The 53120-nt window shown below is 69.8% G+C and carries 64 protein-coding genes; 23 read left to right on the top strand and 41 right to left on the bottom strand.

The genetic code is table 11. The annotated features are described in order from the left end of the window. Positions 1-201: 201 nt before the first annotated feature. Positions 202-2781 carry an ATP-dependent chaperone ClpB gene (clpB, locus tag COA07_RS04725; RefSeq protein ID WP_066706525.1) on the bottom strand — a complete coding sequence of 860 codons (2580 nt, stop codon included), beginning with the start codon at positions 2779-2781 and terminating at the stop codon, positions 202-204. Between the two features lie 39 nt (positions 2782-2820). Further along, positions 2821-3933 carry a glycosyltransferase gene (locus COA07_RS17700; protein ID WP_169803482.1) on the bottom strand — a complete coding sequence of 371 codons (1113 nt, stop codon included), beginning with the start codon at positions 3931-3933 and terminating at the stop codon, positions 2821-2823. Positions 3934-3958: 25 nt separating this feature from the next. Between COA07_RS17700 and COA07_RS04710 the strand changes: the two genes are divergently transcribed. Both COA07_RS04710 and COA07_RS04705 read left to right on the top strand, forming a co-directional pair. Beyond that, the gene (locus tag COA07_RS04710; RefSeq protein ID WP_066706531.1) at positions 3959-5068 is read left to right on the top strand and encodes a glycosyltransferase; all 1110 of its coding nucleotides are present in this window, start codon (positions 3959-3961) and stop codon (positions 5066-5068) included. Between the two features lie 42 nt (positions 5069-5110). Continuing rightward, positions 5111-6088 carry a hypothetical protein gene (locus COA07_RS04705; protein ID WP_066706534.1) on the top strand — a complete coding sequence of 326 codons (978 nt, stop codon included), beginning with the start codon at positions 5111-5113 and terminating at the stop codon, positions 6086-6088. Between the two features lie 136 nt (positions 6089-6224). On the opposite strand, the gene COA07_RS04700 is transcribed toward COA07_RS04705, so the two are convergent. From COA07_RS04700 to dnaK, 6 genes are all read right to left on the bottom strand, one after another. After that, positions 6225-7622, bottom strand: coding sequence for an efflux transporter outer membrane subunit (locus COA07_RS04700; RefSeq protein ID WP_066706537.1), 1398 nt, complete (start codon positions 7620-7622; stop codon positions 6225-6227). Further along, the gene (locus tag COA07_RS04695; protein ID WP_066706539.1) at positions 7619-8785 is read right to left on the bottom strand and encodes an HlyD family secretion protein; all 1167 of its coding nucleotides are present in this window, start codon (positions 8783-8785) and stop codon (positions 7619-7621) included. The genes COA07_RS04700 and COA07_RS04695 overlap by 4 nt, the downstream gene beginning before the upstream one ends. Next, positions 8782-10434 carry an efflux MFS transporter permease gene (locus COA07_RS04690; protein ID WP_066706541.1) on the bottom strand — a complete coding sequence of 551 codons (1653 nt, stop codon included), beginning with the start codon at positions 10432-10434 and terminating at the stop codon, positions 8782-8784. The genes COA07_RS04695 and COA07_RS04690 overlap by 4 nt, the downstream gene beginning before the upstream one ends. Positions 10435-10494: 60 nt before the next feature. Beyond that, a complete protein-coding gene (era, locus tag COA07_RS04685) occupies positions 10495-11427 on the bottom strand; it encodes a GTPase Era (RefSeq protein WP_066706559.1) in 933 nt (310 codons plus the stop codon). An 8-nt stretch (positions 11428-11435) separates the two neighbouring features. After that, a complete protein-coding gene (dnaJ, locus tag COA07_RS04680; protein ID WP_066706544.1) occupies positions 11436-12572 on the bottom strand; it encodes a molecular chaperone DnaJ in 1137 nt (378 codons plus the stop codon). Between the two features lie 137 nt (positions 12573-12709). Next, positions 12710-14614, bottom strand: a complete 1905-nt coding sequence (gene dnaK / locus COA07_RS04675; protein WP_066711362.1) for a molecular chaperone DnaK — start codon at positions 14612-14614, stop codon at positions 12710-12712. A 172-nt stretch (positions 14615-14786) separates the two neighbouring features. On the opposite strand from dnaK, the gene COA07_RS04670 reads away from it, so the two are divergent. After that, positions 14787-15068, top strand: a complete 282-nt coding sequence (locus COA07_RS04670) for an ETC complex I subunit (RefSeq protein ID WP_066711361.1) — start codon at positions 14787-14789, stop codon at positions 15066-15068. Between the two features lie 283 nt (positions 15069-15351). On the opposite strand, the gene COA07_RS04665 is transcribed toward COA07_RS04670, so the two are convergent. From COA07_RS04665 to COA07_RS04645, 5 genes are read right to left on the bottom strand one after another with little or no spacing between them, the layout of a single operon-like run. After that, a complete protein-coding gene (locus COA07_RS04665; protein ID WP_245842011.1) occupies positions 15352-15885 on the bottom strand; it encodes an NUDIX hydrolase in 534 nt (177 codons plus the stop codon). After that, positions 15882-16547 (bottom strand): TPM domain-containing protein, encoded by a 666-nt coding sequence (locus COA07_RS04660; protein WP_066711360.1) that lies wholly within the window; start codon positions 16545-16547, stop codon positions 15882-15884. The genes COA07_RS04665 and COA07_RS04660 overlap by 4 nt, the downstream gene beginning before the upstream one ends. Beyond that, on the bottom strand, positions 16547-17344 hold the full coding sequence (locus COA07_RS04655) for a TPM domain-containing protein (protein WP_066711359.1): 798 nt from the start codon (positions 17342-17344) through the stop codon (positions 16547-16549). Before COA07_RS04655 ends, COA07_RS04660 begins: the two co-directional genes overlap by 1 nt. Further along, positions 17341-17826: a TPM domain-containing protein gene (locus COA07_RS04650; RefSeq protein ID WP_066711358.1), complete on the bottom strand. Its 486-nt coding sequence runs from the start codon at positions 17824-17826 to the stop codon at positions 17341-17343. Before COA07_RS04650 ends, COA07_RS04655 begins: the two co-directional genes overlap by 4 nt. Before the next feature lie 18 nt (positions 17827-17844). After that, complete coding sequence (locus COA07_RS04645) at positions 17845-18423, bottom strand: LemA family protein (RefSeq protein ID WP_066711357.1); 579 nt, start codon at positions 18421-18423, stop codon at positions 17845-17847. 112 nt (positions 18424-18535) lie between these two features. On the opposite strand from COA07_RS04645, the gene mscL reads away from it, so the two are divergent. After that, the gene (mscL, locus tag COA07_RS04640; RefSeq protein ID WP_066711356.1) at positions 18536-19003 is read left to right on the top strand and encodes a large conductance mechanosensitive channel protein MscL; all 468 of its coding nucleotides are present in this window, start codon (positions 18536-18538) and stop codon (positions 19001-19003) included. 58 nt (positions 19004-19061) lie between these two features. Here mscL and COA07_RS04635 read toward each other — a convergent pair whose 3' ends face one another. From COA07_RS04635 to hisB, 10 genes are all read right to left on the bottom strand, one after another. Beyond that, positions 19062-20618 (bottom strand): amino acid permease, encoded by a 1557-nt coding sequence (locus COA07_RS04635; RefSeq protein ID WP_066711355.1) that lies wholly within the window; start codon positions 20616-20618, stop codon positions 19062-19064. Positions 20619-20713: 95 nt separating this feature from the next. Next, positions 20714-21106, bottom strand: coding sequence for an HIT domain-containing protein (locus tag COA07_RS04630; protein ID WP_066711354.1), 393 nt, complete (start codon positions 21104-21106; stop codon positions 20714-20716). 9 nt (positions 21107-21115) lie between these two features. Then, positions 21116-21472 (bottom strand): phosphoribosyl-ATP diphosphatase, encoded by a 357-nt coding sequence (locus tag COA07_RS04625; protein ID WP_066711353.1) that lies wholly within the window; start codon positions 21470-21472, stop codon positions 21116-21118. A gap of 32 nt (positions 21473-21504) precedes the next feature. After that, positions 21505-21687, bottom strand: coding sequence for a hypothetical protein (locus COA07_RS04620; protein ID WP_066711352.1), 183 nt, complete (start codon positions 21685-21687; stop codon positions 21505-21507). A gap of 158 nt (positions 21688-21845) precedes the next feature. Then, positions 21846-22415 carry a septal ring lytic transglycosylase RlpA family protein gene (locus COA07_RS04615; RefSeq protein WP_096640548.1) on the bottom strand — a complete coding sequence of 190 codons (570 nt, stop codon included), beginning with the start codon at positions 22413-22415 and terminating at the stop codon, positions 21846-21848. Further along, a complete protein-coding gene (gene hisF, locus COA07_RS04610) occupies positions 22412-23173 on the bottom strand; it encodes an imidazole glycerol phosphate synthase subunit HisF (RefSeq protein WP_066713000.1) in 762 nt (253 codons plus the stop codon). The genes COA07_RS04615 and hisF overlap by 4 nt, the downstream gene beginning before the upstream one ends. 67 nt (positions 23174-23240) lie before the next feature. Further along, positions 23241-23459, bottom strand: a complete 219-nt coding sequence (locus tag COA07_RS04605) for a hypothetical protein (protein ID WP_373853939.1) — start codon at positions 23457-23459, stop codon at positions 23241-23243. Positions 23460-23539: 80 nt separating this feature from the next. Then, positions 23540-24289, bottom strand: a complete 750-nt coding sequence (hisA, locus tag COA07_RS04600) for a 1-(5-phosphoribosyl)-5-[(5-phosphoribosylamino)methylideneamino]imidazole-4-carboxamide isomerase (RefSeq protein WP_174525856.1) — start codon at positions 24287-24289, stop codon at positions 23540-23542. Then, positions 24277-24882: an imidazole glycerol phosphate synthase subunit HisH gene (gene hisH / locus COA07_RS04595; RefSeq protein ID WP_066712996.1), complete on the bottom strand. Its 606-nt coding sequence runs from the start codon at positions 24880-24882 to the stop codon at positions 24277-24279. Before hisH ends, hisA begins: the two co-directional genes overlap by 13 nt. A 121-nt stretch (positions 24883-25003) precedes the next feature. Next, positions 25004-25591, bottom strand: a complete 588-nt coding sequence (gene hisB / locus COA07_RS04590; protein WP_066713008.1) for an imidazoleglycerol-phosphate dehydratase HisB — start codon at positions 25589-25591, stop codon at positions 25004-25006. Between the two features lie 77 nt (positions 25592-25668). Here hisB and COA07_RS04585 point away from each other — a divergent pair, with 77 nt between their 5' ends. The 5 genes from COA07_RS04585 (at position 25669) to COA07_RS04565 (ending at position 28820) form a co-directional block, all read left to right on the top strand. Beyond that, positions 25669-26154, top strand: coding sequence for an SspB family protein (locus COA07_RS04585; RefSeq protein WP_066712998.1), 486 nt, complete (start codon positions 25669-25671; stop codon positions 26152-26154). Positions 26155-26468: 314 nt separating this feature from the next. Beyond that, positions 26469-26882, top strand: a complete 414-nt coding sequence (locus tag COA07_RS04580; protein ID WP_066711347.1) for a GNAT family N-acetyltransferase — start codon at positions 26469-26471, stop codon at positions 26880-26882. Between the two features lie 55 nt (positions 26883-26937). After that, positions 26938-28344: a class II fumarate hydratase gene (gene fumC / locus COA07_RS04575; RefSeq protein ID WP_066711339.1), complete on the top strand. Its 1407-nt coding sequence runs from the start codon at positions 26938-26940 to the stop codon at positions 28342-28344. Between the two features lie 51 nt (positions 28345-28395). Then, positions 28396-28611, top strand: a complete 216-nt coding sequence (locus tag COA07_RS04570; RefSeq protein WP_066490238.1) for a hypothetical protein — start codon at positions 28396-28398, stop codon at positions 28609-28611. Beyond that, positions 28608-28820, top strand: coding sequence for a hypothetical protein (locus COA07_RS04565; RefSeq protein ID WP_066711340.1), 213 nt, complete (start codon positions 28608-28610; stop codon positions 28818-28820). The genes COA07_RS04570 and COA07_RS04565 overlap by 4 nt, the downstream gene beginning before the upstream one ends. Positions 28821-29007: 187 nt before the next feature. Here COA07_RS04565 and COA07_RS04560 read toward each other — a convergent pair whose 3' ends face one another. Then, positions 29008-30162 carry a CaiB/BaiF CoA transferase family protein gene (locus COA07_RS04560; RefSeq protein ID WP_066711348.1) on the bottom strand — a complete coding sequence of 385 codons (1155 nt, stop codon included), beginning with the start codon at positions 30160-30162 and terminating at the stop codon, positions 29008-29010. Positions 30163-30244: 82 nt separating this feature from the next. Here COA07_RS04560 and COA07_RS04555 point away from each other — a divergent pair, with 82 nt between their 5' ends. From COA07_RS04555 to gmk, 4 genes are read left to right on the top strand one after another with little or no spacing between them, the layout of a single operon-like run. After that, positions 30245-31351 (top strand): S-(hydroxymethyl)glutathione dehydrogenase/class III alcohol dehydrogenase, encoded by a 1107-nt coding sequence (locus tag COA07_RS04555; RefSeq protein ID WP_066711341.1) that lies wholly within the window; start codon positions 30245-30247, stop codon positions 31349-31351. A gap of 25 nt (positions 31352-31376) precedes the next feature. Further along, positions 31377-31766 carry a VOC family protein gene (locus COA07_RS04550; protein ID WP_066711342.1) on the top strand — a complete coding sequence of 130 codons (390 nt, stop codon included), beginning with the start codon at positions 31377-31379 and terminating at the stop codon, positions 31764-31766. A 54-nt stretch (positions 31767-31820) separates the two neighbouring features. Beyond that, complete coding sequence (gene fghA, locus COA07_RS04545; RefSeq protein ID WP_066711349.1) at positions 31821-32651, top strand: S-formylglutathione hydrolase; 831 nt, start codon at positions 31821-31823, stop codon at positions 32649-32651. 31 nt (positions 32652-32682) lie between these two features. Then, entirely contained in the window at positions 32683-33342 is a 660-nt protein-coding gene (gene gmk, locus COA07_RS04540; RefSeq protein ID WP_066711343.1) for a guanylate kinase, read from the top strand. A 400-nt stretch (positions 33343-33742) separates the two neighbouring features. On the opposite strand, the gene COA07_RS04535 is transcribed toward gmk, so the two are convergent. The 3 genes from COA07_RS04535 to COA07_RS04525 are packed head-to-tail and all read right to left on the bottom strand — an operon-like array spanning position 33743 to position 35282. After that, positions 33743-34423 (bottom strand): ATP12 family chaperone protein, encoded by a 681-nt coding sequence (locus COA07_RS04535; protein ID WP_066711344.1) that lies wholly within the window; start codon positions 34421-34423, stop codon positions 33743-33745. Continuing rightward, a complete protein-coding gene (locus tag COA07_RS04530; RefSeq protein WP_066711345.1) occupies positions 34420-34629 on the bottom strand; it encodes a hypothetical protein in 210 nt (69 codons plus the stop codon). The genes COA07_RS04535 and COA07_RS04530 overlap by 4 nt, the downstream gene beginning before the upstream one ends. Further along, positions 34626-35282: an HAD-IA family hydrolase gene (locus COA07_RS04525; RefSeq protein ID WP_066711346.1), complete on the bottom strand. Its 657-nt coding sequence runs from the start codon at positions 35280-35282 to the stop codon at positions 34626-34628. The genes COA07_RS04530 and COA07_RS04525 overlap by 4 nt, the downstream gene beginning before the upstream one ends. Before the next feature lie 132 nt (positions 35283-35414). On the opposite strand from COA07_RS04525, the gene COA07_RS04520 reads away from it, so the two are divergent. Further along, on the top strand, positions 35415-35687 hold the full coding sequence (locus tag COA07_RS04520) for a hypothetical protein (RefSeq protein WP_373853904.1): 273 nt from the start codon (positions 35415-35417) through the stop codon (positions 35685-35687). A 208-nt stretch (positions 35688-35895) separates the two neighbouring features. Here the strand turns inward: COA07_RS04520 and COA07_RS04515 are convergent, their stop codons facing one another. The 4 genes from COA07_RS04515 to COA07_RS04500 are packed head-to-tail and all read right to left on the bottom strand — an operon-like array spanning position 35896 to position 38679. After that, positions 35896-37122, bottom strand: coding sequence for an RluA family pseudouridine synthase (locus COA07_RS04515; protein WP_096640546.1), 1227 nt, complete (start codon positions 37120-37122; stop codon positions 35896-35898). After that, a complete protein-coding gene (gene crcB, locus COA07_RS04510) occupies positions 37119-37508 on the bottom strand; it encodes a fluoride efflux transporter CrcB (RefSeq protein ID WP_066713516.1) in 390 nt (129 codons plus the stop codon). Before crcB ends, COA07_RS04515 begins: the two co-directional genes overlap by 4 nt. Positions 37509-37568: 60 nt before the next feature. Further along, positions 37569-37898 carry a DMT family transporter gene (locus COA07_RS04505; protein ID WP_066713514.1) on the bottom strand — a complete coding sequence of 110 codons (330 nt, stop codon included), beginning with the start codon at positions 37896-37898 and terminating at the stop codon, positions 37569-37571. A 19-nt stretch (positions 37899-37917) separates the two neighbouring features. Then, complete coding sequence (locus tag COA07_RS04500) at positions 37918-38679, bottom strand: hypothetical protein (RefSeq protein ID WP_096640544.1); 762 nt, start codon at positions 38677-38679, stop codon at positions 37918-37920. A gap of 112 nt (positions 38680-38791) precedes the next feature. Here COA07_RS04500 and COA07_RS04495 point away from each other — a divergent pair, with 112 nt between their 5' ends. Then, positions 38792-39013 (top strand): hypothetical protein, encoded by a 222-nt coding sequence (locus tag COA07_RS04495; protein WP_066709706.1) that lies wholly within the window; start codon positions 38792-38794, stop codon positions 39011-39013. Between the two features lie 55 nt (positions 39014-39068). On the opposite strand, the gene COA07_RS04490 is transcribed toward COA07_RS04495, so the two are convergent. The 8 genes from COA07_RS04490 to COA07_RS18190 all read right to left on the bottom strand — a co-directional run bounded on the left by COA07_RS04490 (position 39069) and on the right by COA07_RS18190 (position 44068). Further along, positions 39069-39635 carry a glycine zipper 2TM domain-containing protein gene (locus tag COA07_RS04490; RefSeq protein ID WP_066709707.1) on the bottom strand — a complete coding sequence of 189 codons (567 nt, stop codon included), beginning with the start codon at positions 39633-39635 and terminating at the stop codon, positions 39069-39071. A 98-nt stretch (positions 39636-39733) separates the two neighbouring features. Continuing rightward, the gene (locus COA07_RS04485) at positions 39734-40162 is read right to left on the bottom strand and encodes an OsmC family protein (protein ID WP_066709709.1); all 429 of its coding nucleotides are present in this window, start codon (positions 40160-40162) and stop codon (positions 39734-39736) included. 75 nt (positions 40163-40237) lie between these two features. Next, positions 40238-40546, bottom strand: a complete 309-nt coding sequence (locus COA07_RS04480; protein WP_066709711.1) for a glycine zipper 2TM domain-containing protein — start codon at positions 40544-40546, stop codon at positions 40238-40240. Positions 40547-40633: 87 nt separating this feature from the next. Further along, complete coding sequence (locus COA07_RS04475) at positions 40634-41437, bottom strand: crotonase/enoyl-CoA hydratase family protein (RefSeq protein ID WP_066709714.1); 804 nt, start codon at positions 41435-41437, stop codon at positions 40634-40636. A gap of 32 nt (positions 41438-41469) precedes the next feature. Then, a complete protein-coding gene (locus COA07_RS04470; protein ID WP_066709717.1) occupies positions 41470-42060 on the bottom strand; it encodes a winged helix-turn-helix domain-containing protein in 591 nt (196 codons plus the stop codon). A 60-nt stretch (positions 42061-42120) separates the two neighbouring features. After that, on the bottom strand, positions 42121-43014 hold the full coding sequence (locus COA07_RS04465) for a hypothetical protein (protein WP_066709720.1): 894 nt from the start codon (positions 43012-43014) through the stop codon (positions 42121-42123). After that, positions 43002-43898, bottom strand: coding sequence for a hypothetical protein (locus tag COA07_RS04460; protein WP_066709723.1), 897 nt, complete (start codon positions 43896-43898; stop codon positions 43002-43004). Before COA07_RS04460 ends, COA07_RS04465 begins: the two co-directional genes overlap by 13 nt. After that, positions 43895-44068: a hypothetical protein gene (locus COA07_RS18190; RefSeq protein ID WP_157085203.1), complete on the bottom strand. Its 174-nt coding sequence runs from the start codon at positions 44066-44068 to the stop codon at positions 43895-43897. The genes COA07_RS04460 and COA07_RS18190 overlap by 4 nt, the downstream gene beginning before the upstream one ends. A 114-nt stretch (positions 44069-44182) precedes the next feature. Between COA07_RS18190 and COA07_RS04455 the strand changes: the two genes are divergently transcribed. The 3 genes from COA07_RS04455 to COA07_RS04445 are packed head-to-tail and all read left to right on the top strand — an operon-like array spanning position 44183 to position 45671. After that, positions 44183-44632, top strand: a complete 450-nt coding sequence (locus COA07_RS04455) for a PaaI family thioesterase (RefSeq protein WP_066709725.1) — start codon at positions 44183-44185, stop codon at positions 44630-44632. Then, complete coding sequence (locus COA07_RS04450; RefSeq protein WP_066709728.1) at positions 44632-45015, top strand: PaaI family thioesterase; 384 nt, start codon at positions 44632-44634, stop codon at positions 45013-45015. The genes COA07_RS04455 and COA07_RS04450 overlap by 1 nt, the downstream gene beginning before the upstream one ends. 8 nt (positions 45016-45023) lie before the next feature. Continuing rightward, entirely contained in the window at positions 45024-45671 is a 648-nt protein-coding gene (locus COA07_RS04445) for a trimeric intracellular cation channel family protein (RefSeq protein ID WP_066709731.1), read from the top strand. Between the two features lie 7 nt (positions 45672-45678). On the opposite strand, the gene COA07_RS04440 is transcribed toward COA07_RS04445, so the two are convergent. Continuing rightward, entirely contained in the window at positions 45679-46257 is a 579-nt protein-coding gene (locus COA07_RS04440) for a GNAT family N-acetyltransferase (RefSeq protein WP_083956809.1), read from the bottom strand. 17 nt (positions 46258-46274) lie between these two features. After that, positions 46275-48152 carry a signal peptide peptidase SppA gene (gene sppA, locus COA07_RS04435; protein ID WP_066709735.1) on the bottom strand — a complete coding sequence of 626 codons (1878 nt, stop codon included), beginning with the start codon at positions 48150-48152 and terminating at the stop codon, positions 46275-46277. Between the two features lie 118 nt (positions 48153-48270). Between sppA and COA07_RS04430 the strand changes: the two genes are divergently transcribed. The 5 genes from COA07_RS04430 (at position 48271) to COA07_RS04410 (ending at position 53044) form a co-directional block, all read left to right on the top strand. Further along, a complete protein-coding gene (locus COA07_RS04430) occupies positions 48271-49677 on the top strand; it encodes an MATE family efflux transporter (RefSeq protein ID WP_174525812.1) in 1407 nt (468 codons plus the stop codon). Positions 49678-49794: 117 nt separating this feature from the next. Continuing rightward, complete coding sequence (gene groES, locus COA07_RS04425; protein ID WP_066489812.1) at positions 49795-50082, top strand: co-chaperone GroES; 288 nt, start codon at positions 49795-49797, stop codon at positions 50080-50082. A 96-nt stretch (positions 50083-50178) separates the two neighbouring features. After that, positions 50179-51816 (top strand): chaperonin GroEL, encoded by a 1638-nt coding sequence (groL, locus tag COA07_RS04420; RefSeq protein WP_066709737.1) that lies wholly within the window; start codon positions 50179-50181, stop codon positions 51814-51816. A 184-nt stretch (positions 51817-52000) separates the two neighbouring features. Next, positions 52001-52564, top strand: a complete 564-nt coding sequence (locus tag COA07_RS04415; RefSeq protein ID WP_066709745.1) for a Uma2 family endonuclease — start codon at positions 52001-52003, stop codon at positions 52562-52564. A gap of 27 nt (positions 52565-52591) precedes the next feature. Continuing rightward, a complete protein-coding gene (locus COA07_RS04410) occupies positions 52592-53044 on the top strand; it encodes a DUF3429 domain-containing protein (protein ID WP_066709748.1) in 453 nt (150 codons plus the stop codon). The last annotated feature ends 76 nt before the right edge of the window (positions 53045-53120 follow it).

The following is a 53120-nucleotide window of genomic DNA, read 5'->3' as shown; positions in this document are numbered from 1 at the left end:
CTGCGCCCGACAGGATGCCGAGAGGAAGAGCCGGCCAGCGCCGGTGCGCGACCATGTCGCGCCGCCGCTGGCCGGTGACGATGTTCCTCTCCCGAAAAGACGTGATGCCCCGCTAACGCAGGATAGGCGGATCGGTGCCGCATGAACCCGGGGCGGATGCCACCCCGGGCCACGCCATGCAATCCGTCGCGTGCGCGGCAATCATTCGACGGACAGCAGCAATTTCCCGTCCCCCTCATCAACATGGACGGTAGAGCCGTCCTTCACCTCGCCGCGCAGGATCAGTTCGGCAAGCGGATCCTGCAGATGGCGCTGTACTGCGCGCTTGAGCGGCCGCGCGCCATAGACCGGATCATAGCCCACCCGGCCCAGCCACGCGCGCGCGGCATCGGTCAGGTCCAGCGCGATCTTGCGATCCGCCAGCAGCTTGCCGACGCGACCCACCTGAATGTCGACAATCGGCCCCATATGCGCCTGGCCCAGCCGGTGGAACAGGATGATCTCGTCCAGCCGGTTGAGGAACTCCGGCCGGAAGTGCGCGCGCACCACCTCCATCACCTGCGGCTCGACGCTCTCGACCGCGTCATTCTCGCCCATGTTGGCCAGATACTGGCTGCCCAGGTTGGAGGTGAGGATGATGAGCGTGTTCGAGAAATCGACCGTGCGCCCCTGGCCGTCGGTCAGGCGGCCGTCGTCCAGCACCTGCAACAGCACGTTGAACACGTCGCCGTGCGCCTTCTCCACCTCGTCGAACAGTACGACCTGATAGGGCCGCCGCCGCACCGCCTCGGTCAGGACGCCGCCTTCCTCATAGCCGACATAGCCCGGCGGGGCGCCGATCAGCCGCGCGACCGCATGCTTCTCCATGAACTCGCTCATATCGATGCGCACCATCGCCGACGGATCGTCGAACAGGAATTCGGCCAGCGCCTTGGTCAACTCCGTCTTGCCGACGCCGGTCGGGCCGAGGAACAGGAAGCTGCCGAGCGGACGGTTCGGATCCTGCAATCCGGCACGCGCGCGGCGCACCGCGGTGGAAACGGCGCGCACCGCCTGCTCCTGACCGATCACGCGCTTGCCGATCACCTCCTCCATGCGGAGCAGCTTCTCGCGTTCGCCCTCCAGCATCCGGTCGACCGGCACGCCGGTCCAGCGGCTGACGACGCCGGCGATGTCGTCGGCGGTCACTTCCTCGCGCAGCATCGCGCCCTGGGTGGTGGCCTGCGCCTCCGCCAGCTGCTTTTCCAGCGCGGGGATGCGCCCGTAGGACAGCTCGCCCGCCTTGGCGAGGTCACCGCTGCGCTGCGCCTGTTCCAGTTCCAGCCGCGCGGCGTCGAGCTGTTCCTTCAGCTTGGCCTCACCGGCGATCTTGTCCTTTTCCGCTTGCCAGCGCGCGGTCAGTTCCGCCGACTGCTGTTCCAGGTTGGCGAGTTCGCCCTCCAGCGTCTCCAGTCGGTCGATCGAGGCGGCGTCGGTTTCGCGCTTCAGCCCCTCGCGCTCGATCTTCAAACGCAGGATGCGGCGGTCGAGCGCCTCGATCTCCTCGGGCTTGCTCTCCACTTCCATGCGGATGCGGCTGGCGGCTTCGTCCATCAGGTCGATCGCCTTGTCGGGCAGGAATCGGTCGGTGATGTAGCGGTTGCTGAGCGTCGCCGCCGACACCAGCGCGCCGTCGGTAATCCGCACGCCGTGGTGCAGCTCGTACTTCTCCTTCAGCCCGCGCAGGATGCTGATCGTGTCCTCCACGGTCGGCTCCCCGACGAACACCGGCTGGAAGCGCCGCTGGAGCGCCGGATCCTTCTCGACATGCTTGCGATATTCGTCGAGCGTGGTGGCGCCGACGCAATGCAGCTCTCCGCGTGCCAGTGCCGGCTTCAGCAGGTTGCCGGCATCCATCGCGCCTTCGGATTTGCCGGCGCCGATCAGCGTGTGCATCTCGTCGATGAACAGGATGATGTCGCCCTCGGCCTGCTTCACCTCGTCGATGACGCCCTTCAGCCGTTCCTCGAACTCGCCGCGATATTTCGCGCCCGCGATCAACGCGCCCATGTCGAGCGCCATCAGCGTCTTGTCCTTCAGCCCGTCCGGCACGTCGCCATTGGCGATGCGCAGCGCCAGCCCCTCGACGATCGCGGTCTTGCCGACGCCGGGTTCGCCGATCAGCACGGGATTGTTCTTCGTCCGGCGCGCCAGCACCTGGATCGTGCGGCGAATCTCCTCGTCGCGGCCGATCACGGGGTCGAGCTTGCCGTCGCGCGCCGCCTGCGTCAGGTCGCGCGCGAACTTCTTGAGCGCATCGTAGCGGTCCTCGGCGCTGGCGGTGTCGGCGGTGCGGCCGCCGCGCAGCTGCGTGATCGCGGCGTTCAGCGCCTCGGGCGTCGCATTGGCGGCCTTCAGCGCCTTGCCGGCGGCGGTGTTGAGGCTGAGCGCGAGCGCGACCAGCAGGCGTTCGACCGTGACATAGCTGTCGCCGGCCTTCTGTGAGATCTGTTCGGCCTGATCGAGCACGCGCACTGCATCGGCCGACAGGCCGGGCTGGTTCTGCGCGCCGGAGCCGGAAACGGCCGGGATCTTCGCCAGCGCGGCATCGGTGTCAGACACGGCGCGGCGCGCATCGCCGCCGGCGGCGGTGATGAGGCCCGCGGCCATGCCCTGATCGTCCTCCAGCAGCGCCTTCAGAAGGTGCTCGGGGGCGATCTGCTGGTGGTTCATGCGGATCGCGACGGTCTGTGCGGATTGAAGGAAGCCGCGTGCGCGGTCGGTAAATTTCTCAAGGTTCATCTGTCGGCCCTGTCTCTCTCGGGTATCAGATGGTGTTGCCTATTTGCAACGCAAGGGGGCGAGAGCGATCGCCTCGTCGAAGATGTCGAGATAGCGGCGCGCGGCGGTCGGCGCCGAATAGGGGGCTGCACTGGCCGGGCGGATGCCGCCTGACACCGCCGGCTGCGCGATGGCGCGGGTGAGAGCGGCCGCCAGCGTCGCCGGGTGGCGATCGGCGACGACTTCGCCATGCAGCGGGGTGGCGATCAGGCCGCGCAGCACCGACGAGCAATGGGTTGTGACCACCGGTACGTCGGCGGCCAGCGCCTCCACGGGCACCGCCGGAAAGCCTTCGTAGCGCGATGTCATCAGCAGGCAGGCGGCGCGCGACAGTCGCTGCGCCACGTCGCCGACGAAGCCGGGCATCGCGACGTCCGCGGCGATGCCCAGTCGCTGTGACAGCGCCTCCAGACGCGCGCGGTCCGGGCCATCGCCCAGGATCGTGAGTCGCGCCGGCTGGTGCGCGCGCAGGTGGGCGAAGGTGCGCAGCGCCAGCGCGATGTCCTTCTGCGGTTCCAGCCGGCCGATCGCCAGGATATGCGGCGCGCCGTCCGCGATCGCACGCGGCAGCGGCCGGTGATCGCGCGGCAGATTGGGTTCGGGCGCGACACGGATCGGGCGCCCCGGCAGCCAGCCGGCGTCGCGCGCGGCCAGTTCGGGAGACATGGCGACGAACAGGTCGATCGCGTCGGTCAGTTGCCGGAGCGCCGCACGTGCGGGCGCGCGCAGCAGCGCGGGCAGGTCGGGGAGCAGCGGGTTGCTGATCTTGGCCACGATCGGCAGTTGCGGGATCGCGCGGCGGATCGCGGGGGCGAGCCAGAAGTGGAAGTTGCCGGTGATATACGCGACGTCCGGCGCGACCTGTAGCAGCACCGGCACCATCGCGCCGCCCAGCCGCAGCCGCGACAGCGTGCTGCGCGGGACGGCGGGTGACAGCAGGTGGACGTCGGCACCGGCGGGCACGCGGTCGCGCATCGGGCCGTCGGCGGCGCCGGCGATGATCGTCACGCGATGCCCCGCCGCGATCCATTCGGCGGCAAGGCGCAGCGCGGTCGCCTCGGTGCCGCCGGCGTTGAAATCGTGGAGGAGGATGGCGATCGATTTCAAAGTCACGGGCACTTTGCTAACGGCGGCGGGGATGAAAGTCGCTATCTTCCTGCCCTCGCTGGCCGGTGGCGGTGCCGAGCGGATCGCGCTGTTCGTGACCGAGCGGCTGCGCGCCGCCGGGATCGACGCGCAGCTGGTGGTGGCCAAGGCGGAAGGCGCGCTGGCGGACGCGCCGGTGTTCGCGAGCCATGGCGTCGACCTGAAGGCGCCCAACGAGATGCTGAGCGCGCGGGCGCTGCTGCGCTACGTCGATCGGGAGCGGCCGGACCTGGTGTTCGCGTTCGTCCACAGCGCGAAGATGATGGCGGGGATCGTCAAGAAATGGCGCCCCGACATACGCCTGGCGATCAGCGTTCATAATGCGCTGGAGGTACCGCGGCGCGCGCGTTTCTGGCCGCGCGCGCTGTTCGGCCATGCGCCGGAGCGGTGGCTATACCGCGACGTCATGGCGGCCCATGCCGTGTCGCGCGACCTGGCGGCGCAGGTGGTGCGGCAGTTCGCACTGCCCCCGGAACGGGTCCATACGATCTACAACCCGCTGCCCGATCGCCCCGTGGCGAACGCGATCGAGGCGGCGCACGCGCCGTTTTTCGCGCGGCCGGTGATCGTCAATGCGGGGCGGATGGTGCCGCAAAAGGACCAGGCGGCGCTGATCCGGGCGTTCCATGCCGCCGGTCTGGCAGGGCGCGCGACGCTGCTGATCCTGGGCGAGGGGCCGTTGCGGCCGGCATTGGAGGCGCAAATCCGCGATCTGGGGATCGCCGACAGCGTCAAAATGCCGGGATTCGTCGCGGACGTGCGCCCGTATATGGCGCGCGCGGCGGGGTTCGTGCTGTCGTCGCGCAACGAAGGGTTCGGGCTGGTGCTGGCCGAGGCATTGTCGATGGGGTGTCCGGTCGCCGCTTTCGACTGCCCGAGCGGCCCGCGCGAGCTGCTGGCGGACGGCAGATTGGGGGAATTGATCGCGGCCGGTGACGAGTCGCGACTGGCGCAGGCGATGGTGCGGATGGCAGACGGCACGGCGCAGCGCCCGTCGCGGGCTGCCGTGGAGGCACATCTGCGCCAGTTCGCGCCCGATACGATCGCGGACCAGTATGTCGCGCTGGTGCGGTCGCTGGCGCCGGGGCGCGCGCTGGCGTAGGGGCGACCCCTCAACATCCCGCGGCGCCGGCGCCCGGATGGCATGGACGATACGGCCACGATGGATTTCAAGACGATCGCGACACGCGCGCAGGCCTGGGCCGAAACCCCCGGCGCGAAGCGGCTGGGGCGGGTGGCGCGCGTCCTGTTCTTCGTCGCGATGATCGCGATCCTGCTGTTCCAGCTGCGCGCGATCGGCTGGTCCGACGTGATCCGCGCGCTGCCGACGCAGCCGCTGTTCTACATCCTGTTCTTCGTCAACTTCATGGTCCTGCCGCTGACCGAGGTGCCGATCTTCCGCCTGTTGCTGGGGCAGGCGATCCCGGGCGCGCTGCCGGTGCTGGTGCGCAAGCGGATCGTCAATGCGGTGCTGGTCGATTATTCGGGCGACGTCTACCTGTACAGCTGGGCGCGCACGCGGCTGGGTATCGAATCGCGCAAGCTGTTGCTGGCGGTGAAGGACAATGCGATCCTGTCGTCACTGGCCGGCGCGATGGTGGCGGGCGCGTTCATCGTCACGTTCATCGTGCGTGCGCCGACCGGGCGGATCGCATCATGGCTCGATTCGTCGCTGGGGCTGGTCGTCGGCGGGGTGCTGTGCGCCAGCCTGACGCTGCCGCTGCTGCTGAGGTTCCGCCATGCGATCCTGTCCACCAGCAGCCGCGTCGCTTGGCAGGTGTTCGGCATCCATTCGCTGCGCACGGTCATCAACCTGTCGATCCAGGTGGTGCAATGGGTGATCGTGCTGCCGGGCGAGCATTGGACGACGTGGCTGAGCTTCCTGACCGCGCAGCTGGTGATCGCGCGGTTGCCGTTCATTCCCAACCGCGACCTGTTGTTCATGGCCGCGGGCCTGGAGATGAGCGGGGCGCTGACCGTGTCGCGCGATGCGATGGCGGGGCTGCTGGTGGCGGGCACCGCGTTGACGCAGGGGACGAACCTGGTGCTGTTCCTGGTGACCGCCTTCTGGATGAAGCCGGTGCCGGTGGCCGTCGGGGAGGAGAAGGTGGCGCTGCACTGAGGGGGGCTAATCCGTCATGCCGGACCTGTTCCGGCATCCACCGGTCCGCAAACGCACGAGGGGTTTAGCGTGCGGAACGGTGGACCCCGGAACAGGTCCGGGGTGACGGATCGCGCGGGGAAATGTTGTGGCTGTCCTATCGCTGCCCCGCCACCGCCTGCACGTCGCCGGGGGACCAGCCGCCGCCCATCGCTTGGTACAGCGCGACATAGGCGGACAGGCGATCCGCCTCGGTCTGGACCAGCGCGAGTTCGGCGGTGAGCAGGTTGCGCTGCGCATCCAGCTGTTCGAGGTAGCCGGAATAGCCCGCGCGATAGCGGTTGGTGGCGTTTTGCAGCGCGCCGCGCGCCGCCGTTGCCTGATCGCCGAGCGCGCGCGCCTGTTCGCCGGTGCGGCGCACCCCGGCCAGCGCATCCTCCACCTCCCGGAAGGCGGTGAGCGCGGTGCGGCGATAGGCGAAGGCGGCCTGATCGCGGCGCGCGGTGGCGGCACGTTCCTGCGCGCGCAGCCGCCCGCCGTCGAACAGCGGCGCCAGAATGCTGGCGCCGAGCGAGAAGATCGCCTGCGGCTGTGCCAGCGCAGTCGACAGCACCAGCCCGGCCGAGCCGGTGAGCGACAGGTTGGGCAGCATCGCCGCGCGCTGGCTGTCGAGCGTGCGGTCGGCGGCGACCAATGTCTGTTCGGCCTGATACAGGTCCGGGCGGCGGCGCAGCAGGTCGGCGGGCAGCCCGTCCGGGATGGCGGGCGCGGCGATGCGGTCCAGCGCCAGCCCGCGCGCGATGGCGCGCGGCGCGTCGCCGGTCAGCAGCGACAGCGCATTCTCCTGCCGCGTGATCGCCAGCTGCGCGGCGGGGACCAGCTGCTGGGTGGCGGCATACTCGCCCTGCGCCTGACGATATTCGAGGCGCGAGGAATAGCCCGCCTCGAACCGGCGGCGCGCGATGCGTAGCGCGTCCTGCCGCGCGGCGAGCGTCGCCTGCGCGATCGCCAGCCGCTGGTCGAGCGCGCGCAAGGTGACGTAGCCCGACGCGGCGGCCGCGGCGGTGGCCAGCCGGACGGTGTCGCGCGCGGCCTCGGTCGCCAGCAGTTGCGCGCGGGCGGCGCGCGAGGCCTGCCGCAACCGCCCGAACAGGTCGAGATCGTAACTGGCGTTGACGCCGGGCTGCGCGCCGATCGCGCGGCTGGTGGTGCCGAACGCGGTGAGCGTCTGGCCCTGCGTTTCGGGCACCGTCCCGCCGATCTGCGGCAGCAATTGCGCGCGGGCCAGCGCCTCCGCCGCGCGCGCTTCCTCGACGCGGGCAGCGGCGGTCAGCACATCGACATTGTTGGCCAGCGCGCGTTCGACCAGCGCGGTCAGTTGCGGATCGCCGAACCCCTGCCACCAGTCGGCGCGGATCGGTGCACCGGGGCCGAGCGCGGTGCGCCACGCAGGCGGCGGCGCGACGGCGGCGGCATCGGGCGCGGGGGCGCGTTTGCCGGGCAGGGTGCAGCCCGCCAGCAGGAGCGCGGCGAGGAGGGCGCTGCGGCGGATCATCGCGGGGAGGGCGCGTTGGCGGTGTCGACGCGCGCCTGCACCGACATGCCCGGGCGCAGCCGCGCCGCCAGCGGCTGACCCGGATCGACGCGGATTCGCACCGCGATGCGTTGCGGCACCTTGGTGAAATTGCCGGTGGCATTGTCGGACTTGAGGACCGCGAACTCGCTGCCGGCCGCCGGGGAGATGCGCTCCACGCGGCCCGTCAGCCGCGCATTGGCGAGCGCGTCGACGGTGAAGCTGGCGCGCTGCCCGACCATGATCCGCGCGGTCTGCGCTTCCTTGAAATTGGCGATGACCCAAGTTTCGGCGGGCACCAGGAACATCAGCTGCGACCCGGCGGTGACATATTGACCGTTGCGCACGCCCACCTCACTCAGCCGCCCCGCCTCCGGCGCGCGGATCACGGTATTGGCAAGGTCGATGCGCGCCAGCCGCAACGCGGCCTCCGCCCCCGACACGCCGGCCTGTTGCCCGCCGCGGCCGACCTCCACGGTGCGGATATCCTGCCGCGCGATCTCGCGCGCGGCCTCCGCCTGCTGCACCTGCGCCTGTGCCTGGCGCAGCGCGGCGAGCGTCTGGTCGCGTTCGCGCAGCGAAACGGAGCCATCGGTGACCAGATCGTCGACGCGCGCCATGTCCGCCTGCGCGCGCATCAGCTGCGCGCGGGCGTTGGCGACCGCGGCCTCCTGCGCGCCGAAACTCGCCTGACGGCTGGCGGCGGACTGGCGGCTGTTGGCGAGCGTCGCCTGCGCCGTTTCCACCTGCGCCTGCGCCTGGTCGACGCGCTGGCGGTAGATGCGCTGGTCGATCTCCACCAGCGGCTGCCCGGCGCGAACCGTCTCGAAATCGCGGACCAGCACGCGGGTGACATAGCCCGATACCTGCGGCGCGATGACGGTGGTGCGCCCGCGGACATAGGCGTTGTCGGTCGATTCGTAGGCGCTGGTGAACGGCCAGATGCGCCATGCCGCCAGCACCGCGGCCATTCCCGCCAGCGCCAGCACCACGATCAGCGCGGTCGCCCGCGCCGACAGCCGTGGCGGGCGCCAGCCAGACCCCGTCGGAGCGGCGGGGGCAGGGGCAGGGGCGGGAGCGGCGTCCTCGGCCAGCTTTTCCTCCGTGACGGGGGTTTCGGAAACGGGGGTGCGGGCGTCGGTCATGCGGGAATCGTCCGATGGGCGCGCCAGCGACGGCGCAGCAGCAGGAACAGGAGGTAGCAGAAGGTCAGCGCGGCGAGCACCGCGACCAGCCGGAACACGTCGTCATAGGCGAGCACGTTCGCCTCTCGCGTCGCGGTTTGAGACAGCAGCGCGCCGCCCTCCGCACTGCGCAGCCCCGGGTCGCCTACGACGCGCGCGACGCCGCTGGCGCCGGCCTGCAACCGCGCCTGCACCTGCGGATCGGTGGGGTCGACCGCCTGCACCAACGCGGCGCTGTTCGCCTTCTCGCGGATCGTCTGGTACGTGCCGAGCAGCGCGGTTCCGCCCAGCCCGCCCAGCGAATTGATGACCCCGAACAACGCGATGAAGCTGATGATATGCCCGCTGCCGCGTTGCAGCGCGCGGGTCATCCCGAACAGCAGCGACGGGCCGAGGAAGAAGGCGGCGGAGAAGGCGATCACGCTTTGCGTCAGGTAGAATTGCGGCGCGCGCGTCAGGCTGGTGGCATGGGAATCGGCCCAGGCGGCGATCGCGACCAGCCCGATCGCCAGCATGACGGGATGGGTCAGCCGCTCGACGTTGATCGTCATCGCGCTGGCCGCCACGCCAGCGGCGGTGGCCAGGAAGATCAGCGTGAACAGCCCGACCAACTGATCGTTGTTCTGCCCCAGCACGGTCAGCAGCCCGACCGCACCATAGCTTTGTTCGGACAGGACGATCCGCGCCATGACGGTGACGATCGTGAAGCGCAGGATATCCGCGCTGCCCAGCCAGCGGGTGTTGATGAGCGGGTTGGCGCGGTGATGCTCGATCACCAGCGCGGCGGCCAGCATCGGGATCGCCGCCAGCAGCGCCCAGCCGATCCACGCCGCCTGCGTCCACCACACGATCCGCCCCAGCCCCAGCACGGCGGCGAACAGCGCGGTGGCGCCGGCGAACAGCGTGAAGGTGACGAAATCGAGCGGCTCGAACGCCTTCTGCCGCTCGGTCGGGGGCAGGCGGAAGGCGAGGACCGCGGCCAGGCTCATCGCCGCCATGCCCAGTTCGAACAGATAGAGCGTGCGCCACTGGCTCATCGCCAGCAGTTCGGGCGAGAACAGCCGCGCGAGCGGGGTGGCGCATTGCGGCACGCCGATGCCCACGACGATCGCGCGCAGCCGCCACGGCGCGGGAAACGCCTGCATGAAGTAATAGAGCGCGAAGGTGCTGAGCGCGGCGCCGGCCATGCCGCTGGCGGCGCGGACCAGTATCGCGGAGGCGAAATCGTTGACGAACAGATGCGCCAGCGTCAGCGCCAGATACAGCGTCAGGAAGATCACCGCATAGGGACGCAGGCCGAACTGCTGGCGGAACTTGATCAGCAGCAGGTTGATGCTGACGTTCGTCATCACATAGACGGTCGGCAGCCAGGCGATCTCCGCCGGGTCCAGCCCCAGCGACCCCGCCAGCGTGACGGTGTTCGCCGCGACCAGCGCATTGCCGAACCCGCCGGTCAGCCCCAGCAGCACGCCCGTCAAGCCATAGGCGACCTGCCGCCGGCGCGGATGCGCGGGGCTGCCGGGCGAGCCGGGCATGGCCGGCCGCTCATGCGGGGCGTAGGCCCAGGTCTCCTCGGACAGAAAGGCGCGCACCCGCGCGGCAAGGGTCATGGCGGCGGATGTAACGCGGGGGCGTAACGAATTGTTGCCTGCCGGCCGGCAGGCGGAACGTCATTCCACCCAGTCCAGCCCGATGTCGCGATAGACGCCGCGATCCTCGTCCCAGCCCGGCTTCACCTTGACGTGGAGATAGAGGTGCACCGGCCGGTCGAGCAGCACCGCCAGTTCGGCGCGGGCGCGCGCGCCGATCTCGCGGATGCGGGCGCCGCCCTTGCCCAGCACGATCGCGCGCTGGGTCGGGCGTTCGACCAGGATCTGCTGGTGGATTTCCGCCGACCCGTCTTCGCGGTCCGAGAATTTCTCGGTCTCGACCACGCTGGCATAGGGCAGTTCGGCGTGGAGCTGCAGGTACAGCTGTTCGCGCGTCACCTCCGCCGCGAGCGCGCGTTCGGAGGCGTCGGAGACTTGGTCCTCCGGGTAATGCCACGGCCCCGCGGGCATCGCCGCGGCGAGCGCGCGCTTCAGTTCGGGCAGGCCGTCGCCGGTCTGCGCCGAGATGAAGAACGTTTCCGCGAACGGCAGGATCGCATTCAGCCGCTCGGCATGGGTGAGCAGCTTGCCCTTGTCCGCCAGATCGACCTTGTTGAGGATCAGGTAGATCGGTTCGCTGCGGCCCTTCAGCCCCTCGGCGATCTCGCTGACCTTCGGGCCAAGCCCGCCCTTGCCGTCGACCACCAGCGCGATGATGTCCGCGCCCTCGGTCCCGCCCCAGGCGGCGGCGACCATCGCGCGGTCCAGCCGGCGGTGCGGCTCGAAGATGCCCGGCGTGTCGACCAGCAGCAGCTGCGTCTCGCCCTCGATCGCGACGCCCATCAGCCGCGCGCGCGTCGTCTGCGCCTTGGGACTGACGATCGCGACCTTCTGCCCGACCAGCGCATTGACCAATGTCGACTTGCCCGCATTGGGCGCGCCGACCACCGCCACCAGCCCGCAATGCGTCGCGGGCGAATGTTGCGAATGTTGAGACGCCGGCGGGGTATCCATGCCGTCGGTCATTCGCCGGCGAACGCGTTCTTGAGGCGCGAGAAGAAGCCCTGGCTCTGCGGGCATTCGTCACCGGTTTCGGTTTCGCGGAACTCCTCCAGCAACGCGCGCTGGCGGGTGCTGAGCTTGGTCGGCGTCTCCACCTCGACCTGGATCACCAGATCGCCGTGGCCGCGCCCCTGCAACACCGGCATCCCGGCGCCGCGCTGGCGCAGTTGCTTGCCCGACTGGATGCCGGCGGGGATCTTCACCTCGTGACGGCGGCCGTCGAGGCCGGGGATCGACATGGTGCCGCCCAGCGCGGCGGTGGTGAAGCTGATCGGGGCGCGCGCGAAAAGGGTGGTGCCCTCGCGCTCGAAGATCGCGTGCCGCTTCACATGGAGGAAGATGTAAAGGTCGCCCGGGGGGGCGCCGCGCGCGCCCGCCTCGCCCTCGCCGGTCAGGCGGATGCGCGTGCCCTCGTCGACGCCGGGCGGCACGTTGACCGCCAGCGTCTTGGTCTTTTCCACGCGGCCTTCGCCGCGGCAGTCGGGGCACGGATCGGTGATGACCTCGCCCGAGCCGTGGCAGACCGGGCAGGCGCGCTCGACGACGAAGAAGCCCTGCTGGGCGCGCACCTTTCCGGCGCCCTGGCAATGGTGGCAGGTATGCGCATGGGTGCCGGGCTTGGACCCGGTACCGTGGCAGCTGTCGCAGGCGGCGGAGATGTCGATCGTGATCTCCGTCTCCTTGCCGTGGAAGGCTTCCTCCAGCGACACTTCCATGTCGTAGCGCAGGTCCGCGCCGCGGCGCGCCTGACGCCCGCCGCCGCCGCCGCGCTGGCCGCCCATGAATTCGCCGAAGACGCTTTCGAAGATGTCGGAGAAGCCCGCGAAATCCTGCGCGCCATGACCGTGGCCACCGCCCATCCCGCCGTTGCGGAACGCGGCATGGCCGAACCGGTCGTAGGCGGCGCGCTTCTGCGGATCCTTCAGGCAGTCATAGGCTTCGCTGACCGCCTTGAACTTCGCCTCGGAATCCTTGCACCCGGCGTTCTTGTCCGGGTGATACTTCATCGCAAGCTTGCGATACGACGACTTGATCGTCGCGGCATCCGCGGTGCGCTCGCATTCGAGCAGTTCGTAATAGTCGATTTCGGTCATGATCTTCTAAGCCCTCTCCCCCTCGGGGAGAGGGTTGGGTGAGGGGCGGCCAGTAACGCTGTCGCGCGTTTGCGGTCGCCCCTCCTCACTGCCCCTCTCCCAACCCTCTCCCCGCCGGGGAGAGGGCTTTACGGGAGACCTCACTTCGTTTCGTCGACTTCCGAGAATTCGGCGTCGACGACGTCTTCCTTCGGGGCATCGCCGGCGTCCGCGCCGCCCTGCGGCGATGCTTCGGCCTGCTGCTGCTTTTCGTAGATCGCCTGACCCAGCTTCATCGCGACCTGCGCCAGCGCCTGGCTCTTCTCGTTCATCGCCTCGGGATCGCCACCCTCGACCGCCGCCTTGGCAGCGTCGATCGCGGACTGGATCTCACCCTTCAGCGCGTCGTCCACCTTGTCGCCATTGTCGGCCAGCTGGCGTTCGGTGGTGTGGATCAGCGATTCGGCGTTGTTCTTCGCCTCGGCGCCGGCACGACGCTTCTTGTCCTCCTCCGCGAACTGTTCGGCATCGCGGACCATCTGGTCGATGTCGGCGTCCGACAGGCCGCCCGAGGCCTGGATGCGGATCTGCTGCTCCTTGCCCGTGCCCTTGTCCTTGGCGGACACGTTGACGATGCCGTTGGCGTCGATGTCGAACGTCACCTCGATCTGCGGCACGCCGCGCGGGGCGGGCGGAATGCCGACCAGGTCGAACTGGCCGAGCAGCTTGTTGTCCGCCGCCATCTCGCGCTCGCCCTGGAAGACGCGGATCGTCACCGCCTGCTGATTGTCGTCAGCGGTGGAGTAGGTCTGCGACTTCTTGGTCGGGATCGTCGTGTTGCGGTCGATCATGCGGGTGAACACGCCGCCCAGCGTCTCGATCCCCAGCGACAGCGGGGTGACGTCGAGCAGCAGCACGTCCTTCACGTCGCCCTGCAGCACGCCCGCCTGGATCGCGGCGCCCATCGCGACGACCTCGTCCGGGTTGACGCCGGTGTGCGGGTCCTTGCCGAAGAACTGCTTCACCACCTCACGCACGCGCGGCATGCGGGTCATGCCGCCGACCAGCACGACGTCGGCGATCTCGCTGGCGCTGAGGCCGGCGTCGGCCAGCGCCTTCTTGCACGGCTCCAGCGTCCGCTTGATGAGATCCTCGACCAGCCGCTCCAGATCGGCGCGGGTGATCGTCTTCACCAGATGCTTAGGGCCGTTCTGGTCGGCGGTGATGAAGGGCAGGTTGACCTCGGTCGACTGCGCCGACGACAGCTCGATCTTCGCCTTTTCGGCGGCTTCCTTCAGACGCTGCAGCGCCAGCTTGTCCTTGGTGAGGTCGATGCCCTCATCCTTCTGGAAGCCCTGCGCCAGATAGTCGACGATCTTGTTGTCGAAATCCTCACCGCCCAGGAAGGTATCGCCGTTGGTGGCCTTCACCTCGAACACGCCGTCGCCGATCTCCAGGATCGAGACGTCGAAGGTGCCGCCGCCAAGGTCGTATACCGCGATCGTCTTGCCGTCCTGCTTGTCCAGGCCATAGGCCAGGGCCGCGGCGGTCGGCTCGTTGATGATGCGCAGCACCTCGAGGCCGGCGATCTGGCCGGCGTCCTTGGTCGCCTGACGCTGGGCATCGTTGAAGTACGCCGGAACGGTGATGACCGCCTGCGTCACCGTCTCGCCCAGGTACGATTCGGCGGTTTCCTTCATCTTCTGGAGCGTGAAGGCGCTGATCTGCGACGGGCTGTATTCCTTGCCGCCCGCCTCGACCCAGGCGTCACCGTTCGACCCGCGCACGATCTTGTACGGGACCAGCTCGGTGTCCTTCCTGGTGACGGGATCGTCGAAGCGGCGGCCGATGAGACGCTTCACCGCGAAGATGGTGTTGTCGCCGTTGGTGACGGCCTGACGCTTCGCCGGCTGGCCGATCAGCCGCTCGCCATCCTTGGCGAAGGCGACGATCGACGGCGTGGTGCGCGCGCCTTCCGCATTCTCGATCACCTTCGCCTTGCCGCCTTCCATGACGGAAACGCACGAATTGGTGGTGCCGAGGTCGATACCGATAACTTTTGCCATGAGTGCTTTGCCTAGCCCCTACGAACGTAAAACGATGTCGGCGGCGCCCCGTTACGGCAGCGCAACCGCGTTGACCCGTGGCGATATAGGTGGCGTGTTCCGCGCCGCAAGATTGCGTTCAATGTGAAGGGAACCGTTGCCTGTCCCGTGCGTGGATCGTACAGGAGCCGATATGCAGAAAGCCCGCATCTACCAGCGTCCCAAGAACGCCATGCAGTCCGGCAAATTCCGGACCGATCGCTGGCAGCTCGATTTCGAGCCGGCCGAGCCGAAGCAGGCCGATCCGCTGACCGGCTGGGCGGGCAGCGGCGACACGCGCGAGCAGCTTCGCCTGGGCTTCCCGACGTGCGAGGCGGCGATCGCCTATGCCGAGCGCGAAGGCTTGCCGTACACGGTGATCCCGACGCCGACGAAGACGCTGAAGCTGCAGAGCTATGCGGACAATTTCCGGTAGGATTGCGCGGGGGGGCGTGTGGGCCTTTCCTCGTCCACCCTTCGAACCTTCCCCCCAAACCTCTGCCAGCGTCTCCTCCGTCATGCCGGACCAGTTCCGGCATCCACGGTTCCGCATATGCACAAGCCGTTGTTCTCGCGGCACGATGGACCCCGGAACAAGTCCGGGGTGACGAAGAGAGTACGATCAGTATCTCGCCCGTTCCGAGCGGGCATGATCAATGCGTTCCCGGACGTGTCGTATTCAGCTTGGAAGGCTGCTGCACCCGCGCAGGGGCGACGCCTCAGACCAGCGCGTCCGCCAGCAGCAGCAGCAGCTTGACGTCCATCGCCACGCCCTCGGCGCGCTTGGCGGCGACGAAGGCGGCGATCTCGCTGCGCGGGACGAGGTGGACGGCGATATCCTCGTCCCCCGTGCCGCCGCCGTCGGCGACCTTTACCACGTCATGCGCGCGTACCAGCGTGAAGCCTTCGCTGACCATGCCCGGCGAGGCGTGGAAGAAGCCGAGTTCCTCGACCCGCGCGGCGCGATAGCCGGTTTCCTCCTCCAACTCGCGCGCCGCGGCCTGCGCCACCGGTTCGCCCGCGTCCTCGTCCCCGACCAGCCCGGCGGGCAGTTCCAGGCAGTGGCGGGCGAGGGGGACGCGGAATTGTTCGACCAGGATGACGCGGTCCTCGGCATCGAAGGCGAGGACCACCGCCGCCTGGATGCCGCGCGCGCGCGATACATATTCCCAGCGTCCCTGGGTGATCGCCTGGATGAAGCGGCCTTCCCAGCGGATCTCGGCGGGCAGCGCGGCTTCTTCCTCCAGCGTCACAGTTCGATCACCCGGTCTGGCAGTTCGTTGGGATTGTCGGCGGTCTTGGGGAAATGCTCGGCCAGAATCGCGCCGATCGCGGTGACCGCGGCGACCATGCCGTCGCCCGCGCGCCCGTCGCGCACCGCCGTCACCAGCGCGGCCATGGCCTCCCCCCAGCGTTCGGGCGGGACCGTGCGGTGGACCGCGGCGTCGGTGACGATCTCCGCGACATGTTCGTCGGTGGACAGGTACAGCAGCACGCCCTCATGCCCGGCCGTGCGGCTTTCGGTGCCGACGCGGAACAGCTCGACGGCGCGGCGGCGGACGCGGCGCGCCTTCGTGCCGCGCGGGGTCAGCGCCATGCGCAGCGGCGTCCACGCCAGCGCGTAGCGGACGGCCAGAAAGGCGAGCGCCTGCGCGATCAGCAGCGCCAGCAGGTCGCGCGCCAGGTCGGCTTCCTCCCACCCGCGATCGAACGGGGTGAAGATGCCCGGGGCGATCGCGCCGATCGCGGTCATCGCGAGCACCGCGATCAGCGCATAATGGAGCGCGACGTCGTGATAGGCGTCCGACCGCTGCGTGACGATCGTGACGATCTCGCCATCGGTACGCGCCTCGGCCGCGGCGACCGCGGCGGTGACGGCATCGCGTTCCGCATCGCTGAGCACCAGCCGCGCCATCACCAGTCCCCGCTCGCGCCGCCGCCGCCGAACGACCCGCCGCCGCCCGAGAAGCTGTCGTTACCGCCGCCCCACGACGAACCGCCGCCGCCGCGGCCCCAGTCGCTGCCGCCTCCCCAGATGATGACGGGGGGCATGCCGCCGCCGCCGAAGCGCCGCCCGCCGCGCCGCCCGAACAGCATCGGCAGGACGATGAAGACGACGACCGCGATCCAGAAGGCCGCGACCATCCAGTCGCCGGCGGTGTCCTTCTTCTTCGCGCGCGCCGCGGCGGCTTCCTGCGCGCGCTTCTCGGCGGCCTCCGGCGGCGCCTTGAGCTGGTCGGCGATCGCCTGCGCGCCCGCGACGATCCCGCCCGCCATGTCGCCGTCGCGGAAACGCGGCAGGATCGCCTGGTTGATGATGACGCTGGCGAGCGCGTCGGTCATGATCGGTTCCAGGCCGTAGCCGACCTCGATCCGCACCTTGCGGTCCTTGGGCGCGACGATCAGGATCAGGCCGTTGTTGGCGTCCTTCTGCCCGATGCCCCAGGCGCGGCCCAGCCGGTAGCCGTAATCCTCGATCGCATAGCCTTGCAGGTCGGGAATGGTCGCGACCACCAGCTGGCGCGACGAAGCCTTTTCGGTTTCGGCCGACAATTGCTCCAGCTGCTGCACCTGCGCCGGCGACAGCAGGTGCGCATCATCGACGACTCGCCCCGTCAGCTTGGGGAAGGACGGTTCCGACGGCGCCTGCGCCAGCGCGGGCAGCGCGAGCGCCGCCAGCAGGATCGTCATCAGGAAGCGAAGCCATGTCATGATCGTTCCAACTCACCGGCGATCGCATCGGTGCCCGCGCGAACACCGGCGGCGATACCGCCGCGCGCGATGGCGGGCAGGATCGACCGCTGGATGATCGCTGCCGCCTCGGGATCGGTCAATTGCCGTTCCAGTCCCTTGCCAACCTCGACCCGCACCCGGCGTTCGCGCATCGCGAACAACAGCCCCACACCGTCGTTGCAACAGGCACGCCCGACGCGCCAGCGGTTGAAGAGCGTGAGGCTGTAATGTTCGATCGTATCACCCTCCAGCGACGGTATCGTCACAACGACGAGCTGATGGCCGGTCCGCTGCTCCAGGCGACGCGACGCGGCGGTCACGTGATCGCGCGTCGCCTTATCCAGCACCTGAGCACGGTCGACGACGCGGCCGGTCAGCCGGATGTCGTCTGGACCGGCAAGCGCGGCCGTGCCGGCAGCAAGCGCCGGGATCGCCGCCAGCCAGACCGCGACCCGGAACATCCGCCGGACCCAGCCGCCTCAGGCGCCGAAGTTCACCGTCGGGGCGGTTTCCGCGCCGGGCGTGGTGGCCTGGAACGGGACCATCGGCTTGGCGCCGTAGAAGATCTTCGCGCCGACCGCGTCGGGGAAGGTGCGGATGCGGGTGTTATAGGCCTGCACCGCCCCATTGTAGTCGCGCCGCGCGATGGTGATGCGGTTCTCCGTCCCTTCGAGCTGCGATTGCAACGACAGGAAGTTCTGGTTCGACTTCAGGTCCGGATACGCTTCCTGCAGCCGCTGCAGCGACAGCGTCACCGCATTCTGCGCGCGTTCGAACGACTGGACCTTGGCCGGGTCCTTCAGGTCGTCGCCCGACAGCTGGATGCGGGTGGCGCCGGCGCGCGCCTCGGTCACGCGGGTCAGCACGTCCGATTCCTGCTTGGCATAGCCCTTCACCGTGCTGACCAGATTGGGGATCAGATCGGCGCGGCGCTGATATTCGTTCTGGACGTCGGCCCAGCGCGCCTTGGCGGTTTCCTCGGCGGTGGGGATGCTGTTCAGCCCGCACGCGGCCAGCGGCAGCGCGAGCGCAACGGGGGCGACATAGCGACGGATCATCGTGACAAGCTCTCCACTGTCTGTGTCACGCATATAGGACACCCGCGGGGGATCGTGAATGCCCGCCGGATGGTTTATTTCGGCACGGCAACAGTGGAGGAAGGGAGCGGCCATGCTCAAGGATTTCCGGGCGTTCATCGCGCGCGGCAACGTGCTGGACCTGGCGGTCGGCGTCATCATCGGCGGCGCGTTCGCGACGATCACCAAATCGCTGACCGACGATGTCATCATGCCGGTGGTCGGCGCCATTTTCGGCGGGTTCGATTTTTCCGCCTATTTCATCCGGCTGGGCGAGATACCGGCGACGTACAAGGGATCGCCCGACAGCTATGCGCAGCTGAAGGCGGCGGGCGTGCCGCTGCTGGGCTATGGCGAGTTCGTCACCGTCGTCATCAACTTCGTCATACTGGCGTTCATCGTCTTCCTGCTGATGCGCAGCGTGAACAGGCTGGTCGCGACGATGGAGCGCGAGAAGGCCGCGGGCACCGCCGAGCCGGCAGCGGAAGCGGCCGAGGTGGTGCTGCTGCGCGAGATCCGCGACGAATTGAAGAACCGCGGCGCGACGCCCCCGGCGGCATGACGCGAAAAGGGCCGGCGGATCGCTCCGCCGGCCCGGTTTTTCGACGATCGCGGTGCGATCAATGCGTGCCGGGGGTCATCGACGGGTCGTCGACGACCTCGATGATGCCGCGGCCGACATGGCTGTGGCTGCGGCTGTAGCCGAAATAGATCACCATCCCGATCGCGCCCCACACCGGCAGCACCAGCATCGCGGCGGTGGGCAGGTTGAAGAACAGGAACACGCATCCCAGGATCGTCGCCGGCCCCACCAGGAACAGCGCCGGTGTGCGGAAGTTGCGGGGGTGATGCGGCGCGGTGCGGCGCAGGATCATCACCGCCACCGCCACCATCATGAAGGCGTAGAGCGTTCCGGCATTGGCGATATCGGCCAGTTGCCCGACCGGCAGGAAGGCGGCGGCGAAGGCCACGCCCACGCCCGTGACGGCGGTGACGATGTGCGGCGTCTTCCACTTGGGATGGACGGTCGACAGCCGTTCCGGCAGCAGGCCGTCGCGGCTCATCACGAAGAAGATGCGCGTCTGGCCGAACATGAGGATCAGGATGACCGAGGGCAGCGCCAGGAAGGCGGCGATGCCGAGCATGTTGCCGACCTTGGACCAGCCGATTGCGCGCAGCACATGCGCCAGCGCCTCGTTCGAGCAGACCAGCGCGTCGCGATAGGCCGGCAGCGCGCACTGGCGCGCCAGTTCCTCCGACCCGGCGGGGAAGGGGATGCCGTTCGGCCCCATGATCGGCTGTCCGCCGATCGTGCCGATCGCACCGGCGGCGACCAGGATGTAGAAGACGGTGCAGAACAGCAGCGACCCGATCAGCCCGATCGGCACGTTGCGCTGCGGGTTCTTGGTTTCCTCCGCCGCGGTCGACACCGCGTCGAAGCCGACATAGGCGAAGAAGATCGTCGCCGCCGCGCCCACCGCGCCGACGCCCGAGCCGAAGCCGCCGAACACGCCCGCGGGCAGGAACGGGTTGAAGCGCGCGGCATCGAACTGGTCGCTGGGCAGCGTCAGGACGATGAAGGCGGTCAGCGCCGTCACCTTGATCGCGACCAGCACCGCGTTGACGCGCGCGCTTTCGGTCGTGCCGATCATCAGCAGCCAGGTGATGAGCAGCGCGATCACGACCGCCGGCAGATTGACCAGCCCGCCCGGCGCGCCGCCCAGCGCCAGCGGCGCGGCGGACAGCCATGTCGGCAGATGGATGCCCAGGAACTGGTTGAGGATCGTGCCGCTGAAATAGCCCGACCAGCCGACCGCGACCGCGCTGGCGGCGACCGCATATTCGAGGATCAGCGCCCAGCCGACCGTCCAGGCGAGCAATTCGCCCATCGTCGAATAGGTATAGGTATAGGCGGACCCGGCGACCGGGATCATCGCCGCGATTTCGGCGTAGCACAGCGCGGCGACGATGCAGATCGCGCCCGCGATCGCGAAGGCCAGCATCAGCCCCGGTCCCGCTTTCTGAGCGCCGGCGGCGGTCAGCACGAAGATGCCGGTGCCGATGACGCACCCGATGCCGAACAGGGTCAGCTGGAACCAGCCCAGCGTGCGGTGAAGCGATTTCTTCTCCGCGGTGGCGAGAATCGCCTCAAGAGGTTTGACGCGCCCGAAAATCATGAAATCTATGTCCCCCCGGGGAGTGTGATGGCGGGGAGCCTAGCGTGACTTCCCGCCCGCGCAATAGTGTTGCGCGGACGTGACGGTATCCTGTGTTACTTTCGGCCGTCGTTTTCGACCAGCATCGGGCCGAGCGGGCGCCCGGCCATGATGTGGACGTGGAGGTGCGGCACCTCCTGGTGGCTGTCCCGTCCGGCGTTGGCGATCAGGCGGTAGCCCGTTTCGACCAGCCCGGCGTCGCGCGCGACCTTGCCGATCGCGCGGGTGAAGGCGGCGATTTCGGTATCGCTGGCGTTGGCGGAGAAATCGTCCCAGCTGACGTAGCGGCCGCGCGGCACCGCCAGCAGATGCGTCGGCGCCCAGGGCGCGATGTCGTGGAAGACGACGACATGCTCGTCCTCGTAGACGCGGCGCGACGGGATCTCGCCGCGCAGCAGCCTGGCGAAGATGTTGCCGTCGTCATAGGGCTGGGTCGCATCGACGCTCATCGGATCACCTCATTCGGGGCGGAAGGAGAGGGGCAGGCCGTTCGCCGCGGGCGTGCGCGCGGCCTTTTCGTCATGGCCGCTGGTCCCTTCGCGCCGCGCCAGTTCGGCGCGCACCTGGTCCAGCGTCAGCCCGGCGTCGGCGAGCAGGACGAACAGGTGATAGATCAGGTCCGCGGCCTCCGGCACGATCTTCGCCGGATCCTCGCCCATCGCGGCGATGACGGTTTCGGTCGCTTCCTCTCCGATCTTCTGCGCGATGCGGGCGCGGCCGCGCGCGAACAGCGAGGCGGTGTAGGAGCTGCCGGCGTCGGCGCCCTTGCGGGCGGCGATCGTGGCGGCGAGGCGATCAAGGATATCGTCGGCCATGGCGCGGCGGGTGCCCGCTCGCGTGCCTGCGGTCAATCCTTGCGATGGTGGCGGCGGCGAAGCGCGCGGCGCGTCAGCCAGATCGCCAGCGCGGCCATAACGAACAGCGCGACATCCGACAGCGCCGGGCCGGTGGCGGGCGCGACATGGCCGTCATGCCCGCCCTGCGCCAGCGCGGGGCCGATCAGCAGGAGGGTGAGGAACGCGCTGCGCATCGGTGATGGCGTAGCGGGGCGATGGTTAGTGGGGGGTTACGGGCGGCGTCCGTCCCATCGGAAGGCCCCAGCCTTCGCTGGGGCGACGTTTGGGGATGGGCGCCCTTCCTTTACCATCCGTTCGTGCTGCGGAGCTGAGTGGCCAGACGACCCAATATTCAGGGCGTCAGCCCCAGCGCGCGGCGGCCGGTGTCGAGTTGTGCGCGCAGGTTGGCGACGACGGCGGGGGAGGCGTCGGGGCGGGGAGCGGCGGGCTTTCCGGCGCGCAGGCGGGCGCGGTCGCGTTCCGGCGGGTCGACGACGCGGACGCGCACCGCGACCTGCCCCTGAGGGCGGATGCCAAGTTCCTGCGCCGCGCCGCGCGACAGGTCGATGATCCGCCCCGCCGCGAACGGCCCGCGATCGTTGACGCGCAGCAGGATGGTGCGCCCGGTGTCGAGCGCGGTCACCTCGACATAGCTGGGCAGCGGCAGGGTGGTGTGTGCGCCGCTGATCGCCTTTGCGCGGAAGCGTTCGCCGTTGGCGGTACGCTTGCCCGATTCACTGCCGTACCAGCTGGCATAGCCGAGCATGTCGTAGGCCGGGTCGGCGGCGGGGGTGTAGGTGGTGCCGCGCACCTGATAGGGCTTGCCGATGCGGACCGGCCAGTCGCTGACCGGGGCGTAGCGCCCGCCGCCGCACGCCGACAGCAGCAGCGCCGCCGCCAGCGCCGGGGCGGCGCGGGTCAATGCGCGCGCACCGGCACGCCCGCGGCGGCGAGCGCGGCATGGGCATCCGCGACGGTCGCCTGCCCGAAATGGAAGATCGACGCGGCGAGCACCGCGGAGGCATGGCCCTCCGTCACGCCGGCGACCAGATCGTCGAGCGTGCCGACCCCGCCCGAGGCGACGACCGGCACGGTCGTGCGGTCGGCGATCGCGCGGATCAGGTCGAGATCGTAGCCGTCGCGCGTGCCGTCGCGATCCATCGAGGTGACCAGCAATTCGCCCGCGCCCAGTTCGGCGAGACGCAGCGCGTGCGCGACCGCGTCGATCCCGGTGGCGCGGCGCCCGCCATGGGTGAACACCTCCCACCCGTCGCCGCTGCGGCGCGCGTCGATGCTGGCGACGCAGCACTGGCTGCCGAAGCGTTCGGCGATGTCGGCGACCACCTCCGGCCGGGCGACGGCGGCGGAATTGACCGCGACCTTGTCCGCCCCCGCCAGCAGCAGCGCGCGCGCATCGTCGGCGGTGCGCACGCCGCCGCCGACGGTCAGCGGCATGAAGCAGACCGCCGCGGTGCGCCGCACGACGTCCAGGATCGTGCCGCGCGCCTCATGGCTGGCGGTGATATCCAGGAAACACAATTCGTCGGCACCGGCCGCGTCATAGGCGCGCGCCTGTTCCACCGGATCGCCGGCATCGATCAGGTCGACGAAGTTCACGCCCTTCACCACGCGCCCGCCGGCGACGTCGAGGCAGGGGATCACGCGGGCACGGACGGTCATGGGCCGCTCCATGCCCGCGCGGGGGCGGCAGGGCAAGCATCGCCTGCCGCGCAGGTCTTTGGGCCGATCAGTGGGCGGCGGCGGCCTTCTGCGCCTTCGCCTTGGCGGCGTAATGGTGGTGCATCGCGGCGCAGCCGGCCATCGCGCCCATCACGGCGTGCCCCTTGCCGACATAATGGCCCGCGACCGCGCCGGCGGCGGCACCGCGCAGGCAGCCCTTGGCCAGCGCGGGCGAGGTCGATGCCACCATCAGCGGCAGCGCGATCAGAACGGCGAAACGCTTCACGTCATCCTCCATCACTGGTTGATGCCGTACGATACGCCGCGCGGGGCGGCGTGTTGCGTTACAAGTTGGTCATTTGCCGGTCAGGCGGCGGCGGCGACGCTGAGCGCGGCGGCGAGATCGAGCCGCCCGTCGTAGAGCGCGCGGCCGGTGATGACCCCCTCGATCCCGTCGCGGGCATGGAGCGCCAGGACGTGGATGTCGGCGATGCCCGCCACCCCGCCGCTGGCGATGACCGGAATGTCCACCGCGCGGGCGAGGTCGACGGTCGCCTCGACGTTGCAGCCCTTGAGCAGGCCGTCGCGGCCGACGTCGGTGAACAGCACCGCGGCCACGCCGGCATCCTCGAACCGGCGGGCCAGGTCGACCGCGCTGGTGGTCGACACGTCGGCCCAGCCCTTGGTCGCGACCATGCCGTCGCGCGCGTCTACCGCGACGACGATCCCGCCGGGGAAGGCGGCGGCCATGTCGCGGACGAATTGCGGGTTTTCCAGCGCGGCGGTGCCGATCACGACGCGCGCGACGCCCAGGTCGAACCATGCTTCCACGCTGGCGGGGGTGCGGATGCCGCCGCCCAGCTGGACATGGCCCGGGAAAGCCGCGACGATCGCGCGCACCGCCTCGCCATTGACGCTTTCGCCCGCGAACGCGCCGTCCAGATCGACGACGTGGAGGTGCCCGGCGCCCGCCGCGGCGAACAGCGTCGCCTGATGCGCCGGATCGTCGCCATAGACGGTGGCGCGGGCCATATCGCCCTCCGCCAGCCGCACGACCTGCCCGGCCTTGAGGTCGATCGCGGGGAAGACGATCAGCGGGGCGGTCACGGTTTCCATGCCAGGAACCTTTCGAGCATCGCCAGCCCGTAGCGCTGGCTCTTTTCGGGGTGGAACTGCACGCCGACGATCGTGTCGCGCGCGACCGCGGCGGTCACCGGGCCGGCATGGTCGGTGGTGGCGACGACCGACGCGCCGTCGAAGGCGTAGCTGTGGAGGAAATAGGCCTCGCCCGCGACGATCAGCGGGTGATCGGCGACGGGGACGACATCGTTCCAGCCCATGTGCGGCACCTTGGCGTCGCTGCCGGCAGTGTCGATGCGCCGCACGGTCCCGGTGATCCAGCCGAGGCCGGCGTGGGTACCCAGTTCCTCGCCCGTTTCGGCGAGCAGCTGCATCCCGACGCAGATGCCCAGGAACGGCGTGCCGTGATCCATGACGCGCGCGCGCATCGCATCGACCATGCCGGGGATCGCGCGCAGCGCCGCGGCGCAGGCGCCGAACGCGCCGACGCCGGGCAGCACGATGCGATCGGCGCGCGCCACCACGTCAGGGTCGGCGGTGACGAGAAGATCGGTGCAGCCGGCGGCGCGCAGCGCGTTTTCGACCGAGTGGAGGTTGCCGGCCTGATAGTCGATCAGGGCCAAGGTCATGTGCGTGGTTCCGCAGGCGTCATCCCAGCGAAAGCTGGGATCTCTCCGGGGGAAACGCGCCGCGCGCCACCGAAAGACCCCAGCCTTCGCTGGGGTGACGGGGAGGATGCGACCGCGTCCTTCACAGCGACCCCTTGGTCGACGGGATCGCATCGGCCTTGCGCGGGTCGATCTCCACCGCCTGGCGCAGCGCGCGGGCCAGCCCCTTGAACGCGCTTTCGGCGATATGGTGGTTGTTGTCGCCGTACAGCGTTTCGATGTGCAGCGTGATCCCGGCGGCCTGTGCGAAGCTGTGGAAGAAATGCTGGAACATCTCGGTATCCATCTCCCCCAGCCGGGTCTGGGTGAAGGCGGTCTTCCACACCAGCCACGGGCGCCCGGAAATGTCGAGCGCGACGCGGGTCAGCGTTTCGTCCATCGGCGACAGTGCGTCGCCGTAGCGGCGGATGCCGCGCTTGTCGGCCAGCGCCTGCGCGATCGCGGCGCCCAGCGCCAGCGCGGTATCCTCCACGGTGTGGTGCTGGTCGATGTGCAGATCGCCGTCGCACGTCACGTCCATGTCGATCAGCGAATGGCGCGACAGCTGTTCCAGCATATGGTCGAAGAAGCCGACGCCGGTGTTGACGGCATAGGCGCCGGTGCCGTCGAGGTTGACGGTGACGGCGATCTTGGTTTCGCTGGTGTCGCGGCGGATCGTGGCGGTGCGCATGATGGGCAGCACCCCATAACGATGCCGCGCGTCCAAGCAACCTTGACCCGGCGCATCATGGCGCTACCCAAGGGGGCATGAACGACATGCTGCCCGACAGCCTGATCCCCTATGACGAAATCGTGCAGGAAGCCCTGCGCGCGGTGGTGGGCCGCGTGCTGGGGACGGTGGCCGAATCGGGGGGGCTACCGGGCGAGCACCATTTCTACATCACCTTCAAGACGCAGGCGCCCGGCGTGGATATTGCCGCGCGCCTGATCGAGCGGTTCCCGGACGAGATGACGATCGTCCTGCAGAACCGTTTCTGGGACCTGACGGTGGACGACCGGCGCTTTTCCGTCGGCCTCAGCTTCAACCAGGTACCGTCGAAGCTGGTGATCCCCTATTCGGCGATCACCGGGTTCCACGACCCGGCGGTCAATTTCGAATTGCGTTTCCAGGCGCAGGAAGGGCCGGAGGACGGCCCCGGCGGGCACGACCCGGCCGAGAACGACGGGCCCCCCGCCGCACCGGTGGAGGACGGTTCGAACGTCGTCGCGGTGGATTTCAAGCGGAAGAAGTGACGGGGCGAGCGACACGATCATCGTGTCGCGGTTGCGCAGCAACGCCCCGGCACGGCCGGCGCGCCTGATGGCGCGTCCGACGTCACGGGATTTACTCCCGTGACGTGGCGGTGAGACAGCGAGGCGGGATACCCAGGTCGCGCCATATCGTCGGCGGAAGCGGACGCGGCGCGGTGGATGCCGGAACAGGGCTCTCCTGAGCGAAGTCGAAGGGTCCGGCATGACGGACCCCGCATGACGGACCCTGCATGACCGACAGGGCGTGCGATCAATCCGGGATGACGCGCCGCATCGCTTCCGCCAAAAGTCGCGCCATGATCGATTCCATTCCCCACCCCGATGCCGCCGTGCGCGAAGCGATCCTCGCGCCGCTGCGTGCGCATAACGACGCCGCCGCCGGGCCGACCGAGCGGCATGACGTGGCGCTGGCGGTGCGCGACGACAGCGGCGCGATCGTCGGCGGATTGTGGGGGACGACCGGCTATCGCTGGCTGTTCGTCCAGTATCTGGCACTGCCGCCAGAGCGGCGCGGGCGTGGCGAGGGGCGGGCGCTGATGCTGGCGGCGGAGGAGGAGGCGCGGCGGCTGGGGTGTATCGGCGTGTGGCTGGACACGTACAGTTTCCAGGCGCGCGGCTTCTACGAGAAGCTGGGCTATGCCGTGTTCGGGCGGATCGACGATTATCCGCCGGGCGAGGCGCGCCATTTCCTGTCGAAGCGGATCGACTGACGCCGCCGCCGGGTTCATGCGGGGAGGCATCGAACCAGCGACGGGATGACGAACGATGAGCGAGACGCGGACCGAGACCGATTCGATCGGCGCGATCGAGGTGCCGGCCAGCGCCTATTGGGGGGCGCAGACCGAACGCAGCCTGGAGAATTTTCCGTTCGGCGCGCGCGAGCGGATGCCGATCGAGATCGTCCATGCGCTGGCGATCGTGAAGCAGGCGGCGGCGCGGGTGAACCGGCGCCATGGCCTGCCCGCCGACAAGGCCGATGCGATCGAGGCGGCGGCGCAGGAAGTCGTGGACGGCATGCTGGACGACCAGTTCCCGCTGGTGATCTGGCAGACCGGCAGCGGCACGCAATCGAACATGAACGTCAACGAGGTGATCGCTGGCCGCGCCAACGAGATCCTGACGGGGACGCGCGGCGGCAAGGCGCCGGTCCATCCCAATGACGACGTCAATCGCGGGCAATCGTCGAACGACAGTTTCCCGACCGCGCTGCACATCGCCTGTTCGATCGCGGTGCGGCGGCGGCTGATCCCCGCGGCGGAGCGGCTGCACGCCGCGCTGGATGCCAGGGCGCGCGCGTGGGCGGGGATCGTCAAGATCGGGCGGACGCATCTGCAGGATGCGACCCCGCTGACGCTGGGCGACGAATTTTCGGGCTATGCGCACCAGATCCATCGCTGCCTGCGCCGGATCGAACCGGCGGTCGAGCAGGGCACCGACCGGCTGGCGCAGGGCGGCACCGCGGTGGGCACCGGGCTGAACGCGCCGAAGGGCTTCGCGCGCGATTTCTGTGCCGAGGTGCGCGGGCTGACCGGGATCGCGTTCAGCCCGGCGGACAATATGTTCGAGGCGCTGGCGAGCAACGATCCGCTGGTCCACCTGTCGGGCGTGCTCAACACGCTGGCGACGGCGTGTACGAAGATCGCCAACGACATCCGGCTGCTGGGGTCGGGGCCGCGCTGCGGGCTGGGCGAGCTGGACCTGCCCGCCAACGAGCCGGGCAGTTCGATCATGCCGGGCAAGGTCAACCCGACGCAGTGCGAGATGCTGACGATGGTCGCCGCGCAGGTGATGGGCAATCACGTCGCGATCACCGTCGGGGGTGCGCAGGGGCATCTGGAGCTGAACGTGTTCAAGCCGATGATCGGCGCGGCGGTGCTGCGCTCGATCGACCTGCTGGCGACCGGGTGCGACAGTTTCGCCGAGCGGTGCGTCGAGGGGCTGGAGGCGAACGAGGCGCGGATCGGCGAGTTGCTGGACCGCTCGCTGATGCTGGTCACCGCGCTGGCGCCGGAGATCGGGTACGACAATGCCGCGAAGATCGCCAAGCACGCGCATGCCGAGGGGCTGACGCTGAAGGAGGCGGGCATCGCGCTGGGGCTGGTGGATGCCGACACGTTCGACCGCGTGGTGCGGCCGGAGGCGATGCTGGGAAACGAGGGGCGGGGGAACTGACGTGCGCGTGCCGCATTGAGCGCGGGCGTAACGATGAAGGATCCTGCCTCAATGGGTGTGACGACGATGGGCGCGCTGATCGGCGGCGCGATCGATGCGATGTCGGGCGACGACGACAGCGTCGCGGACGGCGCGCTGTACGGCGCGATCACCGCCAACGTCCTGAAGGTGGTGCTGCCGGTGGTCGCCACCTGGGCGATTGGCTGGGGCGTGCTGAAGGGTATCGAAACGCTGGGCAACACGATTTCGGAAAGGGTGAAGGCATGATCCGCACGATTCTCGGCGCGCTGGTGGGGCGCGAACTGGACCGCCGCGACGGGCGCGGCGGCGCGGGCGGTGCACTGTTCGGCGCGCTGGCGACCCGCGCGGTGACGCGCATGGGCCCGCTGGGCATGGCGCTGGGCGGCGCCTATGTCGCTAAGAAGGCGTATGACCGGCGCAAGGCCGCCAAGGCGGGCGTCGCGCCGCGGGTTTGACGCTGACACGCGGTCAGGCGGAGACGGCCCCCGGCGTCAGCTTGGGGGCCGTTTTCGTATGCGGCTCCGCGGGCACCGGATCGGGCGTCATCCCAGCGAAGGCTGGGATCTTTTGCCGAGAGGGCGTCGTCGATGGTGAAAGGCCCCAGCCTTCGCTGGGATGACGGTCTTGGTGTTGCGCTTCCGCTTACTCCCCCCAGTCCGCGTCCTGATGCTCGCCCAGCCGCGGGCTGGCGCGGTCGGCGCGGATGCGCATGCCGTCATAAGTGATCGGCGCCGCTAAACCGGGCAGTCCATCGACAACCAGCCGCATGCCGCGTGCGATGACCTGCGGATCGGCGAACACCTGGTCGATGCGGTTGACCGGGCCGACCGGCACGCCGGCCGCCTCCAGCGCGGCGAGCAGGTCGGCGCTGGGCCACAGCACGGTGCGCGCGGTGACCAGCGGCAGCAGCGCGGCGCGGTTCGTCACCCGCGCCGGATTGGTGGCGAAGCGCGTGTCGCCTGCCATGGTGGGGACACCCAGCACGTCGCACAGCTTCGCGAATTGCCGGTCATTGCCGACCGCGATGATGAGGTCGCCGTCGGCGGTCGGGAAGCTCTGGTACGGCGTCAGATTGGCGTGGCCGTTGCCCATGCGCGCCGGCACCACCCCGCTGGCCATCCAGTTGAGCGCCTGGTTGCCGAGCACCGCGACCTGCGTGTCGAGCAGCGCCATATCGATATGCGTGCCCGTGCCCGTCCTCGCGCGATCGTGCAGCGCCGCCAGGATCGCGACGACCGAATAGACGCCGGTGAACAGGTCGGCGAAGGCGACCCCGCCTTTCTGCGGCGGGCCGTCCGGTTCCCCGGTGATCGACATGATCCCGCCCATCCCCTGCACGATGAAGTCGTAGCCGGCGCGGTGCGCATAGGGGCCGTCCTGTCCGAAGCCGGTGACGGAGCAGACGATCAGCCGCGGATCGGCGGCGCGCAGCGCGGCGGCGTCCAGCCCGTATTTGACGAGGCCGCCGACCTTGTAATTCTCGATCACCACGTCCGCGCCCGCCGCCAGCGCGCGCACCCGCGCCTGCCCCTCCGGCGTGGCGATGTCGACCGCGACCGACCGCTTGCCGCGGTTGCAGGCGTGGTAATAGGCGGCCGACAGGTCCGCCCCGTCCGCGCCGGTCAGGAACGGCGGCCCCCAGTGGCGGGTGTCGTCGCCTTCGCCAGGGCGTTCCACCTTGATGACGTCGGCGCCCAGATCGGCGAGCAGCTGCCCCGCCCATGGCCCGGCGAGGATGCGGGCGAGTTCGAGGACGCGGACGCCAGCGAGCGGTCGGGGGGGCGTGGTATCGGTCATCGCGCGGGTGTAGCCGGTTCGCGCCTTGATGGCACCCGCCGCGCGCCGTAAGGCCGGGCGACCCACCGTGGAGACCGATTGCATGAAGACCCGCGCCGCCGTTGCGTTCGAGGCGAAGAAGCCGCTGGAGATCGTCGAACTCGACCTGGAAGGCCCGAAGGCGGGCGAGGTGCTGGTCGAGATCATGGCGACCGGCATCTGCCACACCGACGCCTATACGCTGGACGGACTGGACAGCGAGGGGCTGTTCCCCAGCGTGCTGGGGCACGAGGGCTGCGGCATCGTGCGTGAAGTGGGCGCGGGCGTGACCAGCGTGGCGCCAGGCGACCATGTCATCCCGCTGTACACCCCCGAATGCCGCCAGTGTAAGTCGTGCCTGAGCCAGAAGACCAACCTGTGCACCGCGATCCGCGCGACGCAAGGCAAGGGGCTGATGCCGGACGGCACCACGCGCTTCAGCTACAAGGGGCAGCCGATCTATCACTATATGGGCTGTTCCACCTTCTCGAACTTCACCGTCCTGCCCGACATCGCGGTGGCGAAGATCCGCACCGACGCTCCGTTCGACACCAGCTGCTACATCGGGTGCGGCGTGACCACCGGGGTGGGCGCGGTCGTCAACACCGCCAAGGTCGAGCCGGGGGCGACGGTGATCGTGTTCGGGCTGGGCGGGATCGGCCTGAACGTGATCCAGGGCGCGAAGATGGCCGGCGCGCACCGCATCATCGGCGTCGACATCAACCCCGACCGCGAGGAATGGGGCCGCAGGTTCGGCATGACCGACTTCGTGAACCCGCGTGACGTCGGCGATATCGTGCCGCACCTGATCGCGATGACCGACGGCGGCGGCGACTATACGTTCGACTGCACCGGCAATACGGTCGTGATGCGCCAGGCGCTGGAGGCGGCGCACCGCGGCTGGGGCGAATCGATCGTGATCGGCGTGGCCGAATCGGGCAAGGAGATCAGCACCCGCCCGTTCCAGCTGGTCACCGGCCGGGTGTGGAAGGGCACCGCGTTCGGCGGTGCGCGCGGGCGCACCGACGTGCCGAAGATCGTCGACTGGTACATGGACGGGCTGATCCAGATCGACCCGATGATCACCCACCGGCTGACGCTGGAGGAGATCAACAAGGGCTTCGACCTGATGCATGCGGGCCAGAGCATCCGCAGCGTCGTGGTGTATTGAGACAACAAGCGAGGAGGAGCAGGATATGTATTCGCACATGATGGTCGGATCGAACGACATGGACCGGTCGAAGAAGTTCTACGACGCGCTGTTCGCGTCGCTGGGCGGCAAGCCGGGGATCACCGATCCGAAGGGGCGGCTGATCTACATGCACAACGGCAGCCTGTTCCTGGTCACCCCGCCGATCGACGGCGAGGCGGCGACGCCGGGCAATGGCATGACGATCGGCTTCGCGGTGGACGGGCCGGAACAGGCCAATGCCTGGCATGAAGCCGGCGTCGCCGCGGGCGGCCGCGCGATCGAGGATCCGCCCGGCGTGCGCAGCGGTGCGGGGATGAACCTGTACCTGGCGTATCTGCGCGATCCCGACGGCAACAAGCTGTGCGCGCTGCACCGGATGCCGGCCGCGGCGTAAACCAAGTGCCGCCCCGGCCGGGTGCCGGGGCGGTCATTGCTGTGGGACATGGCGATGGACACCGTTTCGACCTCCAGGGCGCATGGCGGGACGCAGGGCGTCTATCGCCACGCCTCCGCTGCGACCGGCACCGACATGACCTTCTCGGTCTATGTCCCCGATCATGCGCCGGGCGTGCGGCTGCCGGTGGTCTGGTATCTGTCGGGGCTGACCTGCACCCATGCCAATGTCACCGACAAGGGCGAGTTCCGCGCGCATTGCGCGCGCCACGGGCTGATCTTCGTCGCGCCCGATACCTCACCGCGCGGTGACGATGTGCCCGATGAGGATGCGTGGGATTTCGCCAAGGGCGCGGGCTTCTACGTCGACGCGACGCAGGCGCCGTGGGCGGCGAACTATCGCATGTGGTCCTATGTCACCGACGAGCTACCCGCGTTGATCGCGGCGCAGTTTCCGGCCGACATGGATCGCCAGTCGATCATGGGCCATTCGATGGGCGGGCACGGCGCGCTGACGATCGGACTGACCCATCCAGAACGATTTCGCGCGGTGTCCGCCTTCGCCCCGATCGTCGCGCCGACGCAGGTGCCGTGGGGCAAGGCGCTCGACCGCTATCTGGGCGACGACCGCGCCGCCCAGCGGCGCCACGATGCCGTCGCGCTGATCGAGGATGGCGCGCGCGTGACGGAATTGCTGGTCGATCAGGGGGATGCCGATGCCTTTCTGACCGAGCAGCTGCGCCCCGAGCTGCTGGCGGCGGCGTGCGATGCGGCGGGAATCGACCTGACGCTCAGGATGCAGCCGGGGTACGACCACAGCTATCACTTCGTCTCCACCTTCATGGGCGATCACCTCGACTGGCACGCGGCGCGCCTGTCGGCTTGACGGGAAGGGGGGCGGCGGGCCATCAGCCGCCATGGATTCCGACCGTACCGCCGACCCCCACAACATGAAGCGCCGCGGCATGCTGTTCGTCCTGTCCTCGCCATCGGGGGCGGGCAAGTCGACGATCGCGCGCAAGCTGCTGGCCAGCGAGCCGGAGCTGTCGCTGTCGGTGTCGGCCACCACCCGTGCGATCCGCGAGGGCGAGGAGGACGGGCGCGACTATCATTTCGTGACGCTCGACAAGTTCCGCGAGATGGTGGAGGCGCGCGAATTCCTGGAATGGGCGCACGTCTTCGACCAGCGGTACGGCACGCCGCGCGCGCCGGTGGAAGCGATGCTGGCGGCGGGCAAGGACGTGCTGTTCGACATCGACTGGCAGGGTGCGCAGCAGCTGCACCAGATCGCCGGCGGCGACGTGGTGCGCGTGTTCATCCTGCCGCCGTCGATGGAGGAGCTGCGCCGCCGTCTGGAAGGCCGCGCCACCGACGCGCAGGAAATCATCGACCGCCGCATGTCGCGTGCGGATGCCGAGATCAGCCACTGGGACGGATATGACTATGTGCTGGTCAACGACGATGTCGACAGCTGTTATGCCAAGGTGAAGACGATCCTGGCGGCCGAGCGGCTGAAGCGGTCGCGGCAGACCGGGCTGATCGGGTTCATCCGCAAGCTGCGCACGCGCGAGGCGTAGGGCGGGGGCGTATTGCGCCCTTTGCGCGGGAAAGGGACGGCGTGGCCTGCATGGCGCGCGTCCCCATGGACTCGTTGCCGCCCGCTTCAAACGTCGGTTGATGGCCGTCACCCCGGTGAAGGTCGGGGGCCATGGTGCCGCAGACGCAACGGTCGTCGCGTTTGGGCAGACATGGATGCCGGAACAAGTCCGGCATGACGGGGGGATGTGGCCGCGGCGGCGCGCGCCGTCGCCCCGAATATGGTCAAGTCATTTTCGAGCGGCGTTTCCTATCCGCCACCCCGGCGAAGGCCCGGGTCCAGGGTGCCGCAGACGCAGCGGCCGGTGCGCGTGGGGAAACATGGATGCCGGAACAAGTCCGGCATGATGGTAGGGGATGTGGCCGCGTTCCTTCCGCCCGTCACAGCAGCGACAGGAACCGCACGCCCGCGTCGTAATCGCGTCGTTTCGCCTCGCGCGCCTGTGCCGCCAGGCTGTCCTGGCCCCATCGTTCGGCCTGCCAGTCCTCATCCACCATCGCCGCGGCCCAGAGCGTGTCGGCGTCGGTTGCACCCTCCGCCAGCGCCAGCGCGCCGATCAGCGTGCCGGTGACCGTCACCAGCGGCGACAGCGCGGCGAGGTGGAAGGCGCCGCGCGCGGCCACCGCCTCCGCCAGTCGCGCCAGCGTGGCGGGGGGCTGCGCGCGGTGCATCACCCCGGCGGTGGTTTCGACATGCACGTCGTAGCGCGTGCGCGCCCAGTCGAGCAGCGGGTCCCAGGCGGCGGCCTGCCGGTCGACCAGTTCGCGCGGGGAGTCGGCGCGATAATAGAGCAGGTCGCTTTCGCCATAGCGCGCCAGGCCGTCGGCGAAGGCGGCGGGTTGTGCGGCGATCCGGTCGATCGCGGCATTGGCGAGGCCGGTCAGCGGCATCGCGCGCGGATCGATCGTCTCGTCGACCGCGCGCCATTCGTCGGCGACCGCGGCGGCGAGCGCGTCGGTCGGCAGCGCCAGCGGCGCGCGGCCGGGGGTGCGCACCGGGCGGTCGTCGAGCCGGACGACGCGATCGGCGTCGACCGCAACGGTGGTCCAGAACCGCTTCATTCGGGCGTCCGCCAGCGATGCGCCAGCGCGCGCGGCACGGTGGCGATGACCCACAGGGCGCTGGCGACGATCGCGACACCCAGCAGCTTCGGCCCCCACGCCTCGGCACGTCCCAGCAGAACGACGCCCAGTATCGCGCCCAGCGTGCCGGCGACGCGCACCGCCATCATCATCGCCCAGCGCCCGACGGCGGGATCGCGGCTCATGCCAGCGCCCCGGGCACGTCGGCATAATCGTGGATGACCGCATCGGCGCCCGCGGCCCATAACTGCGCCGCGTCGTGATAGCCCCAGGTGACGCCGACCGCGCGGACGCGCGCGGCGCGCGCCATTTCCATGTCGTAGCTGGTATCGCCGATCATCGCGGTCATGTGGGGATCGGTGCCCGCCTGCGCCATCGCTTCGTGCAGCATCGAGGGGTGCGGCTTCGACGGGTGGCGATCGGCGGTCTGGAGCGTGACGAACCGACCCGTCAGGCCGTGGTGCGCCAGGACATGTGCCAGGCCGCGGTCGGACTTGCCGGTCGCCACGCCGAGCAGCCACCCGGCGGCGGACAGCGTATCGAGCGCGGCGACCAGCCCGTCGTACAGCGGCTCCACCTCCAGCTCGCCCGCGGCGCGCATCGCTCGGAACGCCGCCTTGTAATCTTCCGCCAGCTGTTCGTGGAGCGCGGGCGGGGCGTCGGGGGCGAGCACCGCCACCGCCTCGACCAGGCTCAGCCCGACGATCCCGCGGATCGCGACGCGCGGCGGCGGTGGCAGGCCCGCGCCGGCATAGGCGGCCTCCATCGCGCGGCAGATGTTGGCCTGGCTGTCAACGAGGGTACCGTCGCAGTCGAACACGGCAAGACGAAGGGGCATGGCGGGCGCCTTAGACCAGCGCGCGGCAGCGCGCCACAACGTCGCGCGCGCCGGTCGGAGCCGTGCCGGGCGATGAAGCGAGCGATGCGCGGGGCAGGGCGATCGTTAACCTATGGGTAGCACGCGCATGATATGGTTAACGACATCGAGGCTGCTGGGGGGTGGCCGCTGGACCTTTACGGGACGAGCGAGGCGGGAATGATCGAGGCGGTGGCGCTGACCTATGGGATGTTGTTGAGCTTCGTGCTGTCGGGCGCGTCGCGCAACCGGAAGCTGGCGCGGCCCAATCCGCCGATGCTGGAATATGTCGGCTACGTCCTGTTCGGCGTGACCGCGACCGCCGCCGTCGCGCTGGCGGTCTATGCCGGCTGGGGCGTGATCGACGGGGCGGTGACCGCGGTCTGACGCGGCCGGCGGCGTGCGCTGGTGCACGTCATGCCGGACCGGTTGCGGCATCCACTGAGCCGCATACGCGGGCGGGGTCGCGGTGAGCCACGGCGCATGTCTGCCCCGGCCGGGTCGCCTGTAGACTTGTGCTGCTGCCTGCGCAGGAGCGCGGTGGGAACTTTCGCAAGCCGGGGATGACGAGGGGCGTATACGGCGCCCCTCAATCCTAGCGTTTCGGCGCGCCGCGCGGACCCGCGGGGCGGGCGGGGCCGCGCGAGGGGCCGGCGGCGGCACGCGCGCCGGTGCGCGGACGACCACCGCCACCGCTGCCACCACCACCACCGCCGCCACGGGGCGCATCGTCGCCGCCGCGGCCACGGCGTTCGCCGCGGCGTTCCTTGCGCACGCTCTTGGCATGCGCGCGCGCCTTGGCCTTCTTTTCCTCGCGCGTGGGCGGGGTGAAGGTGTCGAGCGGCATCATGTCGCCGGCCATCGCCTCGAATCCCAGCCCCGCCAGGCTTTCGGCGAAATGCGTCGGCAGTTCGGCGGTCACGTCGATCTCGCCGCCGTCGGGGTGGTCGACGCGGATTCTGCGCGCGTGGAGGTGCATCTTGCGGCTGATCCCGCCGGTCAGGAACGCCGCCGGGCCGCCGTACTTTCCGTCGCCGACGATCGGATGGCCGATCGCCGCCATGTGCACGCGCAGCTGGTGGGTGCGCCCGGTGAAGGGTTGCAGCTCGACCCAGGCGGCGCGGTTGCCGGCGCGTTCGATCACGCGATAGCGGCTGCGCGCGGGGCTGCCCTCCGCCTCGTCGATGTGCATCTTCTCGCCGCCGGTGCCGGGCTGCTTGGCGATCGGCAGGTCGATGGTGCCGTCGTCGATCGAGGGGACGCCGACGACCAGCGCCCAATAGACCTTCTTCGCCGAACGGCCCGAGAAGCTCTTGGCGAAGAAGGCCGCGGCGCGGGCGGTACGCGCGACCAGCAGCGCGCCCGACGTATCCTTGTCGAGGCGGTGGACCAGCTTGGGCCGCCCCTCCGCCTCATATTGCAGCGCGTCGAGCAGGCCGTCGACATGCTGCACCGTCTTCGTCCCGCCCTGCGTCGCGAGACCGGGGGGCTTGTTGAGGACCAGCGCCTGCGCATCCTTGTGGATCACCATCTCGCGCGCGAAGGTCGCTTCGTCGTCGCTCAGCGGCGGGCGCTGGCGCTGCGGCCTGGCATCGGTACGGACCGGCTCGGCCGGGGGGACGCGCAGGACCTGTCCGGCCTGCAGCCGATCGCCGGGGCCGACGCGCGCGCCGTCCACCCGCAATTGCCCGGTGCGCGCCCATTTGGCGACGGTGGTGAAGCTGGTCCCCTCCAGATGCCGCTTGAACCAGCGGTCGACGCGGATGCCGTCGTCGTCGCTGTCGACGGTGAACTGCCGGACGTTGTCGTCACCGCCGCTCATGCGCCGGTCCCCGACACGGCGCGGACGACCATCATCCCGGCGAACAGCGCGACCAAGCCGCCGATCACGCTGACGAGCACGTAGGACAGCGCCGCCACGCCATCGCCGCGCTGCGCCATGTTGACGGTGTCGAGCGCGAAGGCGGAAAAGGTGGTGAACCCGCCCAGCATCCCGGTGCCGAGCAGCAGCCCCCACGCCTCGCCCCCCATGCCGGTGCGCGCGAGGATGCCGGCGAGCAGGCCCATCAACAGGCTGCCGACGAGGTTGACGGTGAGCGTGCCGGACGGCCAGCCGGGGCCGAAGGCGGCCAGCGTCGCCTGTCCGGTGAGGAAGCGGGCGCCCGAACCGATCGCGCCGCCCGCCATGACGAGGAGGAGGGAGTACATCGCGTGTCCCTACCGGCTTTCGCCGCGGAAGGGAATTGACCGCGCGTCACCCCGTCCGGATCATGCGGCCGCGGCGTGCGGCCCCAGGTTCATCACCGCCACCCCCGCGACGATCAGCGCCATGCCCGCCAGCGTCGGCACATCAAGCCGCTGCCCGTGGACGATCCACGCCGCGGCGGTGACCAGCACGATGCCGACCCCCGACCAGATCGCATAGGCGACCCCGGTCGGGATCGTGCGCAATGCCAGCGACAGGCAATAGAAGGCGATCGCATAGCCCGCGACGGTCAGCAGCGCGGGCAGCGGGCGGGTGAAACCGTCCGATTGCTTGAGCGCGGTGGTGGCGAACACTTCGGCCAGGATCGCGGCGAACAGGAGGAGGTGCGGCATCCCGCCACGATAGCGCGGATCAGCCGCCGTCGACCATCAGATCCACTTCGGTGCCGCCGCCGGCGTGCGGGCGCATGATCGCCAGGAAGGCGCCGCCCGCCGGCTTCGTACCCGCCAGCACATGTTCTGCGCCCTGTGCCTGGTGCCCGGCGCGGAAGCCGGCGGCGGTGGCGCGGGTGTAGTAATAGTCGAGCAGCCGCTGCATCGGCTGCGCGCTGGCGAAGGTGACGATGCGCAGGCGGCAGCCCTCGCCATCGGCGCCCGCCGCCTCGATCACGCGGGCGTCGGCGATCAGCGGGATGCTGTCGGGCAGGCGCGTCGCCCAGATCGCCGAATAGCCGACGCGGGCCGCGCATTGCCCGGTCGCGCCGCCTTGCCCCTGCGCCAGCGCGCCCAGCGTCAGCGCGCGGCGGGCGATGGCGCATTGCGGGCAGTCGGCGGTCGGGGCCGGGGCGCTGCGCAGCGTCTGGCCGGCAAGCGGATCCTTCGGCATCGCCGCCTGCGCGATCCCGTCGGGCGGCACCGCGCCGGCGGCGGGCATGGTGGGCGGGCGGACGGCGTCGTCGTTCGCCTGCTGCACCAGCATCGGATCGACCATGATCTGGTCGCGCAGCGCCGCGGTCAGCGCGGGATCGGCATCATTGCCGAGCAGCGCCGCATCGACGGCATTGACGTTGGGGCCGGCCGCGGGTTTCGGCGATCCGCACCCCGCCAGCGCCAGCGTCGCGGCAAGGATGGTAGCGATGCCGGCAAGGCGCGGGGTGATCGTCGTGCGTCGCATCGGCCGTCCGTAGCGAGGGAAAGAAGCCGGGCGGGGATGGCGCGCGCGGCGTTAACGAACCCTTGTGTGTCTCACTCTTGCAATACACCCGGGGTGGGGTCATATTCCTCCCATGCTCAACTTGCTTTCCATCCTGATCGGTCTGGTGGCGCTGGTGCTCGGCATCGTGCCGTTCCTGCCGTTCCTCGCCTGGGGTTACTGGTTCGTCATCCCGATCGCGGTCGTCGGCGCGGCGATCGGTGCGTTGTCGTCGCGCAACGGCGGGCGCAACCTGAACCTGATCCTCATCGTGATCTTCGGCCTGCGGCTGATGCTGGGCGGCGGGATCATCTGATACGAAAACGGCCCCGGCGTGGTGCCGGGGCCGTTCGGTCTGCGCCAAGCGGCGCTTAGCGGCAGACGACCTGGCCGCGGTCGATCGACTGACCGAGCAGCGCGCCGCCGCCCGCGCCGATCACCGTGCCCAAGAGGCGCGAGCCGCCGCCCGCGATGATGTTGCCCAGCGCGCCGCCGGCCAGACCGCCGACGACCAGCCCGGTCGTCCCATCCGAACGACGGCAGTAATAGCGCCCGTTGTAGCCGCGATAGACGCGGTCGTTGCGGGTCAACGCACGCTGCCGGTAATAGCGGCCGTCGCGATAATAGCGCGCGGGATCGTAGCCCCGCTGGCCCTGTTCGAAGCGGTTGTAATCATAGCGATTGTACCGTCGCCAGTCGCGCACCGCCTCGTTCCGGTCGCGCCGTGCGTCGCGCACGTCCTCGCGATATTCGCGGCGCGCGTCGCGGACGTCGCGACGCGAATCCGCGCGGCGCAGGTCGTCGCGATAATCGCGGCGCGCATCGTTGACGTCGCGGCGATATTCGCGATCGGCCTGCCGCGGGGTTTGCGCCGTTGCCGTCGTCGGCACCGCGGCCAGCGTCGTCGCCGCCATCACCGCACCCAGGATGATACGCATCACTGTTCTCCTTGATCGAAGTAAGTGACGGAAAGAACGACGAAATCGACGCGCGGTTGCGTGAACGGAAAACTACGCCCCGTTCACGCATGCGGCAGTTACGCAGACAGGCGGTGGGTCAGGGTTACTTCCGCGGTCATCAGTTTTGACACCGGGCAGCCGGCCTTCGCCTCGTTCGCGATCCTCTCGAACTCATCGGCGGCGATGCCGGGGACTTTGGCGTCGAGGTCGAGCTTCGAGGAGGTGATGGTGAAGCCGTCGCCATCCTTGTCGATCGTGACCTTCGCGTTCGTCTCCAGCGTGCCGTCATGATAACCCGCACCCGCCAGCGCGAAGCTGAGCGCCATGGTGAAGCAGCTGGCATGCGCGGCGGCGATCAGCTCCTCCGGATTGGTGCCGGGGCCGTCCTCGAACCGGGTGTTGAAGCCGTATTGCTGGTCCTTGAGCACGCCCGACTGGGTGGAAACCCAGCCCTTGCCGTCCTTGCCAAGGCCTTCGTAGCGCGCCGATCCGCTGCGGGTGGGCATGTGTCGTCTCCAAACGAAAAGGGGCGCGGCCCCCATCGGACCGCGCCCCCTCCAACGTCGATCAGCGCAAAAGGCTCAACGGCAGCGGCGGCTGGAGCTGCTGCGCTCGATCTCGCGGCCCGCCAGCGCGCCGCCGACGCCGCCCAGAACGGTGCCGAGCGTGCGGTCGCCGCGCGTGTCGATGGTGCGACCCAGCAGGCCGCCGGCGACGGCGCCGACCACCAGGCCGGTGGTGCCGTCGGGCTTGCGGCAGCGCAGGCGGCCGTCCTCACCGCGCCATTCGCGATAGCGCGCGTGGCGGCGCGCATCCGCATCGGTGGTGGTGGCGATCAGCGTGGGGGCGACCATCGCGGCGGCGCCAAAGGCGAGCATCAGGTTACGCATGTGACAATTCTCCCGTTCCGAAATTCGTAATGCCGTCGAAACGTGTTCCTTGTAGCCGGGTTGCATGAACCTGAAACAACGCCGCGTTCAGCTTCGCGGCGGCGGGTTGCCGTCGACGAACACCGGCGCGCGCCTGGCCATATTGGCCTGCACCGATTCCACCTGGTTGGGCGATCCCATCAGCGCGACCTGCTCGACGCTTTCGGCCAGCAGGATCGACGCCGTGTCGCCGTCGTGCATTTCGGCGAACAGCCGCTTGCACCCGCGCACCGCGTCGGGATTGCGCCCCGCGATCTCGCGCGCGATCGCCATGGCGCGGGCGTGGGGATCGTCGTCCAGATGCGTGACCAGCCCCCAGCCTTGCGCCTGCGCGGCGGAAAATTCGCGGCTGGTGTAGACCAGCTCGCGCAGGATATCGTCGCGCACGGTGCCGCGCCACAGCGCGAAGCCGCCCATGTCGGGCACCAGCCCCCAATAGGTTTCGCGGATCGCCATGCGCGTGTCGGGATGCGCGACGCGGATGTCGGCGCCCGACAGCAGCTGGAACCCGCCGCCCATCGCGACGCCGTGCACCGCGGCGATGACCGGCACCGGAAGTTCGCGCCAGCCGGTGCAGACGAATTGCGCATCGTTGGACAGGCCGCGGCTGCGCTCCGACAGCTTCAACCCCGAACCGCCGCCGGCCATCGACGCCATGTCCAGCCCGGCGCAGAAGGCGCGGCCCTCGCCCGACAGCACGACGGCGCGCACTTCCGGCATCGTGCCCAGCCGGTCGATCGCATCGCGCAGGCCGGCGAACATCGCCGGATCGAGCGCATTCATCTTGTCCGCGCGGGTCAGCCGCACGTCGGCGATGCCATCGGCGACGGTGATCGAGACGCGATCGTTCATGGTGGATCCTCTTCCTAAGCCCTGCGGCTTAGCTACAGGTCGGGCGGGGGCGCCGCAACCAGACGGTAGCCGCGCCCGCGATCGGTCAGCAGCATCGGCGGCGCCGCATCGCATTCCAGCGCGGCGCGCACGCGCGAGACGTGCACGGCCAGCAGGTTGGTACCCGGATCGAAGCGCAGGCCGAACACCGCGCGACGCAGGTCGTCGTGCGGCACGGTGCGGCCGGGCTGCGCGGCCAGATGCGCGAGCAGCGCATATTCGCGCGGGCGCAGGCCCAGCGGGCGTCCGGCGCGCGCGGCGGTGCGCGCGATCCGGTCGATCACGAGGTCTCCGATCCGCCAGACGGGGGCATTGGCGTGGAGCCGCGCCGCGCGCGCCGCGATGACCGCGTCGCCGCCGCGTGCGCTATCGCTGGCCCCGGCGGCGAGCGCGGCGATCTCCTCCGCCTCGTCATGTGCGACGACCAGCGTGGCGGCACCGGCGAAACGCTGCGCCAGCAGCGGCAGATCGGCAGGCGCGCCGACCACGACGGTCGGTGCGACGCCCTCCGTCACGCAGCACAGACCGACCCGATGGAGCGCGGCGGCCAGCCCGGGGCGTTCGATCAGCAGGCGCACGGCCATCGCCGCATCCTAACCGAGGCGGTGTTGATGTGATGCGATACCCGATCCGTTATGGATCGTTCAGTCGCCCAGCAGCGCGCGCGCCGCAGTGGCATTGCGCGGGTCGCGATCGTCGGCGGCGCGCTCCACCAACCGCCGGGCGGCGGCGGGGGACAGCAGGTCGTCGAGCGCGGCGAGTGCAGTCGCGCGCATCCGTGGGTGGGGGTGGTGAAGCGCGATCTCCTGCGCCAGGCCGGTGCCGTCGTCGCCCCCCAGATGCGCGGCGATCGTCACCAGCGCCTCCGACGGGGTGACCGTCATCGCCTGCGCGATCGTGTCGGAGGCGGTGTCGAAGCGATATTGCGTGCGCCACGGCTGCGCACGGTCATGGCCCAGGATATTGAGCGAGACCGAGAAGCGGTCCGGCGGATGCTGGACATGGACGTCGCGATGCGCGCGGTACAGCATCACCTGCCTTGGCTCCAGCCGCGCGCGGCGATCGAACGCCAGCCCGGCACGCTCGCCCGCGACGCGGTGTGCGCCGCCGCCGAACGTATCGTCGAACAGATAATAGTCGCTCCAATAACCCGGCCCGAGATAGCCGACCGTCAGGAACGAGAAATTGTGGTCGTGCGGCAGGTCGTAGAAGAACGGCGCGGTGCCCGCCGCGCGCACCACCGCATCGTCGCGCGCGGGCCAGAAGGCGGCGCGCAGCGCGTAGCGGCCGCCGGGCGGGCGCAGCATCAGCACCTGCGCGCCATAGCTGTTGCGTGCCTGTCCGGCGAAGCGCGTTTCCAGCTCGGCGATCGCCATGTCGGCCAGGAAGCGGCGGTTGCGCGCCAGCCGCGCCAGCCAGATGCCGCGCGCGGCGAACGCATCCTCGTCGCGCGGATCCCAGGGATCGGCATCCAGCGCATCGACCAGTTCGTCCAGCGTGATCGCCCGGTCCGCGGGGGTGTCGATCAGGCGGGGCATGGCGCGCTCCCGATCCGGGCGAGCGTCGCGGCGGCGGTGGCGCGCACCTCGCCATGCGGATCGCCCGCCGCCAGTTCGCGCAGGCGCGGCAATGCGGCATCGGCGTCGAGCGCCAGCCATTCGCGCATCGCCTCCCAGCGCAGGTGGAAGGCATCGGCACGGGTCGCCGCATCGAAGCGGTCGCCCGCGTCGGTGCGGCCGGCGATGCGCAGCAGCGTCAGCAGCATGTGGGTGCGCGATGCCGCCTCGTCGCCGGTGGCGATGCGCAGCAGGCGGCCGGTCGCGCGTTCGTACTCGCGCACCATGACGGGCGCACGGGTCGCGACGGTGACGGTGGCGACCGGGGCGGCGGCGTCGATCAACATCGCCTCGCGCCGGCCGTCGGTACGCAGCACCAGCCCGTCGTGAAGGTCGATGACGGGCAGCGCGGCGAGCGGTAGCGCATAGGCGGCGTCGGGCGGTCCGGCGTCCCAGCGCAGCAGCCGCGCGCCGCGCGCGCGGTGGTAGCGCGTCACCGCCAGCCGTCCCGGGACGGTCAGCGTCGCGGCGTCCGGATCGCCCACCGCGACCGTCGCGGAGACGGTGGCGGCGGGCAGGTCCAGCAACCGCACCACGGTGCGCCGCGTGTCGCGCGCGACGCGCAAGGGGGCGTCGAACCACGGATCCTCGCGCAGCGCGGCGGCCAGCGGGGCGAGCAGCGCGGCGATCCACGCGGCATCGGCCAACAGCGTCGCGGCGGCATCCGCCACCCGATCCGCATCGTCGGGCGCCAGCGCGGCGAAGGCGGCGGTGGCATGGCGCACCGCATCGCCGTCATGCCACGCCCGCGCGATCGGCGCCGACCGTTCCGCCGCGGCGGCGAGCGCCGCGCGCGACGGGATCACGGCCGCGGATCGGACTGGATCAGGATCACCAGCTCGACGATGTAATCGCAGATATGGTCCGCGCCGCGTTCGGCGGTGCGCACGCTGCCCGCCGGGGCGATCATCGTCGCCAGATCGGGGATGTCGACGATGTCGATCCGCCGTGAACTGCCCAACGCGACCTTCGTCATCCTTGCCCCCACTGCGTCGAAACGATGCGCCCATCGTGTGGCGGCGCGGGCGGCGGCGTTAGTTAAAACGCTGCAACGTTGCGTGGTGCGCGCGCGGGCGTATAGGGCGGCGCGATGACGTTCAATCCGGCCAAGATGATGGACCAGATCGACCTGCGTCGCTTCGGCGGGCACGGCGGGCGGCTGGGCATCCGTTTCCATGCGCGCGACGCCGACTGGGTCGAGCTGGCGATGCCCTATGCCGAGGATATGATCGGCGACGAGGACAGCGGCGTGATCGCGTCGGGGCCGATCATCGCGATGATGGATATCGCTACCAGCCTGGCGGTGTGGAACCGCATCGCGACGTTCGTGCCGCACGCCACGGTCGACCTGCGGATCGACTATCTGCGCCCGGCGCGGCCGGGGCGGACGGTGATCGGGCGTGCCGAATGCCTTCGCGTGGCGCGGTCGATCTCGTTCACGCGCGGGATCGCGCATGACGGCGACATCGACGATCCGGTCGCGCATGTCGCCGCGACGTTCATGGTGCCCAGCGGCAGCTATCCCAGGGTGACGCCGTGATGCGCCTGCCGCCCTATGCCGCGCTGCTGGGCGCGCAGCTGGAATATGCCGGGGACGGGACGCCGGTGATGCGGATGCCGTTCGCCGAGGCGGTGATCGGCCGCCCCGGATTCCTGCAGGGCGGGGCGATTTCCGGCCTGCTGGAGGTCGCCGCGATCGCCGCGCTGCGCCACGCGCTGGCGGAGGAGGGCGGGGGGCGGATCAAGCCGATCAACGTCACCGTCGATTTCATGCGCGGCGGGCGCGACCATGACACGCTGGCGGCGGGGATCATCACCCGGCTGGGCAATCGCGTCGCCAATGTCGAGGCGGTGGCGTGGCAGGACGACCGCGCGCGGCCGATCGCGGCGGCGCGGATGAACTATCTGATCGAGCGGGACTGACCGGCGCGATGCCGCCCGCGGACGTGCTGACGCCGCAGGTCCTGCTGCCCGCGTTCGCGCCGTGGCTGGACGTCGCGGGGCTGGCGCTGTTCGCGGCGTCCGGCGCGCTGGCGGCGGCGCGGCGCGGGCAGACGCTGGTGACGTTCGCCTTCTTCGCGCTGATTACCGGGGTCGGCGGGGGCACGGTGCGCGACCTGCTGATCGGCGCGCCGGTGTTCTGGGTGCACGATGCGCGCGCGGCGTCGGTGTGCCTGATCATGGCGCTGGTGATCTGGATCACGCCGGCACGCTGGTGGCGCGGCGCGGCGCTCGACTGGTTCGACGCCATCGGGCTGGCCGCCTATGCCGTCTACGGCGCGGCCAAGGCGCTGGGTTACGGCGTGCCGCCGCTGCCCGCCGCGCTGATGGGGGTGATGACGGGGTGTGTCGGCGGGATCATCCGCGACGTGCTGGCGGGCGAGCCGTCGATCCTGATGCGCCCGGAGCTGTACGTCACCGCCGCCGCGCTGGCGGCGGGGCTGTACGTGGCGCTGCGCACGATCGGCGTCGACCCGTGGCTGGCCGCCGCGGTAGCGGGCGTCGCCGGATTCGGCCTGCGCGCGGCGGCGATCCGGTTCCGGCTGGCGCTGCCCGCCTATGGCGACGCGCAGCGCTGAACGCGGGTCAGGCGCGCACGACCCCGGTTTCGCTGAACGGGCGGGGTTCGGCCGGGGGCACGGCGGACGGGTTCAGTTCGCACTGCCAGAAGCCGACGTCAATCCAGCGCCCCTGCTTATACCCGATTTCGCGATAGACGCCCGCGCGGCGGAAACCGACCGCTTCGTGCAGCGTGATCGAGGCGTCGTTGGGTAGCGAGATGACACCGATCGCCTGGGTGAAGCCCTGCGCGCGCAGCGTGTCGACCAGCGCCTCGTACAGCAGCCGCCCGACGCCCTGCCGCTGCGTGCCCCCGGCGACGTAGATCGAGGTTTCGACGACGTAGCGATAGGCCGGCCGGTCGCGGAAGCGCGTGGCATAGGCGTAGGCGAGCACGCCCGCGCCGTCGCCGTCGTCGCCCGAGGTGGCGACGATCCACGGATACAGCCCGTCCGACGCGGCCATGCGCGCGCGGATTTGCCGCGCGTCGGGCGCCTCGTTCTCGAACGATACCGTGCCCGACAGGACGTAAGGGGCGTAGATGGCGGCGATCGCGGCGGCATCGGCGGCGGTCGCGGGGCGGATGGTGATCGGTCCCTGGGTCATCGCGACGCCCCCTTGCATCACCAGCCCAGCTTGGCCAGCACCATTTGCCACAAGGTGCGATCCGCGGCGCTGGCGCGCATCGGCCCCAGCCCGCCGCATTCCAGGCATTGTGCGCGCACCCCGCCGCCGCCCGCGACCAGCCGGCGCGCATCGCCCAGCGCGGTCGCCATCACCTGCTGCTGCTGCCATGCGATCCGGCCGAGCGCGTCGGCGGGGGCGCCGGCATCGTCATCCTCGTTGCTGGCGATCTGGCGCGCCAGTTCGGCGGCGAAGCCGGGCTTCTTGTCGAGCCACACCACATCGGGGCTGGCGACGTCCAGCTTCGCGCGGCGCGCGGCTTCCCGAACCGCGGCGTCCAGCCCGCCGAAGCGGTCGACCAGCTTCAGCTGGTGCGCGACCCCGCCGATCCACACGCGGCCCTGGCCGATTTCGTCCACCCGCGCGGGCGACAGCTTTCGCGACTGCGACACGCGGGCGATGAATTCGCGATAGCCGTGCTCGACCCCGGCCTGCGCCACCACGTCCAGCTCGGGCGAGGTGCCGCCGAGGATGTCCGGCTGGCCCGACAGCGGCGTGGTGCGCACCCCGTCGGTCGACAGGCCGATCTTGGCCAGCGTCCGTTCGAAGGTGGGCAGGACCGCGAAGATGCCGATCGACCCGGTGATCGTCCCCGGCTCCGCGAAAATCACGTCGCCCGGCGTGGAGATCCAGTAACCGCCCGACGCGGCCAGCCCGCCCATCGACACGACGACCGGCAGCCCGCGGCGCTTCGCCTCCAGCACGGCGCGGCGGATCTTCTCCGACGCCAGCACCGACCCACCCGGCGAATCGACGCGCAGCACCAGCGCCTTCAGATCCTGGTCGATCAGCCCGCGATAGAGGAGGTCGGAGACGGTATCGCCGCCGGCATTGCCCTGTTGCGATTGGCCGTCGATGATCTGCCCGGCGACGGTCAGGACGCCGATCCGGCCCTTCTTGGGCAAGGGATGCGCGTCGACATAGCTTTGATATCTGATCGACATGAAATTGCCCGCCGGCTTCTTGTCGTCGCTGCCCGCCAGTTGGGCGACGCGGCGGCCGAAGGCGATGCGGTCGCCCAGCTTGTCGACCAGACCCGCGTTCAGATCGACCTGCGCCAGATTGCCGCCGGCGGCCTGGACCAGCTGCGCCGGCTGGGTCAGCAACCCGGCGACCTGCGCCTTGGGCCGCGCGCGCGCGATCGATTCGCGCCACTGGTCGATCAGCGCGCCGTACAGCGCCTGCGACGCCTCCCGCGATTCGGGGCTCTGGTCGGTGCGGGTATAGGGTTCGACCGCCGACTTGAACTTGCCGACGCGATAGACGTGCGCATTGACGCCCAGCTTGTCGAGCAGCCCCTTGTAGAACAGCTGGCTGCCGCCCGGCCCCATGAACAACGTGCCGCCCATCGGGTCCATCCAGATCTCGCTGGCGGCCGAGGCAAGGCGGTAGCCGCCGTCGGTATAGGCGGTGGCATAGGCCAGCACCGGCTTGCCCGCGGCGCGCGCCTTCATCAGCGCCTCCTGCACCTCGCCCAGCGCGGCGGGGTAGGCGCCGCCGAACTTGTCGAGATCGACGACGATCGCCTTCACGCGCTTGTCCTCGCGTGCCAGGTCGATCGCGCGCAGCACGTCGCGCAAGCGATACTGGTTGCCGATCTGCTGCCCGCTGAGCATCGCCAGCGGGGCGACGTCCTCCGGCTGTTCCACGATCGGGCCGTTCAGCTCCAGCACCAGCGCGCCGTCCCTGATCGCGGCAGGCCGGGAGCGCGCGTTGAGCGCGGCGAACAGCAGGCCGAAGAACAGCAGCATGGCGACCAGCACCAGCGCGTCCTTGATCCCCACCAGCAGTTTCCAGGCGCCGCGAACCAGCTTCATCTTCCGTCCCATCCCTGGGCCAAGCGCCCGTCGTCCACGGGTGTAGCGCGACGTGTATCAATCGAGCAATACGCCACATGAGTGGCGCCGCGTCCCGATATGGCCTATCGCGCGCGCCATGCACGGCCATGCCGCCCTTTCCCCGCTGACCGAGACGCCGCCGGAGACGTGGCGCGACGAGCTGCGCGCGCTGCTGGCGCTGGCCGGGCCGCTGGTGGGCGCGAACCTGTTGCAGATGGCGGTGTTCGCGGTCGACGTGGTGTTCGTCGCGCGGCTGGGGCCGGTGGAATTCGCCGCGGCGACGCTGGGGGTGTTCCTGTTCAACGTGCTGGCGTTCGCGCTGGTCGGACTGGTCGGCGCGGCCGAGCCGCTGATCGCCGCGGCGCTGGGCGCGCGGATCGGCGCGGTGCGGCAGGTGCGCCGGTCGTTCCGCATGGCGATGTGGCTGGCGGTGCTGGGGACGATCGTGGTCGTCGCGCTGCTGAACATCGCCGAACCGCTGCTGCGGCTGGCGGGGCAGGACGCGGCGGTGGCGGCGCGCGCGGGCGTGTTCTGCCGCATCCTGTCGCTGGCGGTGCTGCCCGCGGTCCTGTCCGCGCTGATGCGGATGACCGCGGCGGCGCTGGGGCGGCCGGGCTGGGCGATGGTGGTGACGTTGCTGGCGCTGGGCGTCGCGATCCTCGCCAACTGGTGCCTGGTGTTCGGCAACGGCGGCTTCCCCGCGCTGGGGCTGGAGGGGTCGGCGCTGGCGAGCGTCACGGTCTCCTTCGCCAGCTGCCTGGCCTATGCCGCGATCCTGGTGAGCGACCACAAGCTGCGCCGGTTCCACCTGTTCGGCAAATGGTGGCGCACCGAATGGTCGCGTATGCGCGAGATCGTGAAGCTGGGCGCGCCGATCGCGTTAGGCTGGGTCGCGGAGGGCGGATTGTTCGGCGGCGCCGGGCTGTTGATGGGGTTGATCTCCGTCACCGCGATCGACGCGCATGCGGTCGCGCTCAACATCGCGGCGATCGCGTTCCAGATCCCGTTCGGGCTGGCGCAGGCCGCGACGATCCGCGTCGGCTTCGCCTATGGCGCGCGCGACGCCGCCTGGGTCGGGCGCGCGGGCGGGGTGGCGATCGCGCTGGGCATCGGGGTGATGGTGGCGACCGCGGCGGTGCTGTGGGCGGTGCCGCACCTGCTGGTACGCGCCTATGTCGACCCCGCGCGCGAGGTGGCGGTGGCGGCGCTGGCGGCGCAGCTGCTGGGCGTCGCGGCGATCTTCCAGCTGGTCGACGGGGCGCAGGCGGTGGCCGCCGGCGTCCTGCGCGGAGTGCAGGACACGCGCGTGCCGATGATGATCCAGGTGTTCGGTTACTGGGTGATGGGGTTCGGCACCGCCGCCTTCCTGGGCTTCACGCTGGGCTGGCAGGCGATCGGCATCTGGTGGGGGCTGGCCGCGGGGCTGGGCGTGGTGTCCGCGCTGCTGCTGTGGCGCTGGTCGATGCGCGAGCGGCTGGGCCTGCTGCCCGCACGCGCTGCCTGAAAAAAGGTTCCCGACCCCGTTGACGGGGCGGGGGAGCGACCACATATCCGCACCGCTGGCACTCGACTTCGGTGAGTGCCAAAAATGTGTCACATGCCCTTAGAAGAGGTAAGAGCAATGAACTTTCGTCCGTTGCACGACCGCGTTCTCGTCCGCCGCGTCGAGGCGGAGGAGAAGACGGCCGGCGGGATCATCATTCCCGACACCGCCAAGGAAAAGCCGCAGGAAGGCGAAGTCGTCGCCGCCGGCGCCGGCGCCAAGAACGACAAGGGCGAGGTCGCCCCGCTGGACGTCAAGGCCGGCGACCGCATCCTGTTCGGCAAGTGGTCCGGCACCGAGGTCAAGGTGAACGGCGAAGACCTGCTCATCATGAAGGAATCGGACATCCTCGGCATCATCGCCTGAGGAACGGTTTCGTCATCCCAGCGGAAGCTGGGATCTCCCGGTAACTGAAAGACCCCAGCATCCGCTGGGGTGACGGATTGTAGAAAGGGTAGCCACATGGCAGCCAAGGACGTGAAATTCTCGCGCGACGCGCGTGAGCGCATCATGAAGGGCGTCGACATCCTGGCCGACGCGGTCAAGGTCACGCTGGGGCCGAAGGGCCGCAACGTCGTGATCGACAAGAGCTTCGGCGCGCCGCGCATCACCAAGGACGGTGTGTCGGTCGCCAAGGAAATCGAGCTGAAGGACAAGTTCGAGAACATGGGCGCGCAGATGGTGCGCGAAGTGGCCTCGAAGACCAACGACATCGCGGGCGACGGCACCACCACCGCCACCGTGCTGGCGCAGGCGATCGTGCGTGAAGGCATGAAGTCGGTCGCCGCGGGCATGAACCCGATGGACCTGAAGCGCGGCATCGACCTGGCGGTGACCAAGGTCGTCGAGGACATCAAGTCGCGGTCGAAGCCGGTGTCCGGCTCGCAGGAAGTCGCGCAGGTCGGCATCATCTCGGCCAACGGCGACAAGGAAGTCGGCGAGAAGATCGCGGAAGCGATGGAGAAGGTCGGCAAGGAAGGCGTCATCACCGTCGAGGAGGCCAAGGGCCTCGAATTCGAGCTGGACGTCGTCGAGGGCATGCAGTTCGACCGCGGCTATCTGTCGCCGTACTTCATCACCAACCCGGAGAAGATGACGGTCGAGCTGAACGACCCGTACATCCTGATCCACGAGAAGAAGCTGTCGAACCTGCAGTCGATGCTGCCGATCCTGGAAGCGGTGGTGCAGTCGGGTCGTCCGCTGCTGATCATCGCCGAGGACATCGAGGGCGAGGCGCTGGCCACCCTGGTGGTCAACAAGCTGCGCGGCGGCCTGAAGGTCGCGGCGGTCAAGGCGCCGGGCTTCGGCGATCGCCGCAAGGCGATGCTGGAAGACATCGCGATCCTGACCAAGGGCGAAGTCGTCAGCGAGGACCTGGGCATCAAGCTCGAGACCGTGACGCTGGGCATGCTGGGCACCGCCAAGCGCGTGACGATCGACAAGGACAACACCACCATCGTCGATGGTGCGGGTGAAGCCGATGCGATCAAGGGCCGCACCGAGGCGATCCGTCAGCAGATCGAGGTCACGACCTCGGACTATGACCGCGAGAAGCTGCAGGAGCGTCTGGCGAAGCTGGCCGGCGGCGTGGCCGTCATCAAGGTCGGCGGTGCGACCGAGGTCGAGGTGAAGGAGCGCAAGGACCGCGTCGACGACGCGCTGCACGCGACCCGCGCCGCGGTCGAGGAAGGCATCGTCCCGGGCGGCGGTACCGCGCTGCTGTACGCGTCGAAGGCGCTGGACGGCGTCAAGGGCGTCAACGACGACCAGACCCGCGGCGTGGACATCGTCCGCAGGTCGCTGACCGCGCTGGTGCGCCAGATCGCGGCGAACGCCGGCCATGACGGCGCGGTCGTGTCGGGCAAGCTGCTCGACCAGACCGACACGTCGTACGGCTTCAATGCGTCGACCGACACCTACGAGAACCTGGTGGCCGCCGGCGTGATCGACCCGACCAAGGTCGTGCGCACCGCGCTGCAGAACGCCGCCTCGGTCGCCGGCCTGCTCATCACCACGGAAGCCACCGTGGCCGAGCTGCCGGAAGACAAGCCCGCGATGCCGGCGATGCCCGGCGGCGGCATGGGCGGCATGGACTTCTAAGCCGGATGCGTCCTGCGCCAGCGACGCTGGCGCAGGACACGCATCGGCTCGGACGGCCGGCGGACAACGCCCGACCGGTTCGACGTCCGGCAGCGGCTCTGCCGCTGCCACGCCACGGCAAGGGGCCGGCGGAGCGATCCGCCGGCCCTTTGTCATACGATCGCCAACCTTGTATGATGCCGGCATGCGCAACGACGCCGTCTATCAGCCGATCACCGTCGAGCAGTTCCTCGACATCGATTTTGGTACCGACCGCAAGTTCGAGCTGATCGATGGCACGATCCGCATGATGACCGGGGGCACGCCGGCCCACTCGCGCGTCGCCAGCAACATCCTCGCCTATCTTCACGCGCGGTTGCGTGGCAGCGGATGCAGGGCGTACAATTCCGACATGGGCGTGCGTGTGCGCGACGACGAACTTCGCTATCCCGACGTCAGCGTATTTTGCGGCAATCCGGCGTCGGCGGAACGTGAGGCGAGGCGCGCGTTCGACGATCCGGTGGTTATCGTCGAGGTTCTGTCGCCATCGACCGCGCGCGTCGACGAGAACGAGAAGCTCGCCAGTTATCGGACGCTGCTATCGGTCGACACGATCGTCTTCGTCGATCCCGATCGCGAGTTGAGCCGCGTCGTCCAGCGGCTGGGCCCGACGTCATGGCGCGACGACCTGTTCGCACAACCGCATGACGTCGCGCTCCCCTCGCTCGATATCGTCATCCCGCACGACGAGATCTTCGCGCGCGACTGATCGCCCGCTTCGTGCGTTGCGCGGCGCATGGAATCCGAACCGCGCATCCCCACCGCCAGTATCGTCTTCGGCTATGGCCCGATGCTGCCGCTCGTCGCGGCGGGGATCGGCGTGTGGCTGCTGCCCGGCGGATGGCCGGTGCTGGCGGTGCAGCTGGCGGTGATCTGGGGCGCGTTGATCCTGTCGTTCATCGGCGGAGTGCGGCGCGGGTTCGGGTTCGCGACGCCGGGGGCGTCGACAAGCGTCGAGCTGGCCGCGGCGATCGCCTATGTCACGATCGCGGGGCTGGCGCTGGTGGTGCCGCGCGCGGCGATCGCGGTGGCGTTGTTGACGGCGGGTTATGCGCTGGCGGCGCTGCTCGACCGGCGTGCGGCGCTGTCAGGCAATGCCCCGGCCCATTTCGCGCGATTGCGCCCGCCGCAGCTGTTGGTCGGCTGCGTCGGGCTGGCGGCGTGCTGGGCGTGGCTGGTGAGCGGCTGAGCGTTACTTCTTCATCGCATCCAGCAGCAGTTTGACGTCCTGGCTGCGTCCGCGCGGGACGATCAGCACGTCGGTG

This window comes from Sphingomonas adhaesiva (genome assembly GCF_002374855.1).
Taxonomy (GTDB): domain Bacteria; phylum Pseudomonadota; class Alphaproteobacteria; order Sphingomonadales; family Sphingomonadaceae; genus Sphingomonas; species Sphingomonas adhaesiva.
The sequence above is the reverse complement of the archived record's forward strand: the minus strand, read 5'-3'. Positions and strand labels throughout refer to the sequence as shown.

Bases quoted from the DNA above. Each gene is read 5' to 3' on its own strand.
- clpB (WP_066706525.1), bottom strand. From the start codon at position 2,781: ATGAACCTTGAGAAATTTACCGACCGCGCACGCGGCTTCCTTCAATCC.
- COA07_RS04710 (WP_066706531.1), top strand. From the start codon at position 3,959: ATGAAAGTCGCTATCTTCCTGCCCTCGCTGGCCGGTGGCGGTGCCGAG.
- COA07_RS04705 (WP_066706534.1), top strand. From the start codon at position 5,111: ATGGACGATACGGCCACGATGGATTTCAAGACGATCGCGACACGCGCG.
- COA07_RS04700 (WP_066706537.1), bottom strand. From the start codon at position 7,622: ATGATCCGCCGCAGCGCCCTCCTCGCCGCGCTCCTGCTGGCGGGCTGC.
- COA07_RS04695 (WP_066706539.1), bottom strand. From the start codon at position 8,785: ATGACCGACGCCCGCACCCCCGTTTCCGAAACCCCCGTCACGGAGGAA.
- COA07_RS04690 (WP_066706541.1), bottom strand. From the start codon at position 10,434: ATGACCCTTGCCGCGCGGGTGCGCGCCTTTCTGTCCGAGGAGACCTGG.
- era (WP_066706559.1), bottom strand. From the start codon at position 11,427: ATGGATACCCCGCCGGCGTCTCAACATTCGCAACATTCGCCCGCGACG.
- dnaK (WP_066711362.1), bottom strand. From the start codon at position 14,614: ATGGCAAAAGTTATCGGTATCGACCTCGGCACCACCAATTCGTGCGTT.
- COA07_RS04670 (WP_066711361.1), top strand. From the start codon at position 14,787: ATGCAGAAAGCCCGCATCTACCAGCGTCCCAAGAACGCCATGCAGTCC.
- COA07_RS04660 (WP_066711360.1), bottom strand. From the start codon at position 16,547: ATGGCGCGGCTGGTGCTCAGCGATGCGGAACGCGATGCCGTCACCGCC.
- COA07_RS04655 (WP_066711359.1), bottom strand. From the start codon at position 17,344: ATGACATGGCTTCGCTTCCTGATGACGATCCTGCTGGCGGCGCTCGCG.
- COA07_RS04650 (WP_066711358.1), bottom strand. From the start codon at position 17,826: ATGTTCCGGGTCGCGGTCTGGCTGGCGGCGATCCCGGCGCTTGCTGCC.
- COA07_RS04645 (WP_066711357.1), bottom strand. From the start codon at position 18,423: ATGATCCGTCGCTATGTCGCCCCCGTTGCGCTCGCGCTGCCGCTGGCC.
- mscL (WP_066711356.1), top strand. From the start codon at position 18,536: ATGCTCAAGGATTTCCGGGCGTTCATCGCGCGCGGCAACGTGCTGGAC.
- COA07_RS04635 (WP_066711355.1), bottom strand. From the start codon at position 20,618: ATGATTTTCGGGCGCGTCAAACCTCTTGAGGCGATTCTCGCCACCGCG.
- COA07_RS04630 (WP_066711354.1), bottom strand. From the start codon at position 21,106: ATGAGCGTCGATGCGACCCAGCCCTATGACGACGGCAACATCTTCGCC.
- COA07_RS04625 (WP_066711353.1), bottom strand. From the start codon at position 21,472: ATGGCCGACGATATCCTTGATCGCCTCGCCGCCACGATCGCCGCCCGC.
- COA07_RS04620 (WP_066711352.1), bottom strand. From the start codon at position 21,687: ATGCGCAGCGCGTTCCTCACCCTCCTGCTGATCGGCCCCGCGCTGGCG.
- hisF (WP_066713000.1), bottom strand. From the start codon at position 23,173: ATGACCGTCCGTGCCCGCGTGATCCCCTGCCTCGACGTCGCCGGCGGG.
- hisA (WP_174525856.1), bottom strand. From the start codon at position 24,289: ATGGAAACCGTGACCGCCCCGCTGATCGTCTTCCCCGCGATCGACCTC.
- hisH (WP_066712996.1), bottom strand. From the start codon at position 24,882: ATGACCTTGGCCCTGATCGACTATCAGGCCGGCAACCTCCACTCGGTC.
- hisB (WP_066713008.1), bottom strand. From the start codon at position 25,591: ATGCGCACCGCCACGATCCGCCGCGACACCAGCGAAACCAAGATCGCC.
- COA07_RS04585 (WP_066712998.1), top strand. From the start codon at position 25,669: ATGAACGACATGCTGCCCGACAGCCTGATCCCCTATGACGAAATCGTG.
- COA07_RS04580 (WP_066711347.1), top strand. From the start codon at position 26,469: ATGATCGATTCCATTCCCCACCCCGATGCCGCCGTGCGCGAAGCGATC.
- fumC (WP_066711339.1), top strand. From the start codon at position 26,938: ATGAGCGAGACGCGGACCGAGACCGATTCGATCGGCGCGATCGAGGTG.
- COA07_RS04570 (WP_066490238.1), top strand. From the start codon at position 28,396: ATGGGTGTGACGACGATGGGCGCGCTGATCGGCGGCGCGATCGATGCG.
- COA07_RS04565 (WP_066711340.1), top strand. From the start codon at position 28,608: ATGATCCGCACGATTCTCGGCGCGCTGGTGGGGCGCGAACTGGACCGC.
- COA07_RS04560 (WP_066711348.1), bottom strand. From the start codon at position 30,162: ATGACCGATACCACGCCCCCCCGACCGCTCGCTGGCGTCCGCGTCCTC.
- COA07_RS04555 (WP_066711341.1), top strand. From the start codon at position 30,245: ATGAAGACCCGCGCCGCCGTTGCGTTCGAGGCGAAGAAGCCGCTGGAG.
- COA07_RS04550 (WP_066711342.1), top strand. From the start codon at position 31,377: ATGTATTCGCACATGATGGTCGGATCGAACGACATGGACCGGTCGAAG.
- fghA (WP_066711349.1), top strand. From the start codon at position 31,821: ATGGACACCGTTTCGACCTCCAGGGCGCATGGCGGGACGCAGGGCGTC.
- gmk (WP_066711343.1), top strand. From the start codon at position 32,683: ATGGATTCCGACCGTACCGCCGACCCCCACAACATGAAGCGCCGCGGC.
- COA07_RS04535 (WP_066711344.1), bottom strand. From the start codon at position 34,423: ATGAAGCGGTTCTGGACCACCGTTGCGGTCGACGCCGATCGCGTCGTC.
- COA07_RS04530 (WP_066711345.1), bottom strand. From the start codon at position 34,629: ATGAGCCGCGATCCCGCCGTCGGGCGCTGGGCGATGATGATGGCGGTG.
- COA07_RS04525 (WP_066711346.1), bottom strand. From the start codon at position 35,282: ATGCCCCTTCGTCTTGCCGTGTTCGACTGCGACGGTACCCTCGTTGAC.
- COA07_RS04520 (WP_373853904.1), top strand. From the start codon at position 35,415: ATGGTTAACGACATCGAGGCTGCTGGGGGGTGGCCGCTGGACCTTTAC.
- COA07_RS04515 (WP_096640546.1), bottom strand. From the start codon at position 37,122: ATGAGCGGCGGTGACGACAACGTCCGGCAGTTCACCGTCGACAGCGAC.
- crcB (WP_066713516.1), bottom strand. From the start codon at position 37,508: ATGTACTCCCTCCTCCTCGTCATGGCGGGCGGCGCGATCGGTTCGGGC.
- COA07_RS04505 (WP_066713514.1), bottom strand. From the start codon at position 37,898: ATGCCGCACCTCCTCCTGTTCGCCGCGATCCTGGCCGAAGTGTTCGCC.
- COA07_RS04500 (WP_096640544.1), bottom strand. From the start codon at position 38,679: ATGCGACGCACGACGATCACCCCGCGCCTTGCCGGCATCGCTACCATC.
- COA07_RS04495 (WP_066709706.1), top strand. From the start codon at position 38,792: ATGCTCAACTTGCTTTCCATCCTGATCGGTCTGGTGGCGCTGGTGCTC.
- COA07_RS04490 (WP_066709707.1), bottom strand. From the start codon at position 39,635: ATGCGTATCATCCTGGGTGCGGTGATGGCGGCGACGACGCTGGCCGCG.
- COA07_RS04485 (WP_066709709.1), bottom strand. From the start codon at position 40,162: ATGCCCACCCGCAGCGGATCGGCGCGCTACGAAGGCCTTGGCAAGGAC.
- COA07_RS04480 (WP_066709711.1), bottom strand. From the start codon at position 40,546: ATGCGTAACCTGATGCTCGCCTTTGGCGCCGCCGCGATGGTCGCCCCC.
- COA07_RS04475 (WP_066709714.1), bottom strand. From the start codon at position 41,437: ATGAACGATCGCGTCTCGATCACCGTCGCCGATGGCATCGCCGACGTG.
- COA07_RS04470 (WP_066709717.1), bottom strand. From the start codon at position 42,060: ATGGCCGTGCGCCTGCTGATCGAACGCCCCGGGCTGGCCGCCGCGCTC.
- COA07_RS04465 (WP_066709720.1), bottom strand. From the start codon at position 43,014: ATGCCCCGCCTGATCGACACCCCCGCGGACCGGGCGATCACGCTGGAC.
- COA07_RS18190 (WP_157085203.1), bottom strand. From the start codon at position 44,068: ATGACGAAGGTCGCGTTGGGCAGTTCACGGCGGATCGACATCGTCGAC.
- COA07_RS04455 (WP_066709725.1), top strand. From the start codon at position 44,183: ATGACGTTCAATCCGGCCAAGATGATGGACCAGATCGACCTGCGTCGC.
- COA07_RS04450 (WP_066709728.1), top strand. From the start codon at position 44,632: ATGCGCCTGCCGCCCTATGCCGCGCTGCTGGGCGCGCAGCTGGAATAT.
- COA07_RS04445 (WP_066709731.1), top strand. From the start codon at position 45,024: ATGCCGCCCGCGGACGTGCTGACGCCGCAGGTCCTGCTGCCCGCGTTC.
- COA07_RS04440 (WP_083956809.1), bottom strand. From the start codon at position 46,257: ATGACCCAGGGACCGATCACCATCCGCCCCGCGACCGCCGCCGATGCC.
- sppA (WP_066709735.1), bottom strand. From the start codon at position 48,152: ATGAAGCTGGTTCGCGGCGCCTGGAAACTGCTGGTGGGGATCAAGGAC.
- COA07_RS04430 (WP_174525812.1), top strand. From the start codon at position 48,271: ATGCACGGCCATGCCGCCCTTTCCCCGCTGACCGAGACGCCGCCGGAG.
- groES (WP_066489812.1), top strand. From the start codon at position 49,795: ATGAACTTTCGTCCGTTGCACGACCGCGTTCTCGTCCGCCGCGTCGAG.
- groL (WP_066709737.1), top strand. From the start codon at position 50,179: ATGGCAGCCAAGGACGTGAAATTCTCGCGCGACGCGCGTGAGCGCATC.
- COA07_RS04415 (WP_066709745.1), top strand. From the start codon at position 52,001: ATGCGCAACGACGCCGTCTATCAGCCGATCACCGTCGAGCAGTTCCTC.
- COA07_RS04410 (WP_066709748.1), top strand. From the start codon at position 52,592: ATGGAATCCGAACCGCGCATCCCCACCGCCAGTATCGTCTTCGGCTAT.